The organism is Bradyrhizobium ferriligni (assembly GCF_056837965.1).
The window spans coordinates 1-56,873 of sequence record NZ_JBXEJO010000041.1; the positions used below are offsets into that span (position 1 = coordinate 1).

Consider the following 56,873-nt stretch of genomic DNA (forward strand, 5'->3'; position numbering starts at 1 on the left):
CACCCGCATCGCATCTTCGATGCGATGCGACCTCCCCCGCAAGCGGGAGAGGGGGCGCACTGCCCTCGCGATTGCTAACGCGGCGTCAGCTCTTCGCGCAGCACTGAGAGGATGGTGAGATCGGCGGCATGCTTGCCGGCCTTGTCGGCCAGCGCAGGATCGGCGCCATGCGCGAGCAGTGTCCTGGCAATCGCCGGATGATTGCCTTCGGCGGCGATCATCAGCGCCGTGCGGCCGCGCGCATCGCGGTCGTCGACCCTGGCGCCGCCTTCCAGCAGGTATGAGACGACCTCGAGCGCCTGCGCCTCCGGCACGGTCTCATCGGGCCCGGCCGCCCACATCAGGAGCGTCAGATCGTTGGCGTAGCGCGCATTGATGTCGATCTCGCGCGCGAGCAGCTGCTTGACGATGCCGAGCTGGCCGCCCGCCGCGGCATAGACGACCGGCGGCTTGCCGGTGTCGTCTGCCTTGCGGCCGTCGGCGCCGTGCGCCAGCAGCATGCGCACCACCATGTCCCTGCCGGCATAGGCGGCGGCCGCGACCGGGGAGGCGCCGCTGCGTCCGGTGAGATTGACGTCGGCGCCGCGGTCGATCAGCCGCTGCACGATCGCGACATGGCCGCGCTCGGCGGCAAAATACAGCGCGGTCGATCCCGCGAGGTTGCGCGCATCGACCGGCGCGCCGCGCGCCAGCAGCAGGTCGACCATGGCAAGATGGCCGGAGCGGGCGGCGTGGCTCAGCGGCCTCGCGCCCAGCCGGTCCCGCGCATCGACCGAGGCGCCGTGATCGAGCAGCTCGGTGGCAAGGTTGATGCAATCGGCATTGGCGGCCGCGAACAATGACAGCGAGATCTCGACCGCGCTGAGCTGGGCCTTGTCGGTTTCGTATTTGCGGATCAGCTCGCGGCACCGTGCCGGATCGGCCGCCGCGAGGCTGCCGTGCACGCTGCCGGCAACGATCAGCGCGGCGAGGGCGAGGCGGCGATACAAGACGTGTTCCTCCGTATGGCGGATCGAGCGTCGCATGATCCTCCGTCGCTGCCAAGCCGCGCGGCCGGGAAGGGCCCGCCGGCACCCGGCAGGCCATGCGCCGTCGCGGCGCCGCGGCGTTGCGCCATGCGTCCGAGCCGATGGACTTGCCGCATGTCGCGCGGCACGATGCGGGCGTCGACCATCTCTGCGCGAGTCTTTGCCCGAATGAGCGATGATCTGTGTCTGCTGTCTGCGGTTGAGCTTCGCGGGCGCATCGCCCGCAAGGAGGTTTCGCCCGTCGAGGTTACGCGCGCGGTGCTCGCCCGTGCCGAGCGGCTGCAACCCGAATTGAACTGCTTCATCACGTTGTGCGGCGATGCGGCGATGGCGCAGGCGAAAGCCGCAGAGTGGCAAATCACGGCCGGCGAGCCGCCCGGTCTGCTCCACGGCGTTCCCTTCACCGTGAAGGACATCGTCAACACCAAAGACGTCCGGACGACCTTCGGCGCGGTGCCGTACCGGGACAACGTGCCCGACAATGATGCCGTCGCGGTGACCCGCCTCCGTGCCCAGGGTGGCATATTGATCGGCAAGACCACGACGCCGGAGTTCGGCAGCAAGTGTCTGACCGACTCGCCGTTGTTCGGGCGGACGCGCAATGCATGGAGTGCCGAGCGGTCCAGTGGCGGCTCCAGCGGCGGCGCGGCGGTGGCCGTCGCGAGCGGCATCGCGCCGCTGGCGGTTGCGACCGATGGCGGCGGCTCCACCCGGATTCCCGCCGCCTGCAACGGCGTGGTCGGAATCAAGCAGAGCAACGGAGTGATCCCGCATAGCCAGGTGCAGGATGCTTTCGGCAACCAGACCTATGTCACACCGACCACACGCACCGTTGCCGATACGGCGCTGATGATGCAGGCGATGGCGGGAGAGGACCCGTCGGACCCTTGGTCGATCGGGGTGCCGGTGCCTGACTATCTCGGCCTTGCCGCGCCGCGCGGCGACCTCAAGGGCCGGCGGGTGCTGTTCTGCGTGTCGCCGCCGGGGCGTCCGGTCACATCAGATGTGGCTGCGGCGTTCAAGGCAAGCCTCGACCGGCTGGCGAGCCTCGGCGCTGAGCTCGAAGAGTTTTCCGGCGACGGTTTTGACATCGAGCCGATCTGGCGTGCGATCAATCACACCGTCTGGCGCACCCGCTTCGAGAAGCTCGCGGCCGATCATCCGAATGATCTCAGCGCCACCTTCCTGAAGCAGCTCGCGCTGGCGGCGCAGGTCAGCGGTGTCGACTACCAGCGGGCGATGTTCGACCGCACCGCGCTGTTCCGCCGAGTGCAGTCGCTGTTCGCGCGCGGCGATCTCCTGGCGATGCCGACCTTGACCCGGTCGGCGCTGCCGATCGACCAGGACCTGTTCGGCGCGATCGAGATCGACGGCCGGAGTTTCGACAGCGTGCGGCCGCACTGGTTTCCCTGGACCATGCTGTTCAACATGACCGGGCATCCCGCCGTCAGCATCCCCGCAGGTTTCGGCCGCGACGGCCTGCCGATCGGACTGCACCTGGTCGGTCGCTTCCGGACCGATGCCGAACTGTTGCGCGTTGCAGCGTTGTTCGAGGCGGCGAGCGACTTGCTTGGTCGCTGGCCGACCTGATGTTGCCGGCGCCGCTGATCGCGGCGTCGCTGGTTTAGCCGCTCTGCCCGGCGCTCGCATTGGCGACGGCGCGGGCGACATTGGCGATCACCTCGTTGCACTTCTCCATGGGGGCGCTTGCCCCGGTCAGGTAGACCGTCACCACGATCGGCTTGCGGCCGGGCGGCCAGAACACACCGATATCGTTGTAAGTGCCGCGCTCGCCGGTGCCGGTCTTGTCGCCAACCCGCCAGTCGCGGGGCACGCCGGCGCGCAGCCGAGCGTCGCCGGTCTTGTTGGCGACCATCCAGTCGATCAGCTTCTGGCGCGAGGCCGCGGACAGGACGTCGCCGAGCAGCACGCGCTGCAAATCCTTCAGCATCGCGACAGGACTCGTGGTGTCGCGCGGATCGCCTGATACCCCTTCGTTCAGCGCTAGCTCCCAGCGATCGAGCCGGCTCACATTGTCGCCGATGGTGCGGAAGAAGCCGGTTAGGCCGGCTGGCCCACCGATCTCGCGGAGGATCATGTTGCCCGCGGTGTTGTCGCTCCTTGTGATGGCGGCCTCGCAAAGCTCGGCAAGCGTCATGCCCGAGTCGACGTGCTCCTTGGTGACGGGCGAGTTGGCCAAGATATCCTTGGCCTCGAACCGGATTTGCTGATCGAGGCTGGATTCGCCGCGATCGACCCGGTGCAGCACCGCGGCCGATGCCATCGCCTTGAAGGTGCTGCACATCGGGAACCGCTCGTCGCCGCGCCGGCTCGCGCGCAATCCCGTCTCCATGTCGAGCGCGGCGACGCCGAGCCGGCCGGTGGTCGCCAGCTCGATGCGTGCAAACTCCTGCTGCAGCCGCTGCGCCGGCTCGCTTGGTCCCGCCGCCGCACCTTGCCTCGGCAAGGTGCAGGACACCGCAAGGCCCAGCGCGTGCAATCCAAATGTCCGTCTCGTCAGCATGTCGAATCTCCCGTTGGCGGCGCGAACCTGCCGAACGGCGTGACGGCGCACAAACAATCATTTATACAGCGAGACATGAGGAAAACTTGGTCATGACGCCGTGCGCCGGCATCTCCCGCTGAACGCGCTGCGCGCCTTCGAGGCGTCCGCGCGGCTGCTCAGCTTCACCCGTGCCGGGATGGAGCTGCGCGTGACGCAGACCGCGATCAGCCATCAGGTCAAGCAGCTCGAGGATCTCCTGGGCACGAGCCTGTTCCGCCGGCTGCCGCGCGGGCTGGTGCTCACCGACGAAGGGCTGGCGCTGCTGCCGGTGCTGTCAGACGCGCTCGACCGGATCGGCGCCGCGATCGACCGCATCGAGGCCAAGGGCACGCGCGAGGTCGTGACCGTCGGCTGCGTCACGACCTTCGCGACCGGATGGCTCTTGCAACGGGTCGACCGCTTCAACCGCGCGCATCCCTATATCGATCTGCGCCTGCTCACCAACAACAACCGCGTCGACATCGCAGGCGACGGGCTCGATCTCGCGCTGCGCTTCGGCGACGGCTCGTGGCACGGCACCGAGGCGATCCATCTGTTGTCCGCGCCGCTCTCGCCGGTGTGTTGCCCCGACGCGGCGGACCGGCTGCGCAAGCCGTCGGATCTCGCGCAGGAATTCCTGCTGCGCTCCTACCGCGCCGAGGAATGGCCGCTATGGTTTGCAGTCGCCGGCGCGCCGTGTCCGAAAATCCAGGGGCCGATCTTCGACAGTTCGGTCGCGATGGCCGAGGCCGCCGCGCGCGGCGTCGGCGTCGGGCTGGTGCCGATCGCGATGTTCGACAACGAGTTGACCTCCGGCCGGCTGCTGCGGCCGTTCGCGGCCGAGGTCCCGGCGGGATCCTATTGGCTGACCTGGCTGAAGTCGCGCGACGTGACGCCGGGCATGCGCGCGTTTCGTGACTGGCTGCTCGACACGCTGCGGATGGAGGCGAGCGAGAGCGAGGAAGCGCAGGTGAAGGCGCCGGCCGCGCGGCCCAGGACGAAAGCCAAAGCGAAGGCCAAGACAAAGACTGCGAAGCGGCGGCGGCGGGCGAAGCTTTTTGCCCCGTCATCCTGAGGTGCGAGCGGAGCGAGCCTCGAAGGATCCACGGCCACCAGCGGGGCCGTCGACCCCTCGAGACGCGCTGCGCGCTCCTCAGGGTGACGGTGAGAGAGTGGTCGCGCCGACAGCTCGATCGTCGCAGGCGATCCACTCTACGCCAGATGGCACGCCACGGAATGCCCGTTCCTGCCTTCCAGCAGTTCCGGTGCAGTCTGCCGGCAGCGCTCTTCGGCGATCGGGCAGCGGGTGTGGAAGTGGCAGCCTCTGGGCGGATTCATCGGGCTCGGCACGTCGCCCTTCAGGCGGATGCGGTCGCGCTTCGCTTTGGGATCCGGCACCGGCACCGCCGAGAGCAGCGCCTTGGTGTAGGGATGCTGCGGATTGCGGTAGAGATCGCTGGCCTTGGCGAGCTCGACGATGCGGCCGAGATACATCACCGCGACGCGGTCGGAGATGTGCTCCACGACAGAAAGATCGTGGGCGACGAACAGATAGGTGAGGTTCAGCTCGGCCTGCAGATCCTCGAGCAGGTTGATGACCTGGGCCTGGATCGACACGTCGAGCGCGGAGACCGGCTCGTCGCACACGATCAGCTTCGGCTCCAAGGTGAGCGCGCGGGCGATCGCGATACGCTGGCGCTGGCCGCCGGAGAATTCGTGCGGGTAGCGGCGCATGTGTTCGGCCTTCAGCCCTACCTTGACCAACAGGCTCGCGACGCGGTCCTCGCGCTCGCTGGCCGAGGTCACGAGGTTATGGATGATGAAGGGCTCGCCGAGGATCGCGCCGACCGTCATGCGCGGGTTGAGCGAGGCGAACGGATCCTGGAACACGAGCTGCATGTTGCGCCGCATGGCGCGCAGGTCGCCGCCGCCGAGGCCGGTGACGCTCCGGCCGTCGAACACGACCTCGCCCGAGGTCGGCTCGATCAGGCGCAGCACGCAGCGGCCGGTGGTCGACTTGCCGCAGCCGGATTCGCCGACGAGGCCGAGCGTCTCGCCGCGGTTGACCGAGAACGACACGCCGTCGACCGCATAGACCTGGCCGACCTCGCGCGAGAGCAGGCCGCCCAGCACCGGAAAGTGCTTCTTCAGATTGGAAACGCGCAGCAGCGGCTCGCTCATGATGCGTCTCCGAGGTGGCAGGCCATGCGATGGCCGGGTGCGATCTCGCGCAGCCGCGGCTCCTTTTCGGTGCAGATGCTCATGGCGTATTTGCAGCGGGCAGCAAAACGGCAGCCCGGCGGCGGGTTGATCAGGATCGGCACCGAGCCGCCGATCGCCTCCAGCCGCGTCTTGTGCGCGGCGTCGAGATCGATGCGCGGGATCGAGCGGATCAGGCCTTGGGTGTAGGGGTGGCCGGGATTGCCGAACAGTTCGTCGACCGGCGCCTCCTCCACCACCTTGCCGGCGTACATCACGACGACGCGCTGCGCGGTCTCGGCGACCACGCCCATCGCGTGCGTGATCAGCATCACCGCCATGCCGAAGCGTTCCTTCATGTCCTGCAACAGGTCGAGGATTTGCGCCTGGATGGTGACGTCGAGCGCGGTGGTCGGCTCGTCGGCGATCACGAGCTTGGGGCGGCAGGCCAGCGCCATCGCGATCATCACGCGCTGGCGCATGCCGCCGGAGAACTGGTGCGGATAATGATGCACGCGGCCCGCGGCGTTGGGGATCTGCACCAGCTTCAGCATCTCGATGGTGCGTTCCAGCGCCTGCTTCTTGGTCACCGCCTCGTGGCGGCGCAGGCTCTCGGCGATCTGCTCGCCGATGGTCAGTACCGGATTGAGCGAGGTCATCGGTTCCTGGAAGATGAAGCCGATCTCCTTGGCCCTGATGTCGTCGAGCTCATGGCTGGTCAGCGGCACGAGGTCGCGGCCCTCGAAGATGATCTCGCCTTCGACGATCTTGCCCGGCGGCATCGCGATCAGCTTCAGGATCGACATCGCGGTGACGGTCTTGCCGCAGCCGGATTCGCCGACCACGCACAGCGTCTCGCCGCGGTTGATGCTGATGTCGACGCCGTCGACTGCCTGCAGGATGCCGTCGTCGGTGGTGAAATGGGTTTTCAGGCCCTTGATGTCGAGCAGTGCCATCAGATCACCTTGCGCGCGTCGAGCGCGTCGCGCAGCCCGTCGCCGATGAAATTGATGGCGACCACCGCGATGAAGATCGCGCCGCCCGGAAACAGCGCCCAATGCGGGCCGATGTCGAGAAAGTCCTTGGCGTCATAGAGGATGCGGCCCCAGGTCGGGGTATCCGGCGGAAAGCCGAGGCCGAGAAACGACAGCGTCGATTCCGCGATGATCGCGGCGGCGACGTCGATCGTGCCGGCGATGATCACGGGTCCCAGCGCATTGGGCAGGATGTGGCGCACCACCTGCCGCACCGGGCTTGCGCCGAGCGCGCGCGCCGCCTCGACGAATTCCTTCTCGCGCAGCGACAGGAACTGGGCGCGCACCAGGCGCGCGACCGGCATCCAGCGCAAGCCGCCGATCACCAGCACGATCAGGATGAAGATGCCGCCCTCGGGGCCGAACATCGCCTTCAGCCCGTCGCGGAACAGATAGATCAGCATCAACAGCAGCGGCAGTTGCGGCAGCGACAGGAACAGATCGGTCAGCCACATCAACGCGTAGCCGAGCGCGCCGCGCGACATGCCGGCGAGCGCGCCGATCAGCGTGCCGACGAACACCGAGACCAGCATTGCGGCGAGGCCGACCGCGAGCGAGATGCGCCCGCCATAGATCATGCGGGCGAGCAGGTCCTGGCCGAGATCGTCGGTGCCGAACGGATGCGCCAGCGACGGCCCCTGCAGGCCGGCCACGACGTCCATGTCGCTGATCGAGACGCGCCAGACGAACGGGCCGATCACGACGGCCGCGATCAAAAGCAGCAACAGCACGGCGCTGACCACGGCAGGCCTGTGCCGGCGGTAGCGCCGCCAGGTTTCGCGCCAGGGCGAATAGCCGCGCCGCTCAGCGGAAGGAGATGCGAGGGTCAAGCCAGCCATAGAGGACATCTGCGATCAGGTTGAACAGCACCACGAGACACGCGAAGACGAAGGTCACGGCCATCACGACCGGCGTGTCATTGGCGAGGATGGAGGAAATCAGCAGCGAACCGATACCGGGAATCCGGAAGATCTGCTCGGTGACGATGGCGCCACCGAACACGGCGGGCATTTGCAGCGCAATCAGCGTGACGACCGGGATCATCGCGTTGCGCATCACATGCTTGACGATCACCTTGGCCTGCCCGAGTCCCTTGGCGCGGGCGGTGGTGACATAGTCGAGCCGGATCACGTCGAGCATTGCCGAGCGCACGAAGCGGGTCATCGACGCCGCCTGGAACAGGCCGAGCACCATCACCGGCATGATCGCCTGCCGGATCATCTCCAGCAGCCAGCGAATGCCGCTGCCCGGCACGTCGGTATAGACGAAGGGCAGCCAGTCCAGCTTCACCGAGAACACCAGGATGAACAGGATGCCGGTGAAGAAAGTCGGCAGCGAGAAGCCGATGAAGGCGAAGGTGTTGGCGAGCTGGTCGAAGATCGAGTAGGGCCGGGTGGCGGCATAGACGCCGACCGGGATTGCGATCAGCAGTGCCAGCAGCTGGGCCGAGCCGATCACGTAGAGCGTGGTCGGCAGCCGCTGCAGGATCAGCGTGTCGACATTGATCCGACTGACAAAGGAGAAGCCCCAGTCGCCTTGCGCCATCGCCGCGAGCCAGTGCAGGTAGCGAAGATAGATCGGGTCGTCGAGGCCGAACTTGGCGCGCAGCGCGGCCTGCACCTCGGGCGGCACGTTCGGATTGGTCGCGAGCTCGCTGAACGGATCGCCCGGCGCGAGCGCCAGCACCACGAACAGCACGAGCGAAATCCCGAGCAGGCTCGGGATCGCGATCATCAGACGACGCAGGACATATTGACTCATCGAGAGATCATCTAACTAACGCTCGCACCTTGAGCACGTTGATCTTGCTTCCAGTCGAAAGGCGAGCTTCACCTCGCCCCGCGTGCGGGGAGAGGTCGGAATTCAAGCACAGCTTGAATTCCGGGTGAGGGCGACTCTCCACGAACTCACCTTCCAACGCATTTGCGGATAGAGCCCCTCACCCCGACCCTCCAAGAGCGAGCTCCGCTCGTCTCGACCCGTAAGAACGGGGAGAGGGAGAAGATGCACCTACTCAAACTCCGACCTGTCCCCGTGTCTCAGGTTTCACGATACCAGTCTTGCAGATTGTCGGTCTGGTTGGCCCAGCCGGAGAGCGCGGGCCGCACCGTGTTGGAGCAGGCTTCCACCGCGAGGCGGTGCATCACCGGGATCACCACCGTGTCCTGCCACATCAGATCGTTGCACTTGATGTAGAGCTCGGCCCGCTTGATCGGATCGGTCTCGGTATCGGCCGCCTCGATCGCCGTGTCGAAATCCTTGTTGACCCAGCGCGGGAAGTTCTGCCCTTGCCACTTGTTCTCCTTGGTCGCGGCATTGCGCGACAGATAGCGGCGCATGTGCAGGCCCGGGTCGGGTTGCGTCATCGGGATCTGGAACATCTCGATGTCGGCATAGAACTTGGAATAGGTGTCGGGATTGGCGACGTCGGAGGAGAAGAACACCGAGGCCACCACCGACTTCAGCTCGACGTCGATGCCGGCCTTCTGGCAGGCCTGCTTGACGATCGCCTGGGTCTTCTGCCGTGGGCCGTTGATCGAGGTCTGGTACAGGAGCTTCAGCTTCTTGCCGTCCTTCTCGCGGATGCCGTCGGAGCCGACCTTCCAGCCGGCCTGCTCCAGCAGCGCGCTCGCCTTCTCGACCGAGAACTCCCATTTGGTGTTCTTGGAAACGAATTCCTCGGGGCCGTTGAGATAATTGGCGGTGGCGCGGCCGGCGCGGCCGTAGATCACCTTCTTGACGGAGTCGCGGTCGACCAGCAGCGCCAGCGCCTTGCGCACCGCCGGATCCGACAGGATCGGATGCTTGGTCTTGATCGACGAGCGTTCGCCGTCGACCTCGGTGTTCGGGTCGGTGAAGTTGATGGCGATGAATTCGATGTCGCCGCCGACGGCATAGAGCGTCTTGCCCTTGCCGCCCTTTTCCAGCCGCAGCAGCACCTCGTCCTCGACCTGGATGTTCCAGGCGAAATCATATTCGCCGGTCTGGATCACCGCGCGCGCCGCCGACACCGCATCGCCGCCGCCCTTCATCTCGATCGTGTCGAAATAGGGCCGGTTCGGCATGTGGTAATCGGGATTGATCTCGCCGCGCACCAGATCGCCCGGCTTGAACTCGACGAATTTGTAGGGGCTGGTGCCGACCGGCTTCAGATTGTTCGGCGCCTCGCGCGACTTGCTGCCCTTGTATTCGGCGAACAAATGCTTCGGGATGATGCAGCCATAGGCGCCGACGAACGCGTTGGCCCAGAACGGCGTCGGATCCTTGAACTTGATGCGGACCGTGAGGTCGTCGACCTTCTCCACGGTCATGCCGGAATAGGTACCGCTCGAGACGGCTGCCGTCGCGGGGTCGGTGGCATATTCCCAGTTGAACACGACGTCGTCGGCGGTGAAGGGTTTGCCGTCGTGCCATTTGACGCCGGGTTTGAGCTTCCAGATCACCGTCTTGGCGTCGGCGGTCAATCCGCCGTTCTGGATCGAGGGGATTTCCGCCGCGAGGATCGGGTTGAGATGGCCGTCGATGTCCCAGCTCGCGAGCGGCTCGTAGAACAGCCGCGAGCCGTCCTGGTCCTTGGTGCCGGTGGCGAAGTGCGGATTGAGCAGGGTCGGACCCTGCCACCACAACAGCTTCAGCGGACCGCCGCCGCCGCGCTTGGTCGGCTTGTAGGGATTCGGGCTCTGCGCCATCGCGACGCCGCCGATCGCAAGGATCTGGTTGGCCATCGGCGCGGTGAGGCCGACGGCAATCATTCGCTTGACGAAGGCGCGGCGATCCATCCGCCCGTCCTTCACCTCGTCGATCATGCCCCGCAGATTCTTGTCGAACATTGTCCCCTCGGTCCGGCTCAATTGGTTATTGCGGCGGGCCGTGGAACCGGCCGCCGTGTTGGCGGCAGGATGGCACACCGAATGACCGCGAAGGTCAACGCCTCCCGCTCTTCAGCGCCTAGGTCTTTTGGCTATCGCTTGTGCAGAACCTCCGCTCGCCGCACATCGGTTCAGCAGATCGGCGCCAAAAGCGCGCTCTTGCGCGCCTCGCAGTGCGGAAAATTTGTTCGTTATCCTTTGTTCCGAGATGCTTTTTTGCCACGCAGGCGGGAGTTCGCGTCCGAAGCCCGAGCTATCGCATATGCGCTCGATCCCTCCACAAACTCGTCATGCCCGGCCTTGTGCCGGGCGTCCACGTCTCCGTTTCCGCGTGAGAAAGTCGTGGTTGGCCGGGACAAGCCCGGCCATGACGATGTGGATATGCGGTTGCTTGATCCCGGAGAGCAGGTCCGGCCCGCTCTCAATGCGGCTCTCAGGCGATCGACATGTCCAACGGCGGTGCAACATTCGCCGGCAGCGGACTGACATAGGGCGTTCTTGTGGTCCGCTTCTTGAGGTCGGCCTTGGCGGCCGCGATCAGCTCCGGCTCCATCAGCGCCTTGACGCCGAGGCCGGCCATCGCCTTGGCGGCCTGCACCATCGCCTTGTGCGCGGCCGGCGTCTTGCCCTGCGCCACAACCTGCCAGGTGTGGAACGGCGTGCCGATTGCAACCGTCGGTGCATGGACCTGCACGGTCGGCACCACCCAGCTGACGTCGCCGACGTCGGTCGAGCCGATCAGCGGATTGCGCTTGGCGTCGATCGGCACCAGGAAATCGGCGAGCGGCCGGTCGGTCGGCTCCATGCCGATCGCGTAATAGACCGAGGCGATGTCCTTGTCGGTCAGGGTCGCGCGGATCTTGCCGGCGAAATTCTTGTCGGCATCGTCGAAATGCGGCGGGCCGAGCTCTTCCATGATCCGGTGCAGCGTCTGTTCCAGCGGCGTGTTGGGCAGGATGTTGGAGACCGCGGAGATGATCTTCATCTCCACCTTGGTCTCCGTCATCAGCGCCGCGCCCTGCGCGATCTTGTGCACGCGCTCGACCAGCTCGTTCATGCCGGGCAAGTCGCGGGCGCGGATCGAATAGCGCACCCGGGCATGGGCCTGCACCACGTTGGGCGCGATGCCGCCGGTGTCGAGCAGCGCGTAGTGCACGCGGGCGTCGCTCGGCATGTGCTCGCGCATGTAGTTGACGCCGACATTCATCAATTCCACCGCATCGAGCGCGCTGCGGCCGAGATGCGGCGAGGCCGCCGCATGCGAGGTGCGCCCGGTGAAGATGAAATCGGCGCGGGTGTTGGCGAGCGACGGTGTCACCGCCACCTCCCAGAAGCTGTGCGGATGCCAGGTGATGGCGATGTCGGCGTCCTCGAACGCGCCACAGCGCACCATGAAGGCCTTCGCCGCGCCGCCTTCCTCGGCGGGACAGCCGTAATAGCGCACGCGGCCCGGCACCTTGTTGGCCGCGAGCCAGTCCTTCACCGCGGTCGCGGCGAGCAGCGCGGAGGAGCCGAGCAGATTATGTCCGCAGCCATGGCCGTGGCCGCCGCTCTCGACCGGGCGATGCTCGGCGATTCCGGCCTCCTGGCTGAGGCCGGGCAGGGCGTCATATTCGCCGAGGAAGGCAATCACCGGGCCGCCTTCGCCCCATTCGCCCATCACCGCGGTCGGAATGTCGGCGAGGTTCTCGGTGATGCGAAAACCCTGATGGCGCAGCTCGGCCAGATGTTCGGCGGATGAGCGCGCCTCGGTATAGCAGACCTCGGGCATCGCCCAGACCCGGTCGCTCAATTCGATGAAACGCGGCTTGATCGCGTCGACGCCGCGCCAAACATCACTACGGTTGTCCATTTGCTCCGATCCCTTAACTCGCTAGAGCATGATCCGGAAAAGTGTGAAGCGGTTTTCCGAAAGGATCATGCTCAGACAATGAGCCAAAGTGCGATGATCTCATCGCGCTTTGGGCAATCCGAAGCGCAAAAGGCTAGCAGCTTGGCGTGAGCGCGACTAGGGCACCTGCTCGCAGACCCGATCCGCGACTTGAGGCTATGTCTTCCAGCCTGGTTTCAACGGCGGATGTCGCCAACATGTCCAATTGTGTCTGCCCAAGGGTCCAACAGCGGAAGTTGCGAAACCGATTCACGCATAGTACTCATGCCGCAATGCCCGTTGAAGTAGAGAGGGCCGCAAGAGGGGAAGTGATATGCACCGGATACTCGCCGTAGTCAGTATCGCGATCTTCTCTTTGGTAATGACGGGTTTCGCACGCGCAGAGAAGATCTACTATCTTCACGACCCTGGCGGCAACACCGCCGCGCACATCTACAAGTACCGGCAAGTCAATGCGGAGTATGATCGCGTGGTGATCGATGGTCGCTGCAAGTCTTCTTGCACGACGGTGCTGGGGACCGTTCCCCTCAACAAGATCTGCATTACCCCGAACGGCTACTTCATGTTTCACGCTGCACATCACGGCGACCGCAGCATGAACCCCGGAGAGACCCAGCTGATGATGTCGGCCTATGCGCCCGAGGTTCGCGACTGGGTGATGCGGCACCACGCGCTCGAACAGGTGGACCCTTACACGTACCTCTACGCCAGGGATGTAAGGTTCATCCGCCACTGTAGCCGATAGCCCGAGCCAGCCGTCCCTCATCCCGCGCTGAGCCGCTCCAGGCCTTTCCAGTCGAAGGCGATGCCGTGCCCCGGGCGATCCGGCGCGATCGCCATGCCTTGCTCCAGAACCAGCGGATGCTCGATGTAGCGATCAAGGCCGAAGCCATGCGCTTCGAGATAGGATCGGTTCGGGCACGCCGCCAGCAGATGCACGGTGATGTCATGCGCGCCATGACTGGTGACGGGAGTATTGAAGGCCTCGGCGAGGCGGGCGATCTTCATGAAGCTGGTCACGCCGCCACAATTGGTGACGTCGGGCTCGGCGTAGGACAGCGCACCGCCGGCGATATAGGGCTTGAACTCCCACAGGCTGCGCAGGTTCTCGCCGGCTGCGATCGGCACGCCGCCGGTTTGCAGGATGCGCGCGTGTCCCGCGACATCGTCCGGAATGGTCGGCTCCTCGAGCCAGGTCAGGTCGAACGGTTGCAGGGCGCGCGCGGCGCGGATCGCTTCCTCGACGGTCCATTTCATGTTGGCGTCGGCCATCAGCGGAAACTCGTCGCCGAGATGGCCGCGCATCGCCTTCACGCGCGACACGTCGGACGCAAGGCTCGGCCGGCCGACCTTCATCTTGATGGCGCGAAAGCCCTTGGCCAGATTGTCGTCGGTCTGCTTCAGCAATCCATCCAGCGGCAGATCAAGATCGATGCCGCCGGCATAGCAGGGCACGCGGCGGTCGAAGCCGCCGAGCAGCCGCCACAACGGCAGCGATGCCCGCCGCGCCTTGAGGTCCCACAACGCGATGTCGAGCGCGGACAGCGCCAGCACCGCCGGCCCGCCGCGGCCGCCGTAATGCAGCGCCCACCACACCTTGTGCCAAAGCTGCTCGGTGTCGTCGGCCTCCATCCCGCGCGCGATCTCGCCGATTTCGCGGCCCAGGATATCGGCGACGGCGCCGCCATTGCGGCCGACCGTGTAGGTGTAGCCGGTGCCTTCCGCGCCGTCGGCATCGCGGGCGCGGATCGTGACGAGCTCGAACGCCTTGATCTCGCCATGCGTGCTGTCGCTCAGCACCACCGGGAGCGGGATCTTGTAGAATCCGATGCTGAAGTCCTTGAGGATGGCCACGCCGGAACTCCTTGTCATGGACGTATGCAATGCGCGGCACACGATCTCAAAAGCCCCGGCTGCCTGCAACCTTGCGCCTGCGAATGTCTGCCTTGAGCGATCAGTCTGCATTCCTCTATGATGTGGCTCGCGAGGACGTGGTCCGACCATGGATGATGCAATTCCGTCTCTGTTGCCGAGAAATTCGGGCCACCAGTTCGTGATCTATGCCGACGCCTGCTCGGGCGTTCCGGGCGCGCTGCATGAGCGCACCTTCGCGTCGGTGAACAATGTGGTGCGCCGGCTGCATCCTGCGCCGGAATTCATTCTGTTCCCCGGCGACGAGATCATCGGCCTCACCGCCGATGCCGACGCGTTGCGCGCGCAATGGCGGCATTGGCTCGAGGTCGAGATGGCGTGGCTCGATCGGGGCGCGGTGCCGCTGTGGCACACGACCGGCAACCACACCGCCTATGACGCGATGAGCGAGGCGGTGTTTCGCGAGGTGCTGAAGCTGCCGCGCAACGGCCCGCCCGGTCAGGATGGGCTGTCCTACTGGGTTCGCCGCGACGATCTCCTGATGGTGTTCGTGCACACGCTCTGGAGCGGCCTCGGCGGCGAGGGGCATGTCGAGACCGACTGGCTGCAAGCGGTCCTCGCACAGCACGAGGACGCCAGGCACAAGCTGGTGCTGGGCCATCATCCCGTGTACGCCATCAACGGCTACAGCGGCAGCTATCAGCGCGAGATCGGCCACGAATATCGCGAGCGGTTCTGGGATATCCTCGTCCGCGCCGATGTCACCGCCTATCTGTGCAGCCACATTCTCGCATTCGACGTCCAGGTTCATCGCGGTGTGCTGCAGGTCTGCACGGCGGGTGCGGGCACCGCGCACCGGATGCCCGAAGGCGTCGAGTATCTGCATTGCGTGCAAGCCGCGCTCGATCAGGATGGGTTCCGCTATCAGGTGCTCGATACCGAAGGTGTGGTGCGCGAGCAGCTCACATGGCCGCTGCCATCGCTGGACCAGGCCGAGTGGTCGCCGCTGCCGCGCGGGACCAGCCCTGCACCGCTGTCGGGGACATTGGCGCCCGCGACGGTGATCGCGTTGAAACTGTCGGGCCGCACCGCCGCGGGAACTGCCGCGCCACAAACGCTACTCTGCACGCCCGCGCCCGGCGTGATCGCACCGCTCTGGCTGGGCTTGCGCGGACCGAACCAGACGCTCACCTTGATCCTCGGACGTGAGCGTGGACGCAGTCCCTATTACTGGATCGGTCCCGATCTCGGCGCCAACAGCGATTTCGACCTCGACATCGCCTTCTACCCGGACATGGGACCGGGCGGCGTGCTGTGGCGACGCAGCGGTGACACGCGCTGGACGTCGTGGGCGGCGATATCGGCAACGGGGCTCGAGCGGTTCTCATGGCCGGCGGTCTGGAAGGTCGGGCGCGGCGAGGGTGGGCCGGATGACAAGCGCTACGCCGGACCACGGCTTGAGATCGCTATTTCCGTCATCGCATTGTAGTCAGTCGCGCCCGGATCGACGCACTGGATGTCGACGCTGCGGCTGAGCGGGCTTCGACGCCCGCATTGCGGTCGCATTGGCTCCAATGAATGGCCACGGAAAAATCAGACGCCGGCCAAACTTCGCGCGTAGGTTTTATCGCTTGCTGACCCGGATAAGGACTCGGAAAGGAATCGACCATGCGCAATCTCACTGCATTCGTCACTGTTGCCGCGCTCGCCCTCGGAACGCCCGCCTTGGTGCAAGCACAAGGCGCACAACCCAAGGCGCCGCCGCAGGCATCTGATCAGTCCACTGTCATCCGCAGCATACAGGTCGTCGACATCAAGGACCTCAAGCCCGAGATGCGATCGAAGGTCGAGGATGCCATCGCAAAGACAAAGGAGGACGACATCCAGTCGCTTCGGAAGTCGATTGACGCGACACCGCAGGCGGTATCCGCGCTCAAGGCCAAGGGCCTGACTTCGTCGCAGGTCGTCGCCATCAACATCGCCGACGGCGTCCTGACGATGTTCGCCAAAACAGCCTGACAAGGTTCGAATGTCGGCATCGGTGGTTGTACCTCCCCGCGGCCACCAATGCCAACAACTCCCGCAGCCGGTGCTGCGGGAGTTTTCATTTCTCATGGGCGCGGTACGTCCAATGGACTTTCACCGGGGAGAGTGATCAGTCAAGCTCGTTGGGCCTGGTACGTTCCGCGCGTTTCAATTCGCGATCGATCAGCGTGCAGACGCGCCGCCGCGCCAGCAGGTCGAGCCGCGCGCGCGTGGTGCCTTGCTTGGTCTTGCCGTTGATGTCGAACGACCAACCCCAGAGGTCGGGTTCGATGTTGGTGAGTGTGTATTGAATATCCCGATGACGACCGATCAGCTTCTTCATGCCGTTTCTTCTTGTTGGCTGAAGATTGCATAGCCAGATCGTGAAGGCGTCTGTATCCGGTCGAATACTGAGCCGGGTGTCCGCAGGGCGGAATTTTTCCCAATCACTGATGTCGCTGTGCAGTGGCTGCGTGCAACTGACGAGTGCGCATGAAGATTCGCCGTCGTCCTGGCGAAGGCCAGGACCCATTACCCCAAGTGCGCATTGTTGCGCGACGCTGGGGCCACGATCTCGTTCATGTCAAATGCGGTGGCTATGGGTCATGGCTTTCGCCAGGACGACAATGATGAGTCCCGCCTGCAATATCTGCCGCGGCGTATGAGTCCTTGCTTTTGCAGGGACGACGGGTGGAGAGATCTCAGCTCAGCGTCACTACAACAACAATCCCGCCCCTCACAAATTTATCACCCCGCGCCGCGCGGCATGGGCGACGGCGTCGGTGCGGCCGGTGGCGTCGAGCTTGTCGAGCAGCGAGCCGACATGAAACTTGGCGGTGTGGACGGAAATTCCGAGCCGCTGTGCGATCATCTTGTTGGATGCGCCTTCGGCCAGCAGCGCCAGCACGTCGAGCTCGCGCGGCGTCAGCTCGAAGTCGCCGGCGCCTGCCTCGCGGTTGCGTGCGACGACCGCCGCCGTGGCCTGTTCGCCCGGCGCGGCGAGCCGCAGGCCGGCGACGCTGCCGAGCAGGGTCGCCAGCCGATCGGCGAGGACGGCGTCGTCGACCTCGAGCGCGATGACGATGTCGTTGGCCGGCTCACCGCTCACGTCTCGGGCCTCTCGCCGACCGTCACCTTGAAGTTCAGCGGCTCGCCGCCGCGATGCACGGTGAGCTCGACCACCGTGCCGACGCTCTGCGGTCCGAGGCCGCGCGACAGCGCCCGCACGCCGGACAGCTTCTCGCCATTCACGGCAATGATCACGTCGCCCTGCCGGACGCCGGCCGCGGCCGAGGGGCCGGCCTTGTCGACATTCATCACCATCGCGCCGAGGCCGTCGTCGAGACGGACCGGCTGCAAGCCGACGCCAAGATATCCGCGCGCGATGCGGCCGCTCTTCTCGAGCTGCGTTGCGACCCGCTCGATGGTCGTAGCCGGGATCGTCAGCACGCGGCGCGGGCCGAGCACGGCCATGCCGAACGGCTCGCCCGCGGCATTCAGCGCGAGGCCGCCCTGCTGGCTGTGCCGCAGCCGGACGTCGAGCTCGATCCGTGCATCGATTTCGCCGCCGCGCAGGCTGCGCCAGCCCGGACCCGACAGTGCGACCATGCCGAGCCGCGCGGTCGGCGCGCCGCGGTCGGCGGCGACGATCACCGCGAGCGATCCCAGCGCAGGGCTCCCGGTCGAGAGCTTGACGGGGCCGGTGTCGCCATCGACGCGCAGCAGCGCGATGTCGGTGGTGTGGTCGCGTCCGACGACGGTCGCCTGCTTGCGGCTGCCGTCGGCGAACTGGATTTCGATCTCGCCCTCGTCGGCCAGCGCTTCGTCGGCGGTGACGACGAGACTCGTCTTCCAGACAAAGCCGGAGGCGCGCGCGCGATGCGAATGCACGGAGACGATTGCGGGCGCAGCGCGCGCAATGGTCTCCGCAAGGGCTGATGACAGCGAGGACAGGACATTCGGTTCGGTCATGGGAAACTCCGTTGGCTTCCCTCAATCTGGGATGTCGCGGCTGACGGCGATACTGGCCGGATGGGCAGGGCGTGGCCGAGCCGCCCGGAACTGCCGCTCAGCTCAACCGCTGCAGGGTCGCCTTCGGGCTCTCGCCGAACTTGGCGCGGTAGGCGCTCGCCATCCGGCTCAGATGGGTAAAGCCGAGGTCGAATGCAATATCGACGATGCGTTCGCCCGGCCGCGCCGTCTTGAGGCGGGCGTTGAGATGGGCGAGGCGGATGTCGAGCAGCATCTCGGACACAGTGGTGCCGAAGTGACGGCGGAAGCCGAGTTGCAATGCGCGGATGCCCGTGCCCGCGATCTCCGCAAGCTCGGCGAGGTCCAGCGGTTCGGTCGCCCGGCTCTCCAGATAGGCGCGCACGCGCTTCAAGGCGGCCGGCTGGGCCTCAGTGCGGCCGTTGAAGACATCGATCGCCGAACTCAGGCTGTGCCGCTGCCCGTTGAGCAGGACATTGAGAAACGACTCGCGCCAATCGGCCGCCGCGACCGCCGACAAGGTCTTGCGCGGCCCGAACTGCTCGGCGGCCGTGACAAGATGCTCGATCCGGGCCGAGAGCGTCTGCCCGAGCGGCCCGCTCAGCGCGACGGCCGGATCGAACTCGATCGGCCTCACCGCCAGGCCGCCAAGCGCCGCGGCGCGATGCTCGACCAGCTTGCGGTCGAGCAGCAAAATCAGCTGGGCGCAGTCACCGCGCCAGGTCATCTCGGTCGGAATGGTCGGTGACAGCAGCGAGGCGGTGTGCCGTGGTCCGGTGGTGAGCTCGCGCGCGGCGGTCCGCACCGAGGCCGAGCCGGACAACGGCATCTGCAACAGGAAGAAGCGGTCGAGGCAGCCGGGATTGATCGCGACCGATCCGCCATAGGCGACATAGTTGACGGAGAAGCCGTCGAAGTCGGCGCAATTGTGATGCGCGGAGAAATCGCTCGCGGAATGATCGACCGGCGTCAGATCGTGCGGGCAGAAGATGCGGCCGATCGCTTCGGCCGCGTCATCGACGCGCGCCGTCGCGACGCGTGCGAAATCCGTCAGCCTTGCGCTTGGAGAATTTGCGCTTGTCGAAACCTCGTTGCCAACAGCAGTCACGCCGGCCGTCCGGAGTTGTTTGAGGTCTAAAACATCATGCAGCCTAGAGCATCCCGCGGCAAAGGGGAACGCCGTTTCGTCGCGCAAACTGCCCGATCGACAGTCAGGACGATGCGGCGGCATTGGGCAGCAGCCGGCCGGCGCCGCGCTCCCGCATTGCAGCATGAGGTGCCGGGTGCGGATTCGTTTATCGGCTAGACAGCCTCACCGGCCGGCGACAGGCTCCGTGCCGGCAATGCGCATCAAAACTGGAGAGGCTGACATGGGCACGCTCGAAAAAGGCATTACCCGAACCGGCACCGGCTACGGTGGCAAGACCTGGAATATCCTGGGCCAGGTCTACTATCCGAAGGCGATCACCGACTCGACCTTCGCGTTCGAGACCAACAGCGACCCCGGCCAGTTCGTGCCGGTGCACATCCACCCGACCCAGGACGAGTTCATCCTGGTGCAGGAGGGCGTGCTCGACCTCAAGCTCGACGGCGTCTGGGTGCAGGCCAAGGCCGGCGACCTCGTGCGCATGCCGCGCGGCATCCCGCACGGCTATTTCAACAAGTCGGACAAGCCGGCGCGGGCGCTGTTCTGGGTGTCGCCGATACAGAAGCTCGAAGCGCTGTTCGAGAAGCTGCACAATCTGCAGGACCCTGCCGAGGTGGTGCGTATCTCCGCCGAGCACGAGGTGGATTTTCTGCCGCCGGAAGCCAACGACTAGCCGGCGGCCAAACAGACAATACGCGCGCGCGCGAGGTAGCAATCGCCGGAGCTGGCTCCGGCGATGACGGGGACGCGTGCGCTTAACGAAATTGGACCTGTTCATTCAATTCGGAGCGGTTTCATGGTCAAGCAGAAGCATGTGTGCGTCATCGGCGCCGGCATTTCCGGGCTTGCCGCCGGCAAGGCCTTTGCCGGTCGCGGCCACAAGGTGACCATCATCGAGCGCAGCGGCGATCTCGGCGGGGTTTGGGAGCCGGCGCGCTCCTATCCCGACGTCCAGACCCAGAGCCCGAAGGAGCTCTATCGCTACACCGACAAGGCGATGCCGGAGGCCTATCCGGAATGGCCGAAGGGTCCGCAGGTCCATGCTTACTTGCGCGACTACGCCCGCAGCCACGGGCTCGACGGCGCGATGCGGTTCGACACCAATGTCGAAGGCATGAAGCGCCGTGCCGACGGCAGGCCGGGCTGGACGCTGGCGCTGCGCTCGACCGACGGCGCCACCGGCCACGAGGATTTCGACTTCGTCGCGGTCTGCACCGGGCAGTTCAACGAGCCGCAGACCTTGCCGCTGGCCGGCGCGGACGGCTTCAAGGCGCAGGGCGGGCAGATCCTGCATTCGTCGCAATACAGCGATCCAGCGCTTGCCAAGGGCCGCAAGGTGGTGGTGCTCGGCGGCTCCAAATCGGCGACCGACATCGCGGTGAATGCGGTCAATTCCGGCGCCAGCGAAGTCACCATCGTGTTTCGCGAGCCGGTCTGGCGGATTCCCTATTTCGTCGGCGGCCTCGTCAACTTCAAGCGCATCCTCTACATCCGCGCCCAGGAGCAGATGTTTGCGAGCTGGGGCATCGGGCCGATGGCACGCCTCGCGCATGTCGTCGCCAAGCCGTTCGTGTGGGCGAACTGGCGCGGGCTCGAGAGCATGCTGAAGATGCAGCTCAAGCTGAAGCAATGCGGCATGGTGCCGAAGGAGCGGATCGAGGACGGCGTCAATTGCTCGGTGCCGATCGCAACCCCCGGCTTCTATCCGATGGTCGCCGACGGCCGGATCAAGGCGGTGCGCGGCACCTTCGACCATTACGACGGCAAGACCATCGTGATGAGCGGCGGCCAGCGCGTCGCGGCCGATGTCGCGGTGCTGGCGATCGGCTACAAGCTCGGCGTGCCGTTCCTGCCCGAGGAGTATCAGAACAAGCTGGTCGAGCCCGACGGGCAGTACCGGCTGTACCGGCTGATCGCCAATCCCGATCTGCCCGACATGGGCTTTGTCGGTTTCAATTCGAGCTTCTGCACCGTGCTGTGCGCCGATCTCGCCGCGAACTGGCTGGTGCGCTACGCCGACGGCCAGCTGGCACGGCAGCCGAGCGCGGCCGAGATGAATAGCAACATCGCGATGATGCTGAACTTCAAGCGCGTCGAGCGTCCGGCAGCGGGCGTCTATGGCGGGCTGTGCGTCGCGCCCTACCACTTCAAGCATTTCGACGAGCTGCTGGCCGACATCGGCACCAAGGCGTCGCGCCGCAACCCGCTCGTCGAAAAGTTCACGCCGCCGGACGCGGACGCCTATGCCCGCTTCCTCGCGACCGCGCCGGCATACAGGGCGGTGGCCTAATCGCGGCCGGCGTCGAGGAAGGCCTGCGCCAGGCGCTCGGGATTGGAGAAGCACAGCTCGTGGCTGCCCGGCACCTGGACCAGGCGGAACAGCCCGAGCTTCTCCGACAACCGCGGATGCCAGGACAGGCTGTGCGGCATCGCGGTGTCCTCGGTGCAGTTCACGTAGGACTTTGCGATGGGCATCTCGGCCGGATTGGTGCGCAGCGCGATCTTGTCCTGGAAGGTCTTCAACGGGTGCGGATTGAGCTTGTCATAGGCACGCTGCGCCGTCTCGAGGTCGGCGTCGTTGATGAAGGCCTCGCGCCAGATCGGGAATGGTAGCACCACCGAGCCGTCGCCGCGCTCGGCGTGAATGGCGTCGAACAGGCCGCGATAGTGCGGCGGCACCATGTCGTTGAGGCACTCGCCGTTGTTTGGCACGAACGCGTTCCAGTAGACCAGGCGGCGGATGCGGTCCGCGGCGGCGTCGGCGACGCCGGTGATGACCATGCCGCCATAGCTGTGGCCGACCAGCACGATGTTCTTGAGGTCATGCTCGGCGAGGTAATCCACGATCGACTGTATCGCCTCGGCAAGGCCGGAATCCTTCCGGTCGCCGGGCCGGTTGCCTTTGATGGTCGGCGTGTGGACGACATGGCCGGCCTTGCGGATCGCAGCCGCAACCGGTTCAAACTCGGCGCCGGTATGCCAGGCGCCATGGACGAGAACATAGGTCGACATGTTGTACCTCCCTGTCTGGTTTGGTTAGATCGATTGCCGCGTCCGAACGGCCCGGATACGCGCAAGTTTCATCCGCTTCCTGATGGATATTGACCTGGATATTGACCTGGACCCGCGGAACGCGCTTGGCTGTGAGCGAACCGGACTGGGCTCGGAGTGAACTGATGCAGCAAATCGCCGCCGCGGATCGCTCGCGCAGGCTGAGCTGGAATACCGCGGACACGAGGCCCGGCGAGCAGTTTGCCTATTACCGCGAGGCGATCTGCCAGGCCTTCATGAACCTGACGCCGGAGCCGCCGGCGACGCCGGGCTTCCTCGCCCGGGTCGAGACCGTTGGACTCGGCGATGGCGCGGTCAACCGGGTCAGCTTCCCGGAGCATGTCGTGCGGCGCTCCGCTGCCGACATCGCCGCGTCAGGCCGGCGCTGTTACTACCTCAATCTGAAGCTCGCCGGCCGCTGCCGGATCCAGCAGGCGGGACGCGAGATCAGCCTGTCGCCGGGGCAGGTCGGAATCTTCGACAGCGGCCAGCGCTTCGCGCTGCTGCACGACCGCGGCCCGGCGCTGCAGGTGGCCTCGTTCTGGGTGCCGGCCGAGGCGCTGGATGAACGGCTGCCGTCGGCGCCCGGGGCCGCGCCGGCGCGGGTCTCGGATGATCCCTTCGTCGGCCATCTCATCACCGAGACGGCGCAGGTCCTGAACACATCCGCGCTCCGTGCTTCGGATGCGGACAACGCGCGGCTGTTCGGCGTGCTACTCGATCTGGTCGCGCTCAGCCTGTCGCGCAGCGGCCGCGCAGGCGTTGCCGAGAGCGCCGGTCTTGCCGATGCGACGTGGCTTGCGCTGCGCCGCGCCGTGGACCGCAGGCTGCGCGAGCCCGGGCTCGGCGTTGCCGCCATTGCGGCTGCGATCGGTATCAGCGAGCGCTATGTCCACAAGCTGTTCGAGCGCGCCGGCACGACATTCGCCAGCCATGTGATGGACCGCCGCCTCGACGGCGCGGCGCGCGATCTGAGGGACCCCGCGATCGCCGGGCGCGCGATCGGCGACATCGCGTTCGATTGGGGCTTCTCCGACCTGTCGCATTTCACGCGGCGCTTCAGGCACCGCTTCGGCTGCACGCCGCGCGACTGGCGCCGCGGCTGACCAACGCTTGGAAATCGCCATGGCGCAGCCGTTCACCTACCAGGTCAGCCCGATGCGGGTCGTGTTCGGGATCGGCACGGTCGCGCAGCTGGCGGCCGAGCTCGACCGGCTCGGCATCAGCCGCGTGCTGGTGCTGGCGAGCCGGCGGCAGCAGGCCGAGCTCGGCGATCTCGCCGACCTGACCGGCGGCCGTGTGGCCGGATTGTTCGACGGCGCGGTGGTGCACACGCCGGTCGCGGTGACCGAACGTGCGATGGAGATCGTCCGCGAGCTCAAGCCGGACGGCGTGGTTGCGATCGGTGCCGGCGCCGCGACCGGCCTCAGCAAGGCGATTGCGCTGCGCACCGACCTGCCGCAACTGATCGTGCCGACCAGCTATGCCGGATCCGAGATGACGCCGGTGCTCGGCGAGACCGTCGACGGCGTCAAGACCACGCAATCATCGCCGAAGATCCTGCCCGAGGCCGTGATCTACGACGTCAGCCTGACCGTCTCGATGCCGGCCAAATTCTCCGCGATCTCCGGCCTCAACGCCATCGCGCATGCGGCCGAGGCGCTCTACGCGCGGGACGGCAACCCGATCACCTCGCTGATGGCGGAGGAGGCGATTGCGAAGCTTGCCTCGTCGCTGCCCGACGTGATCGCGCGGCCGCGCGATCTCGAGGCGCGCTCCGACGCGCTCTATGGCGCGTGGCTGTGCGCGGTCTGCCTCGGCACCGTCGGCATGGCGCTGCATCACAAGCTCTGCCACGCCGTCGGCGCGCTGTTCGACCTGCCGCATGCCGAGACCCATGCGGTGCTGCTGCCGCATACCATCGCCTACAACACGCCGGCCGCGCGCGATTCAGTCGGCCGCGCGGCGAGGGCGCTTGGAGCGGCTGACGCCGCCGACGGCCTGTTCGATCTGTCGGCAAGGCTCGGCGCGCCGCGCTCGCTCGCCGAGATCGGCATGCCCGAAGACGGCATCGCAAAGGCCGCCGCGCTCGCCATCAAAAACCCTTACTGGAATCCGCGGCCGATCGAGGAGAGCGGCGTCCGCGACCTGCTGAAGCGCGCGTGGTCCGGCGCGCGCCCGCAGGCCGGATAGATCAAACCCCGATCGCGTTGCGCGCGATCACGTCGCGGTAGAATGCCGCGCTCAATTTCGGCACCCGCGCCTGGGTCTCGAAATCCACCCGGTAGAGGCCGAAGCGCTTCTCGTAGCCGAAGATCCATTCGAAATTATCCATCAGGCTCCACAGGAAATAGCCGTGGACCGGGACGCCGTCGGCGGTCGCGCGCTGCAACTGCGCAAGGTAGTTGCGCAGGAACATGATGCGATCGAGGTCGTAGATCTGCCCGTCCGGATGCACCTTGTCCTCGCCGGACGTGCCGTTCTCGCTGATATAGATGCTCTTGATGTTCCACAGCTTGGCGGCAATCCGCGGCGCCCAGTAGATCACCTCGGGCGCGATCCGCAGCCATTCCGAGCTCATATGCGGGAAGGAAGCCGGCATCGGCAGCGGCTTCCAGCCGGGCGCATTATCGGTCGCGAGGATGTAGCATTGCGGCGCGTAGATGTTCAGCCCGACGAAATCATTGGGCTGTGCGATGATCTTCAACTCGTCCGCGGTGAATTTGGGCGCGTCCGCGCCGGCATATTGCAGGAAGCCTTCGGTGTACTTGCCTTCGAGGACGACGCCGAGAAAACCTGCGTTGAGCTCGCGGGTCGCGATCTCGGTGGCGCGGATGTTCTCCGGCGTGTTGAAGGCGGGCACGCAGGCGGTGATGTTCTCGGCCGGCCCGACCCGCGTGCCGGCACGGCCTTTGGCGCGGATCGCCTGCACCGCAAGTCCATGCGCCAGCGCGACGTGGTGGCGCGCCTGGTTCACCTCGCCCGCCGGCAGCTTCAGCCCGGGGGCGTCGACGCCGAGCGCATAGCCGAACGGCAGGAAACGCCCGACCTCGTTGAGGGTGAAGACGTTCTTTACGCGGTCGGTCAGTCGCTGCGCCACGTAGCCGGCATAGTCGCCGAATGCCTTCGAGGTGTCGCGCGAGCGCCAGCCGCCGACACGGTCCTGCAACGCCTGCGGCAGATCCCAGTGATAGAGCGTGGCGTAGGGCTCGATGCCGTTTGCAAGCAACTCGTCGACCAGGCGGTTGTAGAAGTCGAGGCCCTTCGGGTTCGGCGCCCCGGTGCCGTCGGGAAACACCCGCGGCCAGGCGATCGAGAAGCGATAGGCCCTGGCGCCGAGTTCCTTGATAAGGCGGACATCCTCCTTGTAGCGGTGATAGTGGTCGTTGGCGCGGTCGCCGGTCGAGCCGTCCTCGATCTTGCCCGATGTATGGGTGAATGTGTCCCAGATCGACGGGCCGCGTCCGTCCTCATTGACCGCACCCTCGACCTGGTAGGACGAGGTCGCGGTGCCCCAGACGAAGCCCGTGGGAAAGGTCGTGCCGTCCGGCCGCGACGCACGGTTTGCAGCCTCGGCGGGGCCGGTCAAGCCGAGCGCCGAGAGGCCTGCGAGGCCCGCAAACTGCCGGCGCGAGAACTTTCCGAACATTGTAGTCTCCCGTCGCGGACGTTGCCGCTGGAATGCGAGCCGTACGTTAACCTTCCATCCCGCCGTTGAGCAACAAGGGTCAGCAGGCCAAAGCGCCGTGGCGAGCGGCGCACCAATCAATGCGAAGCATTGTGACGCCAATGTCGCGGAGTTGTCAGTTTTGTGGCGACATTTTCTCTACTAGATTGCCTGCTACGTCCTTCCGCAATGACATCCGAATATCCCCGAGATCCCCGTGAGCTGCGCGCGATGAACAAGCCTGCAACCCATGTCCGAAGGGCGCTGCTGCGGCGTCTTGCCACTGCGATCGGCTTGGCTTTGGCGATGGCCGCAAGCGCGCAGGCCGAGCAGACATTTTCGTTCGACCACACGCCCGGAAAGCTCGCGAAGACGGTCGTCCCGTTGCATTACGCGATCGAGCTGACGCCTGACATCGCCAGCCTCGCTCTGCCTGGGGTGGAGACCGTCGACATCGAGGTGCGCGAGGCGACCGCGCAGCTGACGCTGAACGCGGTCAACACGACATTCGCAGAGGTTACGATCGATGACGGCGCGCAGCGCGCGGAGGTCGCGACCGACGCCACCGCGCAGACCGCAACGCTGACCTTCGCCAAGCCGCTTGCGGCCGGCCGCCACAAGCTGCGCATCGCCTTCACGGCGCAGATCAATAAATTTGGCACCGGCCTGTTCTCGGTCGACTACCCGAACAGGACCGGGATCAAGCGGATGATCTCCAGCAAGCTGGAGCCGGCCGATGCAAGGCGGATCTTCCCGTGCTGGGATGAGCCGTCGTTCAAGGCGAGCTTCGCGCTGACCGTCGTCATTCCGCGCAATCTGCTCGCGGTCGGCAACATGTCCGTGACGGGAGAAGAGCCGGTCGCCGGCGATCTTAAGAAGGTTACGTTCGCGCCGACGCCGAAGATGTCGAGCTATCTGTTCGTGCTCACGGTCGGCGAACTCGAGCGCGTCACAGCGGATGCCGGCGGCGTCACGGTCGGCGTGGTGACGACGGAGGGCAAGGGCGGGCAGGGCCGGTTCGCGCTCGACAGCGCGGTGAAGCTGCTCGCCTATTACAACGACTATTTCGGCGTGAAGTATCCTCTGCCGAAGCTCGACCTGATCGCCGTTCCCGGCGGGTTCGGCGGCGCGATGGAGAACTGGGGCGGCATCACGTTCTTCGAGAGCCGGCTGCTGTTCGATCCCGCGACCTCTGCGGAGACCGCGCGGCGCGGCATCTTCGCCATCATCGCGCACGAGATGGCGCATATGTGGTTCGGCGATCTCGTCACGATGGCGTGGTGGGACAATCTCTGGCTCAACGAGGGCTTTGCCAGCTGGATGGCAACCAAGGCCTCGGAGCAGTTCTATCCAGAGTGGCAGGGCTGGCTGAACGGCTACGGCGCGAAGCAGTTCGCCATGACGCTCGATGCGCGGCGCACCTCGCATCCGGTCCAGCAGCCGATTGCCGATCACAGTGAAGCGGTCACGGCATTCGACGCCATTACCTACAACAAGGGGCAGGCGCTGATCCGCATGCTCGAGAACTATCTCGGCGAACAGGCGTTCCGCGACGGCATACGCAAATACATGGCCGCGCATGCCTACAGCAACGCGACGACCGCTGATCTCTGGCAGGCGCTCGAGAGTACCGGCGGCAAGAGCATCACCGGCATCGCCACCTCGTTCACCGAGCAGGACGGCGTGCCGCTGGTCGTGGCCGAGGCGGACTGTGTTGGCGCCGCGCAGCACCTGACCTTGCGGCGGGATCGCTTCGTGATCGCGCCAGCCAACAATCCGCCGCTGCCGGCCCGCAACTGGCAGATCCCGGTCGCGGTCGGACCGGCGCATGGCAAGCCGTTTGACGAGATATTGCTGAAGGGGAGCACCAATATCCCGGCCGGCGCCTGCGGCGATGCGATCAAGGTCAATCTCGGCGACGTCGGCTACTACAGGGTCGAGTACGGCCCGAAGAACCGTGCGGCGTTGCTGAATGCATTCCCGCAAATGCAGGTCGCCGACCGTCTCAATGTCGTCACCGACAGCTGGGCGCTGGTGCAGGCGGGCCGCGCGGAGGCGCCATCCTATCTCGCGCTGCTTGACGCACTCGATGCCGGTGACCATCGCGCGGTGTGGGACCAGGTGATCTCGACATTCGCCGCGCTGAACCGTCTGTCGCGCGGCCGCACCGAGCGGCCGGTGATCCAGGCCTATGCCCGCGCCAAGCTGCGCCCGGTGTTCGATCGGATCGGATGGGACGGCGCGGGTTCAGGCGACGATGACACTGCGTTGTTGCGTGCAAGCCTGATCTCGACGCTTGGCGACCTCGGGGATGCGGCTATTGTGGCGGAAGCGAAGCGGCGCTTTGCGGCATTCGTCGATGATCCCAATTCGCTTCCGACCGCATTGCGCGATGCCGTCACGCATGTTGTCGGTGTGACTGCCGATCGGGCGACCTACGACCAACTGCTGGCGCTGGCGCGCAACAGCACGGCGACCAATGAACGGCTGCGCTATTATCTCGCGGCGGCAAGTGCCCGCGATGCCGAAATGGCGCGGGCGACGCTGGCGTTGACGCTGACCAATGAATTGCCCGACACGATCGTGACGGGGATGATCAACGCGGTTGCGTCCTCAGGCGAGCAGCCGCAGCTCGCCTGGAACTTCGTCAGGACCAATTTCGATACGTTGCTGGCAAGGCAGGGACCGAACTTCCGCGACCAGTTCGTGCCGAACTTCATGACCAATTTTACCGATGAGGACCACGCGGCGGAACTCGCCGCGTTTGCTCCGTCGCAATCAACCACCGGCGGACGAGTGATGGTGGCGCGATCCGTGCAGGCGATCGCAATTTCAGCCGATCTTGCCGCGCGCGTGTTGCCCGCGGCCGACGGGTGGATCAGGGCGCACAAGCCGTGAGATCGCGAGGGAGTTTCCGGCAGCGCGCGATGCGGCTATGCTCCATGCGCGGCATGCAATCAACGATGCGAGGCTGAGATGGTCAAAGGTTCCGATTTGCTGGTCGCGGCCCTCGAGAATGAGGGCGTGGAGCGGGTGTTCGGCGTCCCCGGCGAGGAGAATCTCGACGTCGTCGAGAGCCTGCGCAAATCCTCGATCAAACTGATCGTCACGCGCCACGAGCAGGCCGCGGCGTTCATGGCGGCGACCTATGGCCGGCTGACCGGAAAGCCCGGCGTCTGCATGACGACGCTCGGCCCCGGCGCGCTCAACCTGACCACCGGCGCCGCCTATGCGCTGCTCGGCGCGATGCCGATGGTGATGCTGACCGGCCAGAAGGGCATCCTGAGCAGCCGGCAGGCCAAGTTCCAGATCGTCGACATCATCAACACGTTCCGCCCGCTGACCAAATTGTCGCTGCAGATCGTCAGCGGCGCGACCATTCCGACGCTGGTCCGTGACGCCTTCCGCATTGCGACGCAGGAACGGCCGGGGCCGGTGCTGCTCGAACTGCCGGAAGACATCGCAGGCGACGAGACGACGCCGGTCGAAATGATACCGCCGCATCCGATCGAGATTCCGATCGCGCACGCCGCCGCGCTCGACCGCGCCGCTGACATGATCCTGAAGGCACAGCGCCCGCTGATCATGCTTGGTGCGGCGGCATCGCGTCCGCGTTCGACTGCCGGGATCGGCGACTTCGTGCGGCGCACGAAGATCCCGTTCTTCACGACACAGATGGGCAAGGGCACTGTATCCGGCGGCACCAATCAGTATATGGGGACCGCCGCGCTGAGCGAGCGCGACTACGTGCACGAGGCGATCGATCGCGCCGACCTCATCATTGCGATCGGTCATGACACGGTCGAGAAGCCGCCCTTCATCATGGGCCCGAAGGGCCCGCAGGTGATCCATGTCAGCTACATGCCGGCAACGGTCGAGCAGGTCTATTTCCCGCAATGCGAGGTGATCGGCGACGTCGGTCCGAGCCTTAAGCTGCTGGCCGATCGGGTCGAGGGAAAGCTGCCGCATGCCAGCGCGCTGCTCAGCCTGCGCCAGGGTATTCTGGCGAAGATCACCGATCGCGCCACCGAGGGCCGCTGGCCGCCGACGCCACAGCGCATCGTGCACGATGTGCGGCAGGTCATTCCGGAGGACGGCATCGTCGCGCTTGACAACGGCATGTACAAGATCTGGTTCGCGCGCAACTACCGCACGCTGCTCGCCAACTCGCTGCTGCTCGACAACGCCCTCGCGACCATGGGCGCCGGCCTGCCGTCGGCGATGATGGCGGCGATGCTGTATCCGAACAACCGCGTGCTCGCGGTGTGCGGCGACGGCGGCTTCATGATGAACTCGCAGGAGCTCGAGACCGCCGTCCGCCTCAAGCTCAATCTGGTGATCCTGATCCTGGAGGATTCCGCCTACGGCATGATCCGCTGGAAGCAGGCGGTCGATCAGTTCCCGGATTTCGGCCTTACCTTTGGCAATCCGGATTTCGTCAAATACGCTGAAAGCTACGGCGCCAAGGGTTCGCGGATCGCGAGCACGGATGCGATCGTCCCGACCCTGGAACGGGCCTTCTCCGGCGGCGGCGTGCACCTCGTCGTGGTGCCGATCGACTATACCGAGAACAAGCGGGTGCTGGTCGACGAATTGCGCGAGAAGGTGCAGCAGATCGATGTGTCGTAGAGCATGATCCGGACCCGAAGGGCAGCGTTAGCGCAAAGTGCGAAGCGGTTTTCCCTTGCGACAAACGCAAAGCGTTTGCGCGGAGATCATGCTCAAACAAGAAGCTGAAGCATGGCTGCGGTGGGCAAGGAACGAAAAGCCCTCGGCTTGATTGAACGTAAGCCGCCATGGTAGCACGCCAAGATGTCACGCAATGGCATCACCATTGCGCAGATTGTCGGCGATACCAGATCTGAGAGGTCACGTGACTGCACCAAATCCTGCCGCCGGAAAACCCATCGATCCCGCCTCGCTCGCCAATGTGCCGCGGCTGGTCACGGCCTATTTTGCCGGCAAGCCCGATGCCAGCGATCCCACCCAGCGGGTTGCGTTCGGTACCTCGGGCCATCGCGGCTCGTCGCTGAAGAATTCCTTCAACGAGGACCATATCCTCGCCACCACGCAAGCGATCTGTGATTACCGCCGTGAGAAAGGCCTCACCGGACCGCTGTTCATCGGCATCGACACCCATGCGCTGGCCGAGTCGGCGCTGGCCAGCGCGGTCGAGGTGTTCGCGGCGAACGGCGTCGAGATCATGATCGATGCGCAGGGCGGCTACACGCCGACGCCCGTGATCTCGCACGCGATCCTGAGCTACAACAAGGGACGCAGCACGGGCCTTGCCGACGGCGTCGTCATCACGCCGTCACACAACCCGCCGGAGGACGGCGGCTACAAATACAATCCACCGCATGGCGGCCCGGCCGACACCGACGTCACCGCCGTGGTCGAGAAGAACGCCAACCGCTATATCGAGGCCGGCCTCAAAGGCGTGACGCGGCTGCCCTATGATCGCGCGCGCAAGGCCGCGACCACGCATCTGCACGACTACATCACGCCCTATGTCGCCGATCTCGGCAACACTGTCGATCTCGCGCTGATCAAGTCCGCCGGCGTCAAGATCGGCATCGACCCGCTCGGCGGCGCGGCGGTGCACTACTGGCAGCCGATCATCGCGCGCTACGGCATCAACGCCAGCGTCGTCAATGAGGCCGTCGATCCGACCTTTCGCTTCATGACCGCGGACTGGGATGGCAAGGTCCGGATGGACTGCTCGTCGCCTTATGCGATGGCGAGCCTGATCGGGATGCGCGACCGGTTCGACGTCGCCTTCGCCAACGACACCGACGCCGACCGCCACGGCATCGTGACCCGCTCGAACGGGCTGATGAACCCGAACCACTTCCTCGCCACCGCGATCGCCTATCTGTTCGCGCACCGGCCGCAATGGAGCAAGAACGCCGCGATCGGCAAGACCATCGTGTCGAGCTCGATCATCGATCGCGTGGCGAAGAAGCTGAACCGCAAGCTGGTCGAGACGCCGGTCGGCTTCAAATGGTTCGTCGACGGGCTCGGCAGCGGCGGCTTCGGCTTTGCCGGTGAGGAGAGCGCGGGCGCTTCGTTCCTGAAGCGCGACGGCTCGGTGTGGACCACCGACAAGGACGGCATCATTCTCGGCCTCCTGGCAGCCGAGATCATCGGCAGGACTGGCCGTGATCCGAGCGAATTGTTTGGCGAGCTGACCGCCGAACTCGGCGTTCCCTATTACGAGCGCATCGATGTGGCGGCGACGCCGAAGCAGAAGAACGCGCTGAAGGCGCTCGGGCCCGAGCAGCTCAACATGACGCAGCTCGCCGGCGATGCCGTGCGCGCGGTCAGGACCAAGGCGCCGGGCAACGACCAGCCGTTCGGCGGCATCAAGGTCGAGAGCGAGGCGGGCTGGTTCGCCGCGCGTCCCTCCGGCACCGAGGATGTCTACAAGATCTACGCCGAAAGCTTCCGCGGGCCGGATCATCTGAAGGATATCCAGGGCGATGCGCAGGCCGCGATCGCCAAGGTGTTCTGAAAGGCGCGGGCCGGGCGGAATTCATGCGAATATTGTTGACCGGCTCCTCCGGCTGGCTCGGCCGTTTCCTCGCGCCGCGGCTTCGACAGGCCGGCCATGACGTGGTCGGCCTCGACGTCGTCCCGGGTGAGGCGACCGATGTCACAGGCTCGGTAGCCGAACGATCGGTGGTCGATCGCGTGTTCGCCGATCACGGCATCGAGGCCGTGATCCATTGCGGTGCGCTGCACAAGCCCGACATCGCGCGGTTCGCGCCGCAGGCCTTTGTCGACGTCAACGTCACAGGCACGCTCAATTTGCTGCAGGCGGCAGTGGCTGCCGGCCACGACCGTTTCGTCTTCACCTCGACGACCTCGCTGATGATCTCGCAGACGATCCGCGACGAGGAAGGCCATGCTGCGGTGTGGCTCGAGGAGACGACAGGACCGCTCGAGCCGCGCAACATTTACGGAGTGACAAAACTCGCCGCTGAAGGGCTGTGCCGCCTGTACAGCCGCGAGCACGGGCTGAACTGCGCGGTGCTGCGCACCAGCCGCTTCTTCCCCGAGGATGACGATACGATCCGCGACATCCATCGCGAGAACCTGAAGGCGACCGAGCTGCTGTACCGCCGCCTCACGGTCGAGGACGCCGCCGATGCCCATGTCGTGGCGCTGGACAAGATCCGCGGCTTCGAGGTCTTTGTGATCAGCGCGCCGACGCCGTTTATGCGTGGCGATGTCGCTGACCTGAAGACCGACGCAGCCGGGGTCATTGCGCGCTATTTCCCAGACGCGCCGGCGCTGTTCGCGCGGCGCGGCTGGCGCCTGCCGAGATCGATCGGCCGGATCTACGACGCCGGCAAGGCCGAACGGCTGCTCGGTTTCCGCGCTGGCACGGATTTCGCAGCGGTGCTCGGCGTCTTGCGCAGCGGCGCGCCGCTTCCCTTTGCGCACGATCCCGATTATGTCTCGCCGTCAACGAGGCTCGCAAATGGCTGATTTCCACGGCGTCTTTCCGTACCTGGTGTCCCCGGTCGACCCCGCCGGCCATGTTCGCACCGAGGTGCTGGGCCGGCTCTGCGACGATCTGGTCAAGGCCGGCGTCCACGGCTTGACGCCGCTCGGCTCGACCGGCGAGTTCGCCTATCTCAACAATGCGCAGCGCATGCAGGTGGTGGCGACCACGATCGAGGCCGCGCAGGGCCGCGTGCCGGTGGTCGCCGGCGTCGCCTCGACCTCGACGGCGGATGCGGTGGCGCAGGCCAAGGCCTACCAGAAGCGCGGCGCGAGCGGCATCCTCGCGATCCTGGAGGCCTATTTCCCGGTCGCCGATGCGCAGGTCGAATCCTATTTCCGCGCCATCGCCGATGCCGTCGACATTCCGGTCGTGATCTACACCAATCCGAATTTCCAGCGCTCCGACCTCACGCTCGACGTCATCGCGCGGCTCGCCGAGCATCCGCGCATCGGCTACATCAAGGACGCCTCGACCAACACCGGGCGGCTGCTGTCGATCATGAACCGCTGCGGCGACAGCCTGAAAGTATTCTCGGCCTCCGCCCATATTCCGGCCGCGGTGATGCTGGTCGGCGGCCACGGCTGGATGGCCGGCCCGGCCTGCATCATCCCGCGGCAGAGCGTCGAGCTCTACAATCTGTGCCGCCGCACCCGCTGGGATGAAGCGATGGCCCTGCAGCGCAAGCTGTGGCGGATCAACGAGGCGTTCGCCCGCTTCAACCTCGCCGCCTGCATCAAGGCCGGGCTCGCGAGCCAGGGCTACGACGTCGGCGATCCCGTGCCGCCGCAGGCGCCGCTCACGGCCGAGCAGCGCAAGGTGGTCGAGGCGGCGTTGCGCGATCTGGCCTGAAGCCGTCGGGGGCTGCGCGGCAAAATGCCGGGCAATCCGCCTTGGCTATGCCGGAAACCTCCGCTTGGTCAGCGCGTTTGTTGCGTGGAGCACACCAATGAATCGGCGTACCGTCCTTGTCCTGGCCGTGATCGCGGCCGTTCTGCTGATATTCGCGGCCGGCAGCATCCGTCAGGCGCCGTGGAGCGGCCCGGCTGCCCGCGCGGTCACCGAGCGCGGCGCGCTGTCGGAAGCCGAAAAGGCCAATGTCGAGATCTTCGAGAAGGTCTCGCCGTCGGTCGTACAGGTGGTGACGCAAACCGCCGCCAATCCGCTGAGCGAGGAGCAGGAAGGCGGCGCGGCGTCGGGCACCGGCATTGTCTGGGACAATGACGGCCACGTCGTCACCAACAACCATGTGGTGCAGAACGCAAGCCAGGTCGCGATCCGCTTTGCCTCCGGCGAAGCGGTACGCGCCGAGATCGTCGGCACGGCGCCGAACTACGATCTGGCCGTGCTGCGCATCCGCAGCGCGCGCAAGCTGCCGCCGTCGTTGGCGCTCGGCAGCTCGTCCGATCTGAAGGTCGGCCAGTTTGCCTATGCAATCGGCAACCCGTTCGGACTCGATCAATCGATGTCCAGCGGCATCATCAGCGCGCTCAAGCGCCGGCTGCCAACCTCGAGCGGCCGCGAGATCTCCAACGTGATCCAGACCGACACCGCGATCAATCCGGGCAATTCGGGCGGCCCGCTGCTCGATTCCGCCGGCCGGCTGATCGGCGTGACCACGGCGATCCTGTCGCCGTCGGGCTCGAATGCCGGCATCGGCTTCGCGATCCCGGTCGACATCGTCAATCGCGTGGTGCCCGAGCTGATCCGCAACGGCCGCGTGCCGACGCCGGGGATCGGCATCGTGACCGCGAATGAGGCGGTCGCCACGCGTATCGGTGCCGAAGGATTGATCGTGGTGCGCACGACACCGGGGTCGCCGGCCGAGCGCGCCGGGATACGCGGGGTCGACATGTCGACCGGTGAGCTCGGCGACGTGATCACCGAGGTCGACGGCAAGCCGGTCCACCGGCTCTCCGATCTGGCCGACCAGCTCGAGCAGATCGGGGTCGGCAAGAAAGTGCGGCTCAGCGTGAACCGCGACGGCTCGGCGCGCGATGTCGAGGTCGCCATCGTCGATATCGGCCGGGCGCAATAATGTCGTCACTGGCCTGACACGTGCCACCGGATTGTGCTTCCGCGCGCCGCGCGACGAGACGCCTGTCCTCCGGCCGGCGCGTGGTTGTCAGGCCGCCAAAATCCGCTAAAACCCCCGCCAAATTCTCTGGAAATTCTTGGAAGCTCGAAGGACCCTCTGATGAACATTCTTCCCGGCAATATGCGTTTTGGTGCGGGCCAGCCAGTCAAGCGTCTGGAGGACCAGCGGCTGGTCACCGGGAAGGGGCATTTCATCGACGACAAGCCGCAGGACGGCGCGCTGTGGCTGCACGTGCTGCGCTCGCCGCACGCCCATGCCAACATCAAGTCGATCGACGCCAGGGCGGCGCTGGAGATGCCGGGCGTCAAGGCCGTCTATACCGGCGCCGACCTCGTCAAGGACGATATCGGCACGCTGCCGACGCTTGCGATCTTCAAGCGGCCCGACGGCTCGCCGATGACCGTGCCGCCGCGGCGCCTGCTGGCGCATGAGGTGGTGCGTTACGCGGGCGAGGGCGTTGCGGCCGTGGTCGCGACCTCGCGCGCGCTGGCGCAGACCGCGACTGAGGCGATCGAGATCGATTACGAGGTGCTGCCCTCGGTGGTCGATCCGGTCGAGGCGATCAAGCCGGGCGCGCCGGCGGTCTGGCCGGAGGCGCCTGACAACATCGTGGCCGCGATGAGCTATGGCGACGCCGCCAAGGTCGAGGAAGCCTTCGCCAATGCCGCGCACAAGGTGTCGCTCGACCTGGTCAGCCAGCGCCTGGTGCCGTCGGCGATGGAGCCGCGCTCGGCCATTGCCGAGATCGAGAAGAAGACCGGCCGGCTGATTCTCCACGTGCAGTCGCAGACCCCGGGCTCGACCCGCGACCTGCTGGCGGAATCGATCCTGAAGCGGCCGAAGGACAGCGTGCGCGTGCTGGTCGGCGACATCGGCGGCGGCTTCGGCCAGAAGACCAGCCTGTATCCGGAAGACGGCATCGTCGCCTATGCCGCGACCAAGCTGAATGAGAAGATTCGCTGGCGCGGCGACCGCACCGACGAGTTCGTCGGCGGCACCCATGGCCGCGATCTGACTTCGACCGGCGAGTTCGCGCTCGACGCCAAGGGCCGCGTGCTGGCCTATCGGGTGCGCTCGATCGGTGGCACCGGCGCCTATTCGTCGGGCACCGCCAACATCATCCCGCTGGTGCTCGGCCCGTTCGTGCAGACCGGCGTCTACGACCTGCCGCTGGTGCATTTCGAGGTGAAATCGGTGATGACCCACACCGCGCCGGTCGGCGCCTATCGCGGCGCCGGCAGGCCCGAAGCGGTGTTCATCGTCGAGCGGCTGTTCGATGCGGCCGCGCGCCAGATCGGCATGGATCCGCGCACCATCCGCAAGGTCAACTACATCAAGCCGGCGCAGCTGCCCTACACCAATGCGGTCGGGCAGGTGTACGACTCAGGCGCCTTCGCGCATATGCTGGAGCGCGCGTCTGATTTGGCCGACTGGAACGGCTTTGCCGCGCGCAAGAAGGCGGCGAAGAAGAAGGGCCTGCTCTACGGCCGCGGACTGACCAGCTACATCGAATGGACCGGCGGCCGCGCCCACACCGAGAACGTCTCGCTGCATGCGACCGCCGAAGGCCGCGTCATCCTGCATTCCGGCACCATGGCGATGGGGCAGGGCCTCGCCACCACCTACACCCAGATGATCGCCGATACGCTCGGCATCGCGATGGACAAGATCGACGTCATCCAGGGCGACACGGACCTCGCCACCGGCTTCGGCAGCGTCGGCTCGCGCTCGCTGTTCGTCGGCGGCACCGCGGTCGCGGTCTCCAGCAACGACATGATCAACAAGGCGCGCGACAAGGCCTCCAATTTGCTTGAAGCCTCCGTCGAGGACATCGAGTATCGCGACGGCTTCCTCACCGTGGTCGGCACCGACAGGCGCATCAGCCTGTTCGAGATCGCGAAGAAGGAAAGCGGCGCCAAGCTCTCGGTCGAGAGCGAGGGCAATGTCGACGGCCCGAGCTGGCCGAACGGCACCCATATCTGCGAGGTCGAGATCGATCCGGAGACCGGCGTCACGCGGGTGGTGCGCTACACCACGGTCGACGACGTCGGCGTCGCTGTCAATCCGATGCTGGTGACGGGGCAGGTGCATGGCGGCGTTGTTCAGGGCATCGGTCAGGCGCTGTATGAAGGCGTGGCCTACAGCGAGGAAGGCCAGCTGCTGACCGCGAGCTATCAGGACTATTGCATCCCGCGCGCGGACGACGTTCCGCCGATCACGGTGACGCTCGATGGCTCCGCGCCGTGCAAGACCAATCCGCTGGGCGCCAAGGGCTGCGGCGAGTCCGGTGCGATCGGCGGGCCGCCCTGCATCACCAACGGCGTGATGGATGCGCTGAGCGAGGTCGGGATCACCCAGCTGAACACGCCCCTGACACCGTCGAAGATCTGGCAGGCGATCCGCGACGCCAAGGTAACGGCTGCGTAGCCGTTATTCCGGGGCGCGCCAACGCGAACCCGGAATCTCGCGCCACAACATCGAGGTTCCGGGTTCATCGCTCTGCGATACCCGGAACGACAGTGCCCTACAGCCCCAACACCATCTTCGCGATGATGTCGCGCTGGATCTCGGACGAGCCGCCGAAGATCGTATAGGCGCGGCCGTTGAGATACTCCGGCACCACCGGCAGCAGCTCTTCGGGGATCGCCGGCTCGTGGTTGAGCCGGTAGAACGGCCGCGCCGGCTCGACGGCAAGTCCGTCCTGGCCGATCACGTCGACGCCGAGCCGCGTCACCGCCTGGCGGATCTCGCTGACGCGGAGCTTGATCAGCGACGACACCGCGCCGGGATTCTGCCCGGTCTGCAGCGCCGACAGCACCCTGAGTTCGGTCATCTCGAGCGCATCGATATCGACCTGGACCTCCGACATCCGGATCGCGATATCGGGATCCTCGATGGCGCGGCCGGTGACGTCGGAGCCTGCGAGATCGGAGATCGTCTTCAGCGCCTCGCGCAGCTTGGCCGACGCGATGCCGGAGCCGCGCTCGAATTCGAGCAGGTACTTGCCGTAGGTCCAGCCCTTGCCTTCCTCGCCGACGCGGTTGGCGACGGGCACCCGGACGTCGTCGAAGAACACCTGGTTGACCTCGTGATCGCCGCCGATGGTCAGGATCGGGCGCGTGGTGATGCCCGGCGTCTTCATGTCGATCAGGATGAAGCTGATGCCGTCCTGCTGCCGCTCGCCGTCATTGGTGCGCACCAGCGCGAACATGCGGTTGGCGTGGTGCGCATGTGTGGTCCAGATCTTGGTGCCGTTGATGACGTAGTCGTCGCCGTCGCGCACCGCGCGGGTTTTCAGTGAGGCGAGGTCGGAGCCCGAGCCCGGCTCGGAATAGCCCTGGCACCAGTAGTCTTCGCCGGAGAGAATCCGCGGCAGGTAAAAGTTCTGCTGCTCGGGCGAGCCGAACCCGATGATGACGGGGCCGACCATCTTCACACCCATCACGTTGACATTCGGCACGCCGGCGCGGGCGCATTCGGCCTCGAAGATCCAGCGCTGTGCCGGCGTCCAGTCCGGTCCGCCATGTTCCACCGGCCAGCCCGGCGCGCCCCAGCCCTTCTTGTGCAGCGCGCGCTGCCAGGCCATGCCGATATCGGGGTCGGAGAACACCGACGGCGTCAGCGCGGTGGCGCGCTTCATCTCCGGCGTGAGGCTCCCGGCAATGAAATCGCGGACTTCCTGCTCGAAGGCGCGTTCCTCGGCGCTGAAGGTGAGATCCATGGTGCGCTCTCCGTTAGGCGTGGGCGCGGCCGCTGAGCGCGGCGTGGCGGCGGTAATGATGGGCGCTGTTGCCGAACAGCGTATCGAAGGCGAGCAGCCGCTTGAAATAGGCGCCGATGTCGAGCTCCTCGGTGACGCCCATCGCGCCGTGCAGCTGCACCGCCTGCTCGGCGACGAAGCGCGCGCATTTGCCGATCTTCGCCTTGGCGCCGGACGCCGCACGGCTGCGGGCCACAGGCTCGGCGTTGGCCATCAGCGCGGCGCGCAGCGCCATCGAGCGCGCCTCGTCGACCTGCATCGCCACGTCCGCGAGGCGGTGGCGGATCACCTGGTTGGCCGATAGCGGCCGTCCGAACTGCTTGCGGATCTTGGTATATTCGAGTGTGGTGTCGAGCAGCGTCTGCATGATGCCGACCGCCTCCGCGCCGAGCGCGGCCATCGCGCGGTCGACCACGGTTTCGATCGCGGGCAGCGCATCGCTGCCGTCGCCGAGCAGCGCATCGGCGGGCAACAGCACGTCCTTCAGATCGAGATTGCAGCCGCGCCCGCCGCCGAGCCGCGCGTAGTCGCGCAGAGTGAGGCCGGGCGTTCCCGCCGGCACCAGGAACAGGCCCAGCTTGCTGGATGCACCATTGGCGTTGGCGACACGGGCCGAGACGATGATCTGGTCGGCGGCCGCGCCGTCGAGCACGGCGATCTTGCTGCCGTTCAACCTCCAGCCATCGGCGGTCTTGCCGGCCGTGGTGTCGACATAAGCGAGGTCGAAGCGCGCGGCGCGCTCGGAAGGCGCGAAGGCGAGCGTAAGTTTGCCCTCGGCAACAGCAGGCAGGATCGCCTGCCTTTGCGCCTCGGTGCCGCATTCGGCGACCAGCGCGGCGCCGATCACGACCGTGGAGAGGAACGGCTCGGACACCAGCCCGCGGCCGAACGCTTCCATCAACAGTCCGATCTCGATCGCGCCGCCGCCGAGCCCGCCATGGGCTTCGCTGATCGGCAGCGCCAGCCAGCCGAGCTCGGCGAACTGTTTCCAGATCGCGGGCGAATAACCCAGCGGATCGTTCGCCGCTTTCTTGCGATGCTCGGGGCTAAAGGTTTCCGCCACGAAGCGGTCGGCACTTTCGCGCAGCAGGCGCTGCTCGTCACTGAGGGTGAGGTCCATCTGGCTTGCTACACGTTGGCGGTTTTCTTGACGGAGGGATGCAGGCCTGCGGGATCCACCACCATGCCGAATTCCTGAAGGTTGTGGGCGTGGCAGAGCTGATGCAGCGCGAAGGCCTGATCGATCGCGGCAGGCTGCCCCATGATGTCGATCGAGCGGTTCACCGCCTCCTTGGAAAGCTTCAGCGCAAAGGCGGGCTTTGCGGCGATCCGCCGCGCCAGCGCCAGCGTGAACGACGAGAGATCGCCGCGCGGCACCACGTGATTGACCATGCCGAGGCGATGCGCCTCGTCGGCGCTCCAGACATCGGCGGTGAACAGCATCTCCTTGGCCTTGCGCGCGCCGAGCTCCCAGGGATGCACGAACCATTCGACGCCGCAGACGCCCATCGTCACCACGGGGTCGCAGAACTCGGCATCGTTGCTGGCAACGATCAGGTCGCAGGCCCAAGCCAGCATCAGTCCGCCGGCAATGCACTTGCCGTGCACTTCGGCGATCGTCGGTTTCGCCAGATTGCGCCAGCGCCTTGTGATCTGCAGGTAGATCTCCTGCTCGCGCGCGAAGCGGCCATGGGCGTTCGGCTCGGCGAAGCCGCCCCAATTTCCGACTGGCGGGAAATCGACACCCGCCTGGTTCTTGGCCCCTGGCCTGAGATCGTGACCGGCCGAGAAATGCGGGCCGTTGCCGGCGAGGATGATGACCTTGACCGCGTCGTCCTGCACCGCCCGGTCGAAGGCGGCGTTGAGGTCGTAGGTCATTTGCAGGTTCTGGGCGTTGCGGGCCTCGGGGCGGTTCATCACGATCCGCGCAATCGCGGGCTCGGGCCGTTCGACAACAATCGTCTCGAATTGTTCAGACGCCAATGGATCCTCCCGCGATCGATTTTTTTGCCATGATGAACGGCGCGGGCAGGGATAGGCAAGCGTCATCATACGCAAAAGAAGCCGCGAAATCCGCCGCACGGGATTATCCGGCGAAAATCTGTTAAGCTGACGCGGAATCCACCGGGGAGGACCATCTTCATGCGCAAGCTTTGGACCGTGCTCGCAGCGCTGGCGACATTGAGCCTGACCAACTGCGGCTACAACGCGATCCAGACCAATGACGAGCAGGTCAAGTCGAGCTGGTCGGAGGTGGTGAACCAGTACCAGCGGCGCGCCGATCTCGTGCCCAACCTGGTCAACTCGGTGAAGGGCTTTGCGCAGCAGGAGAAGGACGTGCTGCTCGGCGTCACCAACGCGCGCGCCAAGGTCGGCAGCATCCAGGCGACGCCCGAGGTGCTCAACGATCCGGCGGCGTTCCAGAAGTTCACGCAGGCGCAGGGTGAACTGACCAGCGCGCTGTCGCGGCTGCTGGTCGTCACCGAAAACTATCCGCAGCTGAAATCGGATGCGCTGTTCCGCGACCTGATGGCGCAGCTCGAGGGCACCGAGAACCGCATCACGGTGGCGCGCAATCGCTACATCAAGGCGGTGCAGGACTACAATGTCGGCATCCGCACCTTCCCGAACAACCTGACCGCGATGGCGTTCGGCTACAAGGAGAAGCCCAACTTCACGGTCGACAATGAAAAGGAAATATCGACCGCGCCGAAGGTCGATTTCAATAATCCGTCGCCGGCCCCGGCGCCGTCGAAATAACGCCGGCGTGCGCGCATCGCGATGACCGCCGCACGCGTTATCCTGCTCGCCTTCCTGCTGGGCTTCGTGTGCCCGGCATGGGCGGAGGTCGCGGTGCCTCCGCTCACCGGCCGCGTCGTCGACCAGACCGGGACGCTGTCCGCCGGCGATATCGCATCGCTGACCGACCGGCTGAAGGATCTGGAGACCCGCAAGGGCAGCCAGATCGCGGTCCTGATCGTGCCGACCACCGGCGAAGAAGCCATCGAGCAGTTCTCGATCCGCGTGGCCGAGGCCTGGAAGATCGGGCGCAAGAAGATCGACGATGGTGCGCTCCTTGTCGTCGCCAAGAACGACCGGCATTTGCGCATCGAGGTCGGCTACGGCCTCGAAGGCCTGCTGAGCGATGCCGTCACCCACCGCATCATCGACGAAGACATCACGCCGAAATTCAAGGCCGGCGATTTCGCCGGCGGCATCTCGGCCGGCGTCGACCGGATGATCCGCCTGATCAATGGCGAGCAATTGCCGGCGCCGGAGCCCGAGCATTGGCAAGGGCCGAACCTGGTCGACTTCGCCAATCCGGTGACAATCTTTATCGTCATCATCGTGGCCGGCGTGTTGCGTGGGATACTGGGACGGTTGTTGGGCTCGGTTGCGACCGGCGGTGTCGTCGGCTTCTTCACCTGGATGGTGGCCGGCTCGCTTGCCACGGCATTCGTGGTCGGCCTGTTCGCCGCCGTGGCGGCGCTGATCTTCGGCGGATTGAACTTTGGCGGTCCGGCGGCAGGCTCGGGACCGTACCGGCGCGGCGGCGGTTATTCCGGCGGCTGGTCCGGCGGCGGGGGCTGGAGCAGCGGCTCGAGCTCGAGCGATAGCGGCGGCTTCAGCGGCGGAGGCGGCAGCTTCGGCGGCGGCGGCGCCTCGGGGAGCTGGTAGGCATGGGCATCAAGCGCATCGGCAAGCATCTGCTCGAGCACCGCTGGCGGGTGCGGCGTGATTTTCCGCCGCGCGTGCTCGACGCCATCGAGCGGGCGATCAAGGCCGGCGAGGCCACTCATTCCGGCCAGATCCGTTTCGTCGTCGAGGGCGCGCTCGACGGCGTGCCGCTGTTCCGCAATCAGCCTGCGCGGGAGCGCGCGCTCGACGTGTTCTCGCATTTGCGGATCTGGGACACCGATCACAACAATGGCGTCCTGATCTATCTGTTGCTCGCCGACCGCGACGTCGAGATCGTCGCCGACCGCGGCATCGACGCGAAGGTCGGTCATGCCGGCTGGGAGGCGATCTGCCGCACGATGGAAACGGATTTTCGGGCCGGCCGCTTCGAGCAGGGCGTGATCAAGGGGATTGAGGCGGTGTCGCGCGAACTGGCGAAGTATTTCCCGCCGCCGGCCGGCCCGAATGAGCTGCCGGACAAGCCGGTGGTCATTTAGGGACTGAGTGGTCGGGTGCTCTTCATCCTCCCCTGGAGGGGGAGGATGAGAAGACCGCCTTTTACGCCTTCACCGATGGCCGCGCGGCGACGCGGTTGAACCAGGCGACGACGTTGGCGTTCGACTGGTCCAGCGGCTGGCCGACCTGGTTGCCGAAATCCAGCCAGCAATAGAGCAGCATGTCGGCGAGCGTGAAGCGCTTGCCGCAGATATAGTCGCGGCCGTCGGCCATCTGGTCATCGAGCCATTTGATACGGTTGGCGGCGATCATCTTCAGGCCGGGCGAGGCGTCGGGCGCAACGGGAATGCGCTTCTCGAAGAATTTCAGCGCTTCGCCGAAGCGGTAGCCGTTGGCGAGCGGCTCGGCGATGTTGAGATCGACGCGGCGCGTCCACATCCGGCATTCCGCGCGCTCTTCCGCCGTCGTGCCGATCATCGCGGGCGAGGGGTGCTTCTCCTCGAGATATTCGCAGATCGCCGTGATCTCGGAGAGGTAGTTGCCGCAGTCCAGCTCGAGCGCCGGCATCTGGCCGTGCGGATTGCGCTTCAGGTGTTCCGTCTCGCGGTTCTCGCCCTTGCGCAGGTCGACGGTCTGCTTGGGTATCTCGATGCCCTTCTCCGCCATGAACATGCGCACGATGCGCGGATTGGGTCCGATCGAGTCGTAAAGCTTCATGGTCCTCGCTCCCTGTTTTCTTCAGCGTTGTTGTTGCCGCTGTTGAACAGGCCGCGCGCGGATTTGTCAAATGTGAAGGTGCTCGGCCGCCCGAACGTCATTGCGACCCGTTGGCTCGCAACGACGGGGAAGAACTGAGCTCAATCGTCGAGCTTGTTGAGGTCGCGCACTGACTGCATGATCGGCTCGAAATTCGAGCGCGCGTCGAGCGCGTCGAACAGTTGCGCGGTGTCCTCGAGCAGGCCGTGCGAGCGCTGCAGCGCGATCCGGACATCGTCCTGAGGCGTATCGGACAGCCGGCCATGACCCGACAGCAGGATCTTCGAGTTGAGGCCCTTCAGCCGCTCCAGCGACTGGATGTAGTCGGCGATCGAGCCGGAGCCGAACACGCCGCCCATCACGCCGCCGGGCATCAGCGTGTCGGCGGCGAACAGCAGGCCCTTGTCCTGGTCGAACAGCGTGATGCAGGCCGAGGTGTGACCGGGCGTGTACATCACGTTGAGGCGGAAATTGCCGAGGTCGATCAGGTTGCCTTCCTCGAGCCAGATGTCGATATCGATCGGCACGTTCGGCTCGTTGAACATCTTGCGCAGCATCGAGAAATCGTCGCGCAGCATGATCTTGTTGGCGGCGAGCCGGTGCGCGGCGATATAGGCGCTGCCGTGGAAATGATAGGCCGCGCCGATGTGGTCGAGATGCTCATGGCTCAGCACCACCATGTCGATCATCTCGGGCGTCACCCCGAGATGGTTGAGGCAGGCAATGAGCGACGGATAGTTGCTCGACAGTCCGACGTCGATCATGATCGTCCGCTTGCTGCCGCGCACCAGATAGGCGTTCGCCGCACGGTTCTTGAAGCGGATCTGATAGACGTCGTCGGTGGCCTGGATCAGCGTTGCGACCTCGGCGTCGAACAGCGTCTTGAACGGGCTTGGCTTGCGGTCGCTCATGGTGTTGCCGCCGTCCGGTAAGTGACCGCGTTGGATGCGCGCAGGCGCTTCGAGAGCGCATCCATCACCATCAGCGCAAACGCCGGTTGCTGGCTGACCAGATAGACGAAGCGGGCGTGGTTGATCCGCATCACCCGCGTTGCGGGCGCGGAGGCGATCGCGGTCGCCGAGCGCGCCGAGCCGTCGATCACGGCCATCTCGCCGAAGAACTCGCCCTTGCCGAGGCTGACGATAACCGTCTTGTTTCCGCGATCGATCTTGGCGATGTCGACCTTGCCGTCGAGCACGACAAACAGCTCGCGGCCGGTCGAGCCTTCCTCAAAGATGACGTCATCGACACCAAATTCCTTGATGCATTTCTCGATCGTCATGGTGCTCTCCTGCCTTCTGGCTGGAAGATGGCGGTATGTTAATCGGGAAAGCGCCGCGCGCAAACGGAAGCGGCGCAGATTGCCGCAGGGCAGCATCGCCCAAATCCGGCCCGGAAAACTCCCTAAAATTTAGGTAATGGCGGAGCGGGGTAACCATTTCGCAAGCAATAAAAGTTACCGAATTGTCAACCTAGTCTGGAGACTTTGAACGTGAGTGAGCAGCAGAGCGAGCCGGTCAGCGGTCAAACCGGCGCCGAAACGGCGGCGAAAAGCGAGCCCGTGATGGCCGCGACCGGTGTCGAAGCTCCCCGGCTTGCGCCCGAGCAGGAAGAGACGTCGCCGAAGGCGGACGCGCCCCGGATGGATGCGCCCAAGATTGAACCCTCGAAGCTTGAACCGCCCAAGATCGAGTCCATGATCGAGCCGAAGGTCGAGGCCAAGGTCGAGCCGACCAATATGGACGTGCCCAAGGTCGAGACCGGCAAGCGGGAAGAGCCGCATTTTCCAGGCAAGCTGATGATCATGGCGCCCGGAGACCGCACCTGGGACCATGAGGCGACCGCATCCAGGCCGGGCGCCGAACAGGCGGCCAAGGCGGCAGGCAAGCCGGCCGGCACGCGCCGGATCGGGGCGATGGCCGCGGTGATCGCGCTGGCGACCGTGGCCGGCGCCATCGGCGGTGCGCTCGCGACCGCGGGGCTCGGCCATCTTGCCACCCCCGCCGTCGCCTCCGCGACGGATACGGCTGCCAAGGACGCGGCGGCGAAGGAAGCGGCCGATGCCGCGCTCGCCCGGATCGAATCCGAAATCGCCGCGCTGAAGGCCAGCGTCGAGCAGACCGCCAAGGCCGGCCAGGCCCAGTTCAGCAAGGCCAGCGACCGGATCGAGAAGGTCGAGAAGGCCCAGGCCGAGCCGATGGCCAAGCTTAACAAGCTCAGCGAGGCGGTCGACAAGCTCCGCGCCGCGCCGCAAACGACCGTCGCCGCGGCGACGCCCGCCCGCGAGGTCACGGGCTCGATCACCCCGGCGACTGCCGCGGCGGCGCCGGCCGCGCCCAGGCCCGAGGTCGGCCGCCTGCCGGTGGTCGACGGCTGGTCGCTGCGCGACGTCGGCAATGGTGGCGCGTTGATCGAGGGCCGCGGCGGCATCTACGAGGTTTACGCCGGCGACCCCGTCCCGGGCCTCGGCCGGGTCGATGCCATCCGCAAGCAGGATGGCCGTTGGGTGGTGGTCACCAGCAAGGGCCTGATCGTCTCTCGCTGATCGCCGAAACGCGACAACACCAAGGCGCTTCACCACGATGTGAAGCGCCTTTTTTCTTGAATAGGGTTTGCCGCGCGGTGTTAGTGGAGGCATGAGCCGTGCGCTGAAATGCCTCCCGTTGATTTCCGTTCTGCTCTGCGGCGTTGCGCCGGTCCAGGCCGCCGAGGATCGCATGCTCGAGCGCGGCGCGGCTGTCATCGATCCTGCCATCCTGCGCGAGCTCGATCATGGCCGCTTCAACCTCGGCCGGATGCTCGCGCCGGAGCGTTCCGCCGACACACTGCTGTCCAACCGCGATCTGTTCGGGCTCGCCGCGATGATTCCGGTGCGCGAGGCGCTGGATCGCGAGTTCGATCGCTATGTCGCAAAGCATAAAGCAAGCCTGCCGAATGAGAGCATCGGCGTCGGTGACAGCTTCGCGTTTCAGCTGTTCGATCGCGCGCTGTTTGACTCTCCCGACGTCCGCTTCGTGCTGTCAGGCATCGTCAACCGCATGGACCGCGCCTATGTGGCGCCGAAAGACTGCGGTGAAATCCGATTGATCTACCGGCTGACCCGCACCGATGTGCCGCCGATCGGCGAGAACGCAGTCTCGCAACGGCTACCGATGACGCTGAACCTCGTGCTGAAGGCGAAGGGTGACGGCAACGACGCATCGCTCGGCTGCCGCGAAATCGCGCGGCGCTGGCTCGCGATCGGCAGCGCGCCGCCGGCGATGGAGAAACTGTTCGGCAAGGATGGTCCGCTCGACCTGATCGATGCGCGCAATATCGATCGCATCGAGACCAATCTGCAGATCGCGCACGCGCCGAAATCCGCGGTGCGCGATTTCCGCACCGACTATCTGCTCAAAGTGTTCGATTATGACGGCGCGGCAAAGCGCTTTGCCGAAGCGCCGCTGGAGAACCAGATCGATCGCGACCGCATTCTGGCGGACGAGGCACTGAGGCGCGACTTCAAGGCGTGGCTGCTCGATCCCAAGCATTTCGCCGAGCTCGATCGCGGCACCGTGCTGATCCCCGACCGCTTCCTCGCGACCTCAGCGGTCGCGCCGACGCCGACCGGCTTCGATGTCAGCGAGCTGGAGCCCGAGTTCGGCATGGTGCAGGGCGAGGGCACAGCCGGCAATGCGGTGTTCACGGATGGTGACGTCGTCGGCGCCCTGCAGAAGGCTGCGGCCGACGGAACGAAGCTGCAGAACATCCAGTCGCTGGCCGGCTTCGAGCGGCGCCTCAACGATGTCACCTGTGCCGGCTGCCACCAGACCCGCGGCATCGGCGGCTTCCATTTCCCCGGCGTCGACTGGATGGCGGCAAAGCCGTCGAACTCCACCGTGGTGCCGGCTTCGCCGCATTTCTTCGGCGACCAGCCTCGCCGCCGCGATATCCTTGCAAGCTTCCGCGACGGCAAGGCGCCGGACTTTTCGCGCGGCTTCTCCAACCGGCCGCAACTGCGCGGCAGCACCGAGCTTGCCGGCACCGAATACAGCGACGGCTGGGGCGCGCATTGCTATCTGCCGGGCGCGAGGCCCGCCGAGACCGATCGCAGCTTCCGCGGCTGGACCTGCGCCGAGGGCCTTGCCTGCCAGGTGGCCGGGAAGGCCTCGCGCATCGGGATGTGCTTCGTGAAGGGCCGGTGATTTCGGTCGGAACCGAAGCGGCTGCGCGTCATTATTCGATGCTACATTCCGCGTCGCGACCACGCCCCGAACAGCCCAGCCTTGAGCGGAGACCGGCCGATGAGTGCTCCCGAGCAGGACAAGCAGCGCGACCGCGAGATCGCGGCCAACGAGGCCGAACGTCAGGCGGTCAGCGCCGTCCGCGTCAGCAGCTGGGCGATCGGGCTCGCGGTCATCATCGGCATCATCGTTGTGGCCATCGTCTGGGCCTGGATGAAGCGCTGAAGCGACGCTCGACGGAGATCGATCCGCTACGCCACTGCGCCGGATGCACGCAGCTTCTGGATCGTGGCTTCGTCGTAACCGGCCTGGCGCAGGATCTCGTCGGAATGCTCGCCGACCTCGGGCGGCTTGCGCGGCTGCACCTTCCTCGCGCCGTCGATGAAGATCGGGCTGTTGACGGTCAGCATGGTGTCGTTCTCGAAGCGCACCAGCACCTCGTTCTCGATCATCTGCTTGTCGTTCGGGATGTCGTCGAGGATGCCGACGACGCCGAACACGAGACCATTGCCGTCGAGGATCTTGCGCCATTCGGCGAGGTCCTTGCCGGCGAACACCTCGTCGAAGATCTTGATCAGCTCGACCGAGCGCGCATGGCGGTCCGCCTTGGTAGCGAAGCGCGGATCGGCGATGAGGTCCTCGCGGCCCATGCAGCGCGCCAGCGTCGGCCATTGCCGGTCTTCGTTGAGCAGCGACAGGATCAGCCAGCGGCCGTCCTTGCACTTGTAGTGGTTGGTGACGGCGTTCAGCGCCTCTTCGCGCGGCTTGCGCTTCTTGAACTTGGCGCCGGCGAGCTTGGCCTGCGCCAGCACGCCGTTGGCCCAGACGCCGTTGGCCATCAGATTGGTCGAGACATGCGAGCCCTTGCCGGTCTTCTCGCGCTGGAACAACGCGGTGACGATCGCGCCGTAGAACGCCATCGCGCAGGGATGATCGCCCATGCCGGCGACGGAACGGGCCGGCGTGGTGTCCTCGTCGGCGCGCACCAGATCCATCAGGCCGGAGCGGGCCCAATAGGCGTTGGAGTCGAAGCCGGGCTTGTTGGCCTCTTCGCCCTTCTCGCCATAGCCGGTGAAGGAGGCATAGATCAGCCGGTCGTTGAGATGGGCGAGATGGTCGTAGGTGATGCCGAGCTTCTGGCGCACCTGCGGCGGCATGTTGGTGATGAAGACGTCGGCCTCGGCGACGAGCTTGTACAGCACCTGCTGCGCGTCGGGCTTGGTGAGGTCGAGAGCGAGGCTCTTCTTGTTGCGGGCCTCCAGCATCCACGCGAAATTGTGCTCGCTCGATGGATAGCCGGGCAGATTGGGCAGATTGCGATAGGGGTCGCCGGCGCCGGGCGGCTCGATCTTGATGACGTCGGCGCCGAAGTCGGACAGCACGGTGGCGGCCGCGGGCGCCGCGATGAAGCTCGCGCAGTCCAGGACCTTGAGCCCGTCAAAAATGCCTTTTTCCATCGTGCCGTCGCTCCCGTGGCGCTTGTTGGTGTTTTTCCGGTAGCTGGAATTATCGCAAGCAATGATCCCGATCGGACCGCCATTTGACCCATCTGGGGGGCACGATGCAACCAAGTCATTCCGGACCTGGCGCCCATGCACCATGCCGGAATGACATGTCGGTGATGAGTGTTACTCCACCCCCGCCATCAGCGCCGCATTGCCGCCTGCGGCGGCGGTGTTGATCGTGATCGTCTGCTCGGTGGCGAAGCGCGCGAGGTAATGCGGGCCGCCGGCCTTGGGGCCGGTGCCGGAAAGGCCGCTGCCGCCGAACGGCTGCACGCCGACCACCGCGCCGATCATGTTGCGATTGACATAGATGTTGCCGACCTGGAGGCGGTCGATCACGTGCTCGATCGTGTCGTCGATGCGGGAATGAACGCCGAGCGTCAGCCCGAACCCCGTCGCCTCGATCGCGCTCAGCACCTCGCCGAGCTTGTCGGCGCGGTAGCGCACCACGTGCAGGATCGGGCCGAACACCTCTTCCTTCAGTTGCCCGGCCGCCGACAGCTCGAAGATGTGCGGCGCGACGAAATTGCCTGACGGCGCCTCGCCGGCGAGATGGACCCGCGCCTCCTGCTTCATCCGCGCGATATGCGCATCGAGCCGCTGCTTGGCCTCGGCATCGATCACCGGTCCGATATGCGTCGACGGTTCCGAGGGATCGCCGATCTTTAATTCGCGCGCGGCGCCCGCGATCATCTCGATCATGCGGTCGGCGACGTCGTCCTGCACGAACAACAGCCGCAGCGCCGAGCAGCGCTGACCGGCGGAGCGGAACGCCGAGGTCACGACGTCGTCGGCGACCTGCTCGGGCAGCGCGGTGGCGTCGACGATCATGGCATTGATGCCGCCGGTTTCCGCGATCAGCGGCACGATCGGGCCGTCCTTGGCGGCGAGCGTGCGGTTGATCGACCGCGCGACCTCCGTCGAGCCGGTGAAGACGACCCCGGCGATGGTAGGATGCGCCACCAGCGCGGCGCCGACCGTGCCGTCACCCTGGACCAGGTGCAGCGCCGATGGCGGCACCCCGGCCTGATGCAGCAGCGCGACGGCTTCGGCTGCGATGCGCGGCGTCTGCTCGGCCGGCTTTGCGATCACCGCATTGCCGGCCATCAATGCCGCCGTCACCTGGCCGAGGAAAATCGCGAGCGGGAAATTCCACGGCGAGATCGCAATGAACGCACCGCGGCCGTGCAGCTCCAGCACGTTGCTTTCGCCGGTCGGGCCCGGCATCGTCTCGCCTTCGCCGAACAGCTTTTGCCCCAGCGCGGCATAGTAGCGGCAGAAGTCGATCGCCTCGCGCACCTCGGAGAGCGCATCGTCGAGCGTCTTGCCGCCCTCGCTTTGCAGCAGAGCGAGGAAGTGGGCGCGACGCTGCTCGAGCAGGTCCGCGGCCTTGTCCAGGATCGCCGCACGTTTTGTGGCCGGCGTGGTGTTCCAGGCCTTGAAGCCCCGGCGCGCGGCGACAACGACGGCGTTCACCTGCTCGGTGGTCGATGGGGTGATGGAAGGCGAAGCCTTCCGCTCGGCCGCGATCGCCGACGTCATCGTGTCGAGCGCCTTGCGCTCGCCGAATTCGATGCCGTGCGAGTTCTGGCGCTGCGGCCGATAAAGCTCGGCCGGCAACGGAATCGCGGAGTGAGACGCCTTGTCGTCGCGACCTACGATCTCGGCCGGGCGGCGCAGCAGGTCCACAATGGACACGCGATTGTCGGCGGCCAGCGCCACGAAAGACGAGTTGGCGCCGTTCTCGAGCAGCCGCCGCACCAGATAGGCGAGCAAATCGCGGTGGCTGCCGACCGGCGCATAGGTCCGATGGGCGATCTCGGGCCTGTCCTCGCCGAGCTGGGCGTAGAGCGCTTCGCCCATGCCGTGCAGCCGCTGGAATTCGAAGCTTGAGGGATCGTCGGCGAGTTCGAGGATGGTCGCGACCGTCAGCGCGTTGTGGGTGGCGAATTGCGGAAACAGCCGAGGCCGCAGCGCCAGCAGCTTGCGCGCGCAGGCGACGTAGTTCAGGTCGGTCATCGCCTTGCGCGTGAACACCGGATAGCCGTCGAGCCCGCGCTCCTGCGCGCGCTTGATCTCGGTGTCCCAATAGGCGCCCTTGACCAGGCGCACCATCATCCTGCGATCCAGCGCACGCGTCAGCGTATCAACATAGTCGATGACGTCGGCGGCGCGCTTCTGATAGGCCTGGATCGCGAGGCCAAAGCCGCTCCAGCCGGCGAGCGAAGGGTCGGCGAATGCGGCGGCGATGACGTCGAGCGACAGCTCCAGCCGGTCGGCCTCCTCGGCATCGACGGTGAAGTTGAGGTCGAACGCCTTGGCGCGGCGCGCGAGATCGATCAGTTGCGGCACCAGCTCGGTCATCACCCGCGTGTGGCTCACCGCCTCGAAGCGTGGGTGCAACGCGGAGAGTTTCACCGAGATGCCGGGCCGGTCGGGCAGGGGCTGATCGCCGGCCGCCTTGCCGATCGCATCGATGGCGCGGGCGTAGGATTCGAAATAGCGATGGGCATCGTCGGCGGTGCGCGCACCCTCGCCGAGCATGTCGAACGAATAGCGCGAGCCGCGCGCCGTGTGCGATTGCGCGCGCGACAGCGCCGCCTCGATGGTCTCGCCGAGCACGAAATGGCTGCCCATCAGCCGCATCGCCTGCCGCGTCGCGGCGCGCACCGCCGGCGCACCGAGTCGCTTCGTCAGCCGCCCGATCGTGCCCTGCGGCGTCTCGCCGGGCTGGATCACGCGGGCCGACATGCCGAGCGCCCAGGCCGAGGCGTTGACCAGGAACGCGCTCGATCTGGTCTCGTGGTTGACGAAGTCACCCTGGCCGAGCTTGTCCTCGATGAACTGGTCGGCGGTGCGCGCGTCCGGGACACGCAGCAGCGCTTCCGCCAGCACCATCAGCGCCAGCCCTTCCTTGGTCGACAGCGCGAACTCCCGCAGCATGTCCTCGACCCCGCCGAGCGGATCGTCGTTGGCCCGGATCGCCTCGATCAGGCGCGTTGCCGTGCGGTCGATCCGTGCCTCCGCCTCCGCGCCGAGCCTCGCGTCCTGACGCAGGCGGGCGGCGATGGCGGCGTCGTCGGGCGCGTAGGGCGCGCTGAACGGGGGCGGGAGCGGCGACGGGTCTGGCATGGCGGTTCCTTGAGACTGTGTGGGAACACGTACGCGCTAGCGAACCGTAGTTCGATAGACAAATTAGCAGATTTGCCTTAGAAAATCAGGATCGATTAGAGAATTGCCGTAGATATGACAGATATCGACAAGACTGACCGCAAAATCCTCTCGATCCTGCAAGGGGATGGCCGGATTGCCAATGTGGAACTGGCCGAGAGGATCGGCCTGTCGCCGACTTCGGTCGGCGAACGGCTGAAGCGGCTGCAGCGCGACGGCTTCGTCGAGGGCTATGGCGCGCGGCTCAATCCGCACCGGCTCGGGCTTGGCCTGCTGGTGTTTGTCGAGGTGTTGCTCGACAAGACCACGCCCGACGTATTCGAGAAGTTCGCCAGGGCGGTCCAGACCGCGCCGGAAGTGCTCGAGTGTCACATGGTGGCCGGCGGCTTCGACTATCTGGTCAAGGCGCGGGTCGCCAACATGACCGCCTATCGCAGGTTTCTCGGCGAGACCCTGCTGGCGCTGCCGGGCGTGCGCGAAACGCGAACCTACGCGGTGATGGAGGAAGTCAAGCGCGACGCGCCGCTGCCGGTCTGATCCACAGCCATGCGCCGGATGTCTTGGCATCGCGACACGACCGCGATAATCCTTTGGTCGAGTTGGGGCGGTGGTTCATGAAAGACGCTGATCAGCCGATACGAATGAAGCGGGCCGGATTTGCCGGCGCGCTTGCTGTGCTCATGCTGTCGTTGCCGTCGGCCATGCCGGCCCGCGCGGCCGAGCTCAGCTCCGGCATCCTGCAGCTCTACACCTCGGTCTCGATCTATCCGCCGTCGGCGACGGGGATGACCGTCTGTTACGGCTTCGTCTGCCGGCGTCGCGAGATGCTCGACTTCAGCGCAGCCGACCGGGCGGCCCTGGCCAAGATCATGGCCACGGGCCGCGCCAATGCCGCCGCCGAACGCGCGGCCGTGCAAAAGGCCGTGATCTGGTTCGACCGGCGCATGGGGCCGATCCTCGGCACCGACAAGCGCGTGGCGAAAGCGGATTTCCGCGCCAACGACGACAAACACAATTATGATTGCTGGGACACGACGCGGAACACGACCAGCCTGATGCTGGTGATGCAGGCGTGGAACCTGTTCAGGTTTCATGACGTTGGGGATCCCCACTACCGCGGATTTTCGTTGGCGCAAACGCCGCACAACACCGCCGTTCTCGTCGAGCGCGCGACCAAGGTGGAATGGGCGGTCGATCTCTGGCCCCGCGGCTATCTGCAACCGCCTGATGTCATGACCGTCGCCAAATGGGTGACGGAAGATTGAACGGCTGAGCGTCGCAGCTGGGCGTTCCGCGCAGTTCCATCCTCATTGATCGCAGGGATAGCGTTCCGCGTGACGCTGGGAACCGAATGCCAGGATTCGAACAATAGCTTCGCACGATATGGTTCCAAAAAATACGTTCAGTGCCGATCACCATAAGAACCAAGTGACGCGTTAACACCGGCAGCATTCGGTCAACCCGAGGCTACCATATGCGTTCACGTTCGATCTGCATTGATGCCGCCACCCGCGGCGTTCGTTTCCCACAGCTGCTGGCGCTTGCGCTGCTACTTTGGCCCGTGCTCGCCGGTCCGGCCCGCGCGGGCGATGTCGAGGATTGCAGCGGGCCGCCGACGGACAAGGCCGAGGCGGCGTGCTCGGGCATCATCAACGATACCGCACGCTCCACGGAGGACCGCACCAAGGCCTTCACCGGTCGCTCGCGATTTGACATCGCGCGCGGCAAGATCGATCAGGCCCTCAGCGATGCCGAGGCGGCGGTGCAGCTGAATGGACAATTCGTGCCGGCGCTGATCGCGCGCGGCTATGTCCAGCAACGCAAGGGCAGCCCGGATCAGGCCCGCGCCGATTTCGATCGCGCGATCGAGCTCGAGCCGAAGAACCCGTTCGGCTTCCTGGCGCGCGGCAATCTGCGCGCCGACCAGCACGCCTGGAGCGATGCGATCTCGGATTACGACCAGGCGATCACGTTGCGGCAGGATCTTCCCGCTGCCCGTGTCGGGCGTGCGCGGGCCTATGTCGAAACCGGACAGCCCGATGCGGCGCTGGCCGACGCCAACACCGCGATTGCCGTCAACGCCGGCACGCCGAATGCATTCTACTGGCGGGGTCAGGCCTATCGCCGCAAGGGCGACATGGATAAAGCGATCGAGGATTTCTCGCGCGCGATCGCGCAGGCGCCGCAGGCCGAGCGCAACGCTTATTTCGCCCGTGCCCAGGTCTATAGCGCCAAGGGCGACTATGCCCGCGCGATTGCCGACTTCGACCGGTTGTTGACGGTGCTTCCCGACAACAAGGAGATCCAGCAGCAGCGCCAGCAGGCGGTCACGATGCAGGCCGAACTCGCCAAGGCAGCAGGCGGCGCCGCGCCGCAGCAGGCCGCACCGGCTCCAGGCGCGTCGCCGGCGCGGCCAGCCGGGCCGGCGGCGGGTAACCAGCAGGTCGAGCAGGCCAAGCAGCTCGTCGCACAGGGCAACTACGCGGGCGCCGTTGCCAATCTCACCCAGGTGCTGGGCGGCGATCCCCGCAACGAGGCTGCGCTGCGCCTGCGTGCACTGGCCTATTCAAAGCTCGGCCGGTCGGCGGACGCGCGCAACGATCTCAATGCCCTGCTCAAGGTCAAGCCGGACGATCCGCAGCTGCTGGCGGCCCGCGCGCTCAATGCCGCCGGCACGCGGCAGTTCGATCAAGCGATGGCCGACGCCGGCCGTGCCATCACGCTCGATCAGAACAATTCGTTGGCCTATCTGGCGCGCGGCCTCGTCAAGGCCGGCACCGGCAAGGTGCAGGACGCGCTCGCCGACTACGATCATTCGATCTCGCTCAATCCTAAGGAGACGCTCGCTTTCACCGAGCGTGGGCTCGCCCATATCGGCCTCAATCAGCTCGACAAGGCGCTCCTGGATTTCGATCAGGCCCTGGCGCTGGTGCCGACCAATCTGATCGCCAAATCGTGGCGCGGCCTCGCGTCGATGCTCAAGGGCCGCGCAGATGAGGGACTGGTCGATATCGACGCTGTGCTGGAGCGAAGCCCGAACAATCCGACGGCACAGCTCGGCCGCGGGCTCGCGATGCTGACTTCCTCCCAGTACGACCGCGCCATCGCCGCCTTCGACCAGATCATCACGCGGGCGCCCAACGATGCTTTCCCGCATGTGCTGCGCGCCCGGGCCTATCTCGGGCTGAAGAAGCCGGATAACGCGATGAAGGATCTCAACTTCATCCTCTCTGCGCGACCCGATTATCAGCCGGCGTTGACATTGCGCGGCATCACCTGGTCGGCGTTGCGCAACTACGACAAGGCGGTCGAGGATCTCGACCGGGCGATTGCGCAGAAGGAGACGGTTGAGGGCCTGTTCGCCCGCGCCAAGGCGCATGAGGCGCTCAACCATGTCGA

Annotated in this window: 48 protein-coding genes (1 of these 48 running past the window's edge); 25 read left to right on the plus strand and 23 right to left on the minus strand. The window is 65.9% G+C overall.

The genetic code is table 11. The features are described from left to right. Nucleotides 1-74 precede the first annotated feature (74 nt). Complete coding sequence (locus AC1VNY_RS23865) at nucleotides 75-1,025, minus strand: ankyrin repeat domain-containing protein (protein WP_482407007.1); 951 nt, start codon at nucleotides 1,023-1,025, stop codon at nucleotides 75-77. A 171-nt stretch (nucleotides 1,026-1,196) separates the two neighbouring features. Here AC1VNY_RS23865 and AC1VNY_RS23870 point away from each other — a divergent pair, with 171 nt between their 5' ends. Beyond that, on the plus strand, nucleotides 1,197-2,618 hold the full coding sequence (locus AC1VNY_RS23870; protein WP_482407008.1) for an amidase: 1,422 nt from the start codon (nucleotides 1,197-1,199) through the stop codon (nucleotides 2,616-2,618). 34 nt (nucleotides 2,619-2,652) lie between these two features. Here AC1VNY_RS23870 and bla read toward each other — a convergent pair whose 3' ends face one another. Further along, a complete protein-coding gene (gene bla, locus AC1VNY_RS23875) occupies nucleotides 2,653-3,552 on the minus strand; it encodes a class A beta-lactamase (protein ID WP_482407009.1) in 900 nt (299 codons plus the stop codon). A gap of 100 nt (nucleotides 3,553-3,652) precedes the next feature. On the opposite strand from bla, the gene AC1VNY_RS23880 reads away from it, so the two are divergent. Then, the gene (locus tag AC1VNY_RS23880) at nucleotides 3,653-4,648 is read left to right on the plus strand and encodes a LysR substrate-binding domain-containing protein (RefSeq protein WP_482407010.1); all 996 of its coding nucleotides are present in this window, start codon (nucleotides 3,653-3,655) and stop codon (nucleotides 4,646-4,648) included. 137 nt (nucleotides 4,649-4,785) lie between these two features. Here the strand turns inward: AC1VNY_RS23880 and AC1VNY_RS23885 are convergent, their stop codons facing one another. The 6 genes from AC1VNY_RS23885 to AC1VNY_RS23910 form a co-directional block, all read right to left on the minus strand. Beyond that, nucleotides 4,786-5,754, minus strand: a complete 969-nt coding sequence (locus tag AC1VNY_RS23885) for an ABC transporter ATP-binding protein (protein ID WP_304496803.1) — start codon at nucleotides 5,752-5,754, stop codon at nucleotides 4,786-4,788. Next, nucleotides 5,751-6,731 (minus strand): ABC transporter ATP-binding protein, encoded by a 981-nt coding sequence (locus tag AC1VNY_RS23890; RefSeq protein WP_085970703.1) that lies wholly within the window; start codon nucleotides 6,729-6,731, stop codon nucleotides 5,751-5,753. The genes AC1VNY_RS23885 and AC1VNY_RS23890 overlap by 4 nt, the downstream gene beginning before the upstream one ends. Next, complete coding sequence (locus AC1VNY_RS23895; RefSeq protein ID WP_028334911.1) at nucleotides 6,728-7,645, minus strand: ABC transporter permease; 918 nt, start codon at nucleotides 7,643-7,645, stop codon at nucleotides 6,728-6,730. Before AC1VNY_RS23895 ends, AC1VNY_RS23890 begins: the two co-directional genes overlap by 4 nt. After that, a complete protein-coding gene (locus AC1VNY_RS23900; RefSeq protein WP_304496802.1) occupies nucleotides 7,611-8,567 on the minus strand; it encodes an ABC transporter permease in 957 nt (318 codons plus the stop codon). The genes AC1VNY_RS23895 and AC1VNY_RS23900 overlap by 35 nt, the downstream gene beginning before the upstream one ends. 278 nt (nucleotides 8,568-8,845) lie before the next feature. Continuing rightward, nucleotides 8,846-10,636, minus strand: coding sequence for a peptide ABC transporter substrate-binding protein (locus tag AC1VNY_RS23905; RefSeq protein ID WP_482407011.1), 1,791 nt, complete (start codon nucleotides 10,634-10,636; stop codon nucleotides 8,846-8,848). A 472-nt stretch (nucleotides 10,637-11,108) separates the two neighbouring features. Continuing rightward, on the minus strand, nucleotides 11,109-12,527 hold the full coding sequence (locus AC1VNY_RS23910) for a M20 family metallopeptidase (protein WP_482407012.1): 1,419 nt from the start codon (nucleotides 12,525-12,527) through the stop codon (nucleotides 11,109-11,111). A 352-nt stretch (nucleotides 12,528-12,879) separates the two neighbouring features. Between AC1VNY_RS23910 and AC1VNY_RS23915 the strand changes: the two genes are divergently transcribed. Further along, the gene (locus tag AC1VNY_RS23915) at nucleotides 12,880-13,311 is read left to right on the plus strand and encodes a hypothetical protein (RefSeq protein ID WP_482407013.1); all 432 of its coding nucleotides are present in this window, start codon (nucleotides 12,880-12,882) and stop codon (nucleotides 13,309-13,311) included. A gap of 17 nt (nucleotides 13,312-13,328) precedes the next feature. Here AC1VNY_RS23915 and AC1VNY_RS23920 read toward each other — a convergent pair whose 3' ends face one another. After that, nucleotides 13,329-14,420, minus strand: a complete 1,092-nt coding sequence (locus tag AC1VNY_RS23920; protein WP_482407014.1) for a mandelate racemase/muconate lactonizing enzyme family protein — start codon at nucleotides 14,418-14,420, stop codon at nucleotides 13,329-13,331. A 148-nt stretch (nucleotides 14,421-14,568) separates the two neighbouring features. Here AC1VNY_RS23920 and AC1VNY_RS23925 point away from each other — a divergent pair, with 148 nt between their 5' ends. Further along, complete coding sequence (locus AC1VNY_RS23925; RefSeq protein WP_482407015.1) at nucleotides 14,569-15,927, plus strand: metallophosphoesterase family protein; 1,359 nt, start codon at nucleotides 14,569-14,571, stop codon at nucleotides 15,925-15,927. A gap of 179 nt (nucleotides 15,928-16,106) precedes the next feature. After that, on the plus strand, nucleotides 16,107-16,457 hold the full coding sequence (locus AC1VNY_RS23930) for a hypothetical protein (protein ID WP_482407016.1): 351 nt from the start codon (nucleotides 16,107-16,109) through the stop codon (nucleotides 16,455-16,457). A 136-nt stretch (nucleotides 16,458-16,593) separates the two neighbouring features. On the opposite strand, the gene AC1VNY_RS23935 is transcribed toward AC1VNY_RS23930, so the two are convergent. The 4 genes from AC1VNY_RS23935 to AC1VNY_RS23950 form a co-directional block, all read right to left on the minus strand. After that, on the minus strand, nucleotides 16,594-16,806 hold the full coding sequence (locus tag AC1VNY_RS23935; protein WP_482407017.1) for a hypothetical protein: 213 nt from the start codon (nucleotides 16,804-16,806) through the stop codon (nucleotides 16,594-16,596). A 393-nt stretch (nucleotides 16,807-17,199) separates the two neighbouring features. Further along, on the minus strand, nucleotides 17,200-17,571 hold the full coding sequence (locus AC1VNY_RS23940; protein ID WP_482407018.1) for a response regulator transcription factor: 372 nt from the start codon (nucleotides 17,569-17,571) through the stop codon (nucleotides 17,200-17,202). Then, nucleotides 17,568-18,434, minus strand: coding sequence for a S1C family serine protease (locus AC1VNY_RS23945; protein WP_482407019.1), 867 nt, complete (start codon nucleotides 18,432-18,434; stop codon nucleotides 17,568-17,570). The genes AC1VNY_RS23940 and AC1VNY_RS23945 overlap by 4 nt, the downstream gene beginning before the upstream one ends. Before the next feature lie 97 nt (nucleotides 18,435-18,531). After that, complete coding sequence (locus AC1VNY_RS23950) at nucleotides 18,532-19,560, minus strand: AraC family transcriptional regulator (RefSeq protein ID WP_482407020.1); 1,029 nt, start codon at nucleotides 19,558-19,560, stop codon at nucleotides 18,532-18,534. Between the two features lie 262 nt (nucleotides 19,561-19,822). Between AC1VNY_RS23950 and AC1VNY_RS23955 the strand changes: the two genes are divergently transcribed. Both AC1VNY_RS23955 and AC1VNY_RS23960 read left to right on the plus strand, forming a co-directional pair. After that, complete coding sequence (locus tag AC1VNY_RS23955; protein WP_482407021.1) at nucleotides 19,823-20,272, plus strand: cupin domain-containing protein; 450 nt, start codon at nucleotides 19,823-19,825, stop codon at nucleotides 20,270-20,272. A 123-nt stretch (nucleotides 20,273-20,395) separates the two neighbouring features. Further along, on the plus strand, nucleotides 20,396-21,889 hold the full coding sequence (locus AC1VNY_RS23960) for a flavin-containing monooxygenase (RefSeq protein WP_482407022.1): 1,494 nt from the start codon (nucleotides 20,396-20,398) through the stop codon (nucleotides 21,887-21,889). On the opposite strand, the gene AC1VNY_RS23965 is transcribed toward AC1VNY_RS23960, so the two are convergent. Continuing rightward, nucleotides 21,886-22,611 (minus strand): alpha/beta hydrolase, encoded by a 726-nt coding sequence (locus AC1VNY_RS23965; protein ID WP_482407023.1) that lies wholly within the window; start codon nucleotides 22,609-22,611, stop codon nucleotides 21,886-21,888. The two genes, AC1VNY_RS23960 and AC1VNY_RS23965, sit on opposite strands and share 4 nt — an antisense overlap. Before the next feature lie 164 nt (nucleotides 22,612-22,775). Between AC1VNY_RS23965 and AC1VNY_RS23970 the strand changes: the two genes are divergently transcribed. Together AC1VNY_RS23970 and AC1VNY_RS23975 are read left to right on the plus strand one after the other, a co-directional pair. After that, entirely contained in the window at nucleotides 22,776-23,756 is a 981-nt protein-coding gene (locus tag AC1VNY_RS23970) for a helix-turn-helix domain-containing protein (RefSeq protein WP_482407024.1), read from the plus strand. Nucleotides 23,757-23,775: 19 nt separating this feature from the next. Next, complete coding sequence (locus AC1VNY_RS23975) at nucleotides 23,776-24,843, plus strand: maleylacetate reductase (RefSeq protein ID WP_482407025.1); 1,068 nt, start codon at nucleotides 23,776-23,778, stop codon at nucleotides 24,841-24,843. A 1-nt stretch (nucleotide 24,844) separates the two neighbouring features. Here the strand turns inward: AC1VNY_RS23975 and AC1VNY_RS23980 are convergent, their stop codons facing one another. Then, on the minus strand, nucleotides 24,845-26,299 hold the full coding sequence (locus tag AC1VNY_RS23980; protein ID WP_482407026.1) for a GH1 family beta-glucosidase: 1,455 nt from the start codon (nucleotides 26,297-26,299) through the stop codon (nucleotides 24,845-24,847). Between the two features lie 249 nt (nucleotides 26,300-26,548). On the opposite strand from AC1VNY_RS23980, the gene AC1VNY_RS23985 reads away from it, so the two are divergent. The 7 genes from AC1VNY_RS23985 to AC1VNY_RS24015 all read left to right on the plus strand — a co-directional run bounded on the left by AC1VNY_RS23985 (nucleotide 26,549) and on the right by AC1VNY_RS24015 (nucleotide 38,352). Further along, complete coding sequence (locus tag AC1VNY_RS23985) at nucleotides 26,549-29,215, plus strand: M1 family metallopeptidase (RefSeq protein ID WP_482407027.1); 2,667 nt, start codon at nucleotides 26,549-26,551, stop codon at nucleotides 29,213-29,215. A 78-nt stretch (nucleotides 29,216-29,293) separates the two neighbouring features. After that, nucleotides 29,294-30,946, plus strand: a complete 1,653-nt coding sequence (locus tag AC1VNY_RS23990) for an acetolactate synthase large subunit (RefSeq protein ID WP_482407028.1) — start codon at nucleotides 29,294-29,296, stop codon at nucleotides 30,944-30,946. A 244-nt stretch (nucleotides 30,947-31,190) separates the two neighbouring features. Continuing rightward, entirely contained in the window at nucleotides 31,191-32,831 is a 1,641-nt protein-coding gene (pgm, locus tag AC1VNY_RS23995; RefSeq protein ID WP_482407029.1) for a phosphoglucomutase (alpha-D-glucose-1,6-bisphosphate-dependent), read from the plus strand. Between the two features lie 23 nt (nucleotides 32,832-32,854). Continuing rightward, a complete protein-coding gene (locus tag AC1VNY_RS24000; RefSeq protein ID WP_482407030.1) occupies nucleotides 32,855-33,811 on the plus strand; it encodes an NAD-dependent epimerase/dehydratase family protein in 957 nt (318 codons plus the stop codon). Next, nucleotides 33,804-34,679, plus strand: coding sequence for a dihydrodipicolinate synthase family protein (locus tag AC1VNY_RS24005; protein WP_482407031.1), 876 nt, complete (start codon nucleotides 33,804-33,806; stop codon nucleotides 34,677-34,679). Before AC1VNY_RS24000 ends, AC1VNY_RS24005 begins: the two co-directional genes overlap by 8 nt. A 97-nt stretch (nucleotides 34,680-34,776) precedes the next feature. After that, nucleotides 34,777-35,865, plus strand: coding sequence for a S1C family serine protease (locus AC1VNY_RS24010; RefSeq protein WP_482407032.1), 1,089 nt, complete (start codon nucleotides 34,777-34,779; stop codon nucleotides 35,863-35,865). A 159-nt stretch (nucleotides 35,866-36,024) separates the two neighbouring features. Further along, complete coding sequence (locus AC1VNY_RS24015) at nucleotides 36,025-38,352, plus strand: xanthine dehydrogenase family protein molybdopterin-binding subunit (protein WP_482407033.1); 2,328 nt, start codon at nucleotides 36,025-36,027, stop codon at nucleotides 38,350-38,352. 97 nt (nucleotides 38,353-38,449) lie between these two features. Here AC1VNY_RS24015 and AC1VNY_RS24020 read toward each other — a convergent pair whose 3' ends face one another. From AC1VNY_RS24020 to AC1VNY_RS24030, 3 genes are read right to left on the minus strand one after another with little or no spacing between them, the layout of a single operon-like run. Next, nucleotides 38,450-39,646: an acyl-CoA dehydrogenase family protein gene (locus tag AC1VNY_RS24020; protein ID WP_482407034.1), complete on the minus strand. Its 1,197-nt coding sequence runs from the start codon at nucleotides 39,644-39,646 to the stop codon at nucleotides 38,450-38,452. Between the two features lie 13 nt (nucleotides 39,647-39,659). Continuing rightward, nucleotides 39,660-40,805, minus strand: a complete 1,146-nt coding sequence (locus tag AC1VNY_RS24025) for an acyl-CoA dehydrogenase family protein (protein WP_482407035.1) — start codon at nucleotides 40,803-40,805, stop codon at nucleotides 39,660-39,662. An 8-nt stretch (nucleotides 40,806-40,813) separates the two neighbouring features. Continuing rightward, nucleotides 40,814-41,668 carry an enoyl-CoA hydratase gene (locus AC1VNY_RS24030; RefSeq protein ID WP_038386235.1) on the minus strand — a complete coding sequence of 285 codons (855 nt, stop codon included), beginning with the start codon at nucleotides 41,666-41,668 and terminating at the stop codon, nucleotides 40,814-40,816. A gap of 159 nt (nucleotides 41,669-41,827) precedes the next feature. Between AC1VNY_RS24030 and AC1VNY_RS24035 the strand changes: the two genes are divergently transcribed. Genes AC1VNY_RS24035 through AC1VNY_RS24045 form a run of 3 tightly spaced genes read left to right on the plus strand, consistent with a single transcriptional unit; the run spans nucleotide 41,828 to nucleotide 43,860 of the window. Next, entirely contained in the window at nucleotides 41,828-42,445 is a 618-nt protein-coding gene (locus tag AC1VNY_RS24035) for a LemA family protein (RefSeq protein WP_038386227.1), read from the plus strand. Nucleotides 42,446-42,466: 21 nt separating this feature from the next. Continuing rightward, nucleotides 42,467-43,363 carry a TPM domain-containing protein gene (locus tag AC1VNY_RS24040; protein WP_482407036.1) on the plus strand — a complete coding sequence of 299 codons (897 nt, stop codon included), beginning with the start codon at nucleotides 42,467-42,469 and terminating at the stop codon, nucleotides 43,361-43,363. A 2-nt stretch (nucleotides 43,364-43,365) separates the two neighbouring features. Further along, entirely contained in the window at nucleotides 43,366-43,860 is a 495-nt protein-coding gene (locus AC1VNY_RS24045) for a TPM domain-containing protein (protein WP_482407037.1), read from the plus strand. Nucleotides 43,861-43,921: 61 nt separating this feature from the next. Here the strand turns inward: AC1VNY_RS24045 and AC1VNY_RS24050 are convergent, their stop codons facing one another. The 3 genes from AC1VNY_RS24050 to AC1VNY_RS24060 form a co-directional block, all read right to left on the minus strand. Beyond that, the gene (locus AC1VNY_RS24050) at nucleotides 43,922-44,536 is read right to left on the minus strand and encodes a glutathione S-transferase family protein (protein ID WP_482407038.1); all 615 of its coding nucleotides are present in this window, start codon (nucleotides 44,534-44,536) and stop codon (nucleotides 43,922-43,924) included. A 140-nt stretch (nucleotides 44,537-44,676) separates the two neighbouring features. Next, nucleotides 44,677-45,486 (minus strand): MBL fold metallo-hydrolase, encoded by an 810-nt coding sequence (locus tag AC1VNY_RS24055; RefSeq protein WP_482407039.1) that lies wholly within the window; start codon nucleotides 45,484-45,486, stop codon nucleotides 44,677-44,679. Beyond that, entirely contained in the window at nucleotides 45,483-45,857 is a 375-nt protein-coding gene (locus tag AC1VNY_RS24060; protein WP_018273297.1) for a Crp/Fnr family transcriptional regulator, read from the minus strand. The genes AC1VNY_RS24055 and AC1VNY_RS24060 overlap by 4 nt, the downstream gene beginning before the upstream one ends. A gap of 204 nt (nucleotides 45,858-46,061) precedes the next feature. Here AC1VNY_RS24060 and AC1VNY_RS24065 point away from each other — a divergent pair, with 204 nt between their 5' ends. The 3 genes from AC1VNY_RS24065 (at nucleotide 46,062) to AC1VNY_RS24075 (ending at nucleotide 49,023) form a co-directional block, all read left to right on the plus strand. Then, a complete protein-coding gene (locus tag AC1VNY_RS24065) occupies nucleotides 46,062-47,120 on the plus strand; it encodes a hypothetical protein (protein WP_482407040.1) in 1,059 nt (352 codons plus the stop codon). Between the two features lie 91 nt (nucleotides 47,121-47,211). Next, entirely contained in the window at nucleotides 47,212-48,759 is a 1,548-nt protein-coding gene (locus tag AC1VNY_RS24070; protein ID WP_482407041.1) for a hypothetical protein, read from the plus strand. Nucleotides 48,760-48,858: 99 nt separating this feature from the next. Continuing rightward, a complete protein-coding gene (locus tag AC1VNY_RS24075; protein ID WP_196238199.1) occupies nucleotides 48,859-49,023 on the plus strand; it encodes a hypothetical protein in 165 nt (54 codons plus the stop codon). Between the two features lie 26 nt (nucleotides 49,024-49,049). Here AC1VNY_RS24075 and AC1VNY_RS24080 read toward each other — a convergent pair whose 3' ends face one another. Both AC1VNY_RS24080 and putA read right to left on the minus strand, forming a co-directional pair. After that, nucleotides 49,050-50,255, minus strand: coding sequence for a CaiB/BaiF CoA transferase family protein (locus AC1VNY_RS24080; RefSeq protein ID WP_411781796.1), 1,206 nt, complete (start codon nucleotides 50,253-50,255; stop codon nucleotides 49,050-49,052). Between the two features lie 171 nt (nucleotides 50,256-50,426). Next, nucleotides 50,427-53,435 (minus strand): bifunctional proline dehydrogenase/L-glutamate gamma-semialdehyde dehydrogenase PutA, encoded by a 3,009-nt coding sequence (gene putA, locus AC1VNY_RS24085; protein ID WP_482407042.1) that lies wholly within the window; start codon nucleotides 53,433-53,435, stop codon nucleotides 50,427-50,429. Between the two features lie 114 nt (nucleotides 53,436-53,549). Here putA and AC1VNY_RS24090 point away from each other — a divergent pair, with 114 nt between their 5' ends. The 3 genes from AC1VNY_RS24090 to AC1VNY_RS24100 all read left to right on the plus strand — a co-directional run. Next, nucleotides 53,550-54,011 (plus strand): Lrp/AsnC ligand binding domain-containing protein, encoded by a 462-nt coding sequence (locus AC1VNY_RS24090; protein WP_482407043.1) that lies wholly within the window; start codon nucleotides 53,550-53,552, stop codon nucleotides 54,009-54,011. 104 nt (nucleotides 54,012-54,115) lie between these two features. Further along, the gene (locus AC1VNY_RS24095) at nucleotides 54,116-54,739 is read left to right on the plus strand and encodes a hypothetical protein (protein ID WP_375166689.1); all 624 of its coding nucleotides are present in this window, start codon (nucleotides 54,116-54,118) and stop codon (nucleotides 54,737-54,739) included. 209 nt (nucleotides 54,740-54,948) lie between these two features. Further along, a protein-coding gene (locus AC1VNY_RS24100; protein WP_482407044.1) for a tetratricopeptide repeat protein crosses the window boundary here: on the plus strand, nucleotides 54,949-56,873 show its 5' portion. Its footprint extends 148 nt past the window's final position; the window shows 1,925 of its 2,073 coding nt (coding positions 1-1,925); it begins with the start codon at nucleotides 54,949-54,951; its stop codon lies beyond the right edge, outside the window.

Coding starts and splice junctions, on each gene's coding strand:
- AC1VNY_RS23885 (WP_304496803.1), bottom strand. CDS start 5,754: ATGAGCGAGCCGCTGCTGCGCGTTTCCAATCTGAAGAAGCACTTTCCG.
- AC1VNY_RS24095 (WP_375166689.1), top strand. CDS start 54,116: ATGAAGCGGGCCGGATTTGCCGGCGCGCTTGCTGTGCTCATGCTGTCG.
- AC1VNY_RS23990 (WP_482407028.1), top strand. CDS start 29,294: ATGGTCAAAGGTTCCGATTTGCTGGTCGCGGCCCTCGAGAATGAGGGC.
- AC1VNY_RS23985 (WP_482407027.1), top strand. CDS start 26,549: ATGAACAAGCCTGCAACCCATGTCCGAAGGGCGCTGCTGCGGCGTCTT.
- AC1VNY_RS23910 (WP_482407012.1), bottom strand. CDS start 12,527: ATGGACAACCGTAGTGATGTTTGGCGCGGCGTCGACGCGATCAAGCCG.
- AC1VNY_RS24070 (WP_482407041.1), top strand. CDS start 47,212: ATGAGCCGTGCGCTGAAATGCCTCCCGTTGATTTCCGTTCTGCTCTGC.
- AC1VNY_RS24010 (WP_482407032.1), top strand. CDS start 34,777: ATGAATCGGCGTACCGTCCTTGTCCTGGCCGTGATCGCGGCCGTTCTG.
- AC1VNY_RS23930 (WP_482407016.1), top strand. CDS start 16,107: ATGCGCAATCTCACTGCATTCGTCACTGTTGCCGCGCTCGCCCTCGGA.
- AC1VNY_RS24090 (WP_482407043.1), top strand. CDS start 53,550: ATGACAGATATCGACAAGACTGACCGCAAAATCCTCTCGATCCTGCAA.
- AC1VNY_RS23960 (WP_482407022.1), top strand. CDS start 20,396: ATGGTCAAGCAGAAGCATGTGTGCGTCATCGGCGCCGGCATTTCCGGG.
- AC1VNY_RS23900 (WP_304496802.1), bottom strand. CDS start 8,567: ATGAGTCAATATGTCCTGCGTCGTCTGATGATCGCGATCCCGAGCCTG.
- AC1VNY_RS24000 (WP_482407030.1), top strand. CDS start 32,855: ATGCGAATATTGTTGACCGGCTCCTCCGGCTGGCTCGGCCGTTTCCTC.
- AC1VNY_RS24040 (WP_482407036.1), top strand. CDS start 42,467: ATGACCGCCGCACGCGTTATCCTGCTCGCCTTCCTGCTGGGCTTCGTG.
- AC1VNY_RS23905 (WP_482407011.1), bottom strand. CDS start 10,636: ATGTTCGACAAGAATCTGCGGGGCATGATCGACGAGGTGAAGGACGGG.
- AC1VNY_RS24015 (WP_482407033.1), top strand. CDS start 36,025: ATGAACATTCTTCCCGGCAATATGCGTTTTGGTGCGGGCCAGCCAGTC.
- AC1VNY_RS23980 (WP_482407026.1), bottom strand. CDS start 26,299: ATGTTCGGAAAGTTCTCGCGCCGGCAGTTTGCGGGCCTCGCAGGCCTC.
- AC1VNY_RS24075 (WP_196238199.1), top strand. CDS start 48,859: ATGAGTGCTCCCGAGCAGGACAAGCAGCGCGACCGCGAGATCGCGGCC.
- AC1VNY_RS23870 (WP_482407008.1), top strand. CDS start 1,197: ATGAGCGATGATCTGTGTCTGCTGTCTGCGGTTGAGCTTCGCGGGCGC.
- AC1VNY_RS24080 (WP_411781796.1), bottom strand. CDS start 50,255: ATGGAAAAAGGCATTTTTGACGGGCTCAAGGTCCTGGACTGCGCGAGC.
- AC1VNY_RS24050 (WP_482407038.1), bottom strand. CDS start 44,536: ATGAAGCTTTACGACTCGATCGGACCCAATCCGCGCATCGTGCGCATG.
- AC1VNY_RS24055 (WP_482407039.1), bottom strand. CDS start 45,486: ATGAGCGACCGCAAGCCAAGCCCGTTCAAGACGCTGTTCGACGCCGAG.
- AC1VNY_RS23965 (WP_482407023.1), bottom strand. CDS start 22,611: ATGTCGACCTATGTTCTCGTCCATGGCGCCTGGCATACCGGCGCCGAG.
- AC1VNY_RS24005 (WP_482407031.1), top strand. CDS start 33,804: ATGGCTGATTTCCACGGCGTCTTTCCGTACCTGGTGTCCCCGGTCGAC.
- AC1VNY_RS23925 (WP_482407015.1), top strand. CDS start 14,569: ATGGATGATGCAATTCCGTCTCTGTTGCCGAGAAATTCGGGCCACCAG.
- AC1VNY_RS24035 (WP_038386227.1), top strand. CDS start 41,828: ATGCGCAAGCTTTGGACCGTGCTCGCAGCGCTGGCGACATTGAGCCTG.
- AC1VNY_RS24060 (WP_018273297.1), bottom strand. CDS start 45,857: ATGACGATCGAGAAATGCATCAAGGAATTTGGTGTCGATGACGTCATC.
- AC1VNY_RS24020 (WP_482407034.1), bottom strand. CDS start 39,646: ATGGATCTCACCTTCAGCGCCGAGGAACGCGCCTTCGAGCAGGAAGTC.
- AC1VNY_RS23955 (WP_482407021.1), top strand. CDS start 19,823: ATGGGCACGCTCGAAAAAGGCATTACCCGAACCGGCACCGGCTACGGT.
- AC1VNY_RS23970 (WP_482407024.1), top strand. CDS start 22,776: ATGCAGCAAATCGCCGCCGCGGATCGCTCGCGCAGGCTGAGCTGGAAT.
- AC1VNY_RS24025 (WP_482407035.1), bottom strand. CDS start 40,805: ATGGACCTCACCCTCAGTGACGAGCAGCGCCTGCTGCGCGAAAGTGCC.
- AC1VNY_RS23915 (WP_482407013.1), top strand. CDS start 12,880: ATGCACCGGATACTCGCCGTAGTCAGTATCGCGATCTTCTCTTTGGTA.
- bla (WP_482407009.1), bottom strand. CDS start 3,552: ATGCTGACGAGACGGACATTTGGATTGCACGCGCTGGGCCTTGCGGTG.
- AC1VNY_RS24045 (WP_482407037.1), top strand. CDS start 43,366: ATGGGCATCAAGCGCATCGGCAAGCATCTGCTCGAGCACCGCTGGCGG.
- AC1VNY_RS23865 (WP_482407007.1), bottom strand. CDS start 1,025: ATGCGACGCTCGATCCGCCATACGGAGGAACACGTCTTGTATCGCCGC.
- AC1VNY_RS23935 (WP_482407017.1), bottom strand. CDS start 16,806: ATGAAGAAGCTGATCGGTCGTCATCGGGATATTCAATACACACTCACC.
- AC1VNY_RS23895 (WP_028334911.1), bottom strand. CDS start 7,645: ATGGCTGGCTTGACCCTCGCATCTCCTTCCGCTGAGCGGCGCGGCTAT.
- putA (WP_482407042.1), bottom strand. CDS start 53,435: ATGCCAGACCCGTCGCCGCTCCCGCCCCCGTTCAGCGCGCCCTACGCG.
- AC1VNY_RS23975 (WP_482407025.1), top strand. CDS start 23,776: ATGGCGCAGCCGTTCACCTACCAGGTCAGCCCGATGCGGGTCGTGTTC.
- AC1VNY_RS23945 (WP_482407019.1), bottom strand. CDS start 18,434: ATGACCGAACCGAATGTCCTGTCCTCGCTGTCATCAGCCCTTGCGGAG.